The organism is Marinobacter sp. LM1 (assembly GCF_042763285.1).
Lineage (GTDB): Bacteria > Pseudomonadota > Gammaproteobacteria > Pseudomonadales > Oleiphilaceae > Marinobacter > Marinobacter nauticus.
The window spans coordinates 1,842,584-1,900,254 of sequence record NZ_CP114373.1 but is presented as its reverse complement, the minus strand read 5'-3'; the positions used below and the strand labels follow the sequence as shown (position 1 = coordinate 1,900,254).

At 57.3% G+C, this 57,671-nt stretch carries 52 protein-coding genes (2 of these 52 running past the window's edge); 22 read left to right on the top strand and 30 right to left on the bottom strand.

Features of this window, described 5'->3' with window-relative positions; genetic code table 11:
- The 9 genes from ccoN to OZ656_RS08830 form a co-directional block, all read left to right on the top strand.
- A protein-coding gene (gene ccoN, locus OZ656_RS08870; RefSeq protein WP_023009983.1) for a cytochrome-c oxidase, cbb3-type subunit I crosses the window boundary here: on the top strand, positions 1 to 1,018 show its 3' portion. Its footprint begins 413 nt before the window's first position; the window shows 1,018 of its 1,431 coding nt (coding positions 414–1,431); its start codon lies beyond the left edge, outside the window; it ends in the stop codon at positions 1,016 to 1,018.
- Between the two features lie 14 nt (positions 1,019 to 1,032).
- The gene (gene ccoO / locus OZ656_RS08865; protein WP_153741404.1) at positions 1,033 to 1,641 is read left to right on the top strand and encodes a cytochrome-c oxidase, cbb3-type subunit II; all 609 of its coding nucleotides are present in this window, start codon (positions 1,033 to 1,035) and stop codon (positions 1,639 to 1,641) included.
- A gap of 4 nt (positions 1,642 to 1,645) precedes the next feature.
- Positions 1,646 to 1,831: a CcoQ/FixQ family Cbb3-type cytochrome c oxidase assembly chaperone gene (locus OZ656_RS08860; protein WP_011785266.1), complete on the top strand. Its 186-nt coding sequence runs from the start codon at positions 1,646 to 1,648 to the stop codon at positions 1,829 to 1,831.
- Complete coding sequence (gene ccoP / locus OZ656_RS08855; protein WP_153741405.1) at positions 1,828 to 2,718, top strand: cytochrome-c oxidase, cbb3-type subunit III; 891 nt, start codon at positions 1,828 to 1,830, stop codon at positions 2,716 to 2,718. Before OZ656_RS08860 ends, ccoP begins: the two co-directional genes overlap by 4 nt.
- A 131-nt stretch (positions 2,719 to 2,849) precedes the next feature.
- Positions 2,850 to 4,283 (top strand): cytochrome c oxidase accessory protein CcoG, encoded by a 1,434-nt coding sequence (ccoG, locus tag OZ656_RS08850; protein WP_153741406.1) that lies wholly within the window; start codon positions 2,850 to 2,852, stop codon positions 4,281 to 4,283.
- A gap of 51 nt (positions 4,284 to 4,334) precedes the next feature.
- Positions 4,335 to 4,850 (top strand): FixH family protein, encoded by a 516-nt coding sequence (locus OZ656_RS08845; protein WP_153741407.1) that lies wholly within the window; start codon positions 4,335 to 4,337, stop codon positions 4,848 to 4,850.
- The gene (locus tag OZ656_RS08840; protein WP_153741408.1) at positions 4,847 to 7,294 is read left to right on the top strand and encodes a heavy metal translocating P-type ATPase; all 2,448 of its coding nucleotides are present in this window, start codon (positions 4,847 to 4,849) and stop codon (positions 7,292 to 7,294) included. The genes OZ656_RS08845 and OZ656_RS08840 overlap by 4 nt, the downstream gene beginning before the upstream one ends.
- Positions 7,295 to 7,330: 36 nt before the next feature.
- On the top strand, positions 7,331 to 7,567 hold the full coding sequence (gene ccoS, locus OZ656_RS08835) for a cbb3-type cytochrome oxidase assembly protein CcoS (RefSeq protein WP_153741409.1): 237 nt from the start codon (positions 7,331 to 7,333) through the stop codon (positions 7,565 to 7,567).
- Between the two features lie 11 nt (positions 7,568 to 7,578).
- Positions 7,579 to 8,268 (top strand): sulfite exporter TauE/SafE family protein, encoded by a 690-nt coding sequence (locus tag OZ656_RS08830; RefSeq protein WP_011785272.1) that lies wholly within the window; start codon positions 7,579 to 7,581, stop codon positions 8,266 to 8,268.
- 3 nt (positions 8,269 to 8,271) lie between these two features.
- On the opposite strand, the gene ttcA is transcribed toward OZ656_RS08830, so the two are convergent.
- A complete protein-coding gene (gene ttcA / locus OZ656_RS08825; RefSeq protein ID WP_011785273.1) occupies positions 8,272 to 9,180 on the bottom strand; it encodes a tRNA 2-thiocytidine(32) synthetase TtcA in 909 nt (302 codons plus the stop codon).
- 73 nt (positions 9,181 to 9,253) lie between these two features.
- Here ttcA and OZ656_RS08820 point away from each other — a divergent pair, with 73 nt between their 5' ends.
- From OZ656_RS08820 to OZ656_RS08810, 3 genes are read left to right on the top strand one after another with little or no spacing between them, the layout of a single operon-like run.
- A complete protein-coding gene (locus OZ656_RS08820; RefSeq protein WP_022991796.1) occupies positions 9,254 to 9,910 on the top strand; it encodes a TetR/AcrR family transcriptional regulator in 657 nt (218 codons plus the stop codon).
- Positions 9,911 to 9,929: 19 nt separating this feature from the next.
- Entirely contained in the window at positions 9,930 to 10,598 is a 669-nt protein-coding gene (locus OZ656_RS08815) for a DNA-J related domain-containing protein (RefSeq protein WP_228285498.1), read from the top strand.
- Positions 10,599 to 10,636: 38 nt separating this feature from the next.
- A complete protein-coding gene (locus OZ656_RS08810) occupies positions 10,637 to 11,671 on the top strand; it encodes a polysaccharide deacetylase family protein (RefSeq protein ID WP_278350914.1) in 1,035 nt (344 codons plus the stop codon).
- A 9-nt stretch (positions 11,672 to 11,680) separates the two neighbouring features.
- On the opposite strand, the gene OZ656_RS08805 is transcribed toward OZ656_RS08810, so the two are convergent.
- The 6 genes from OZ656_RS08805 to OZ656_RS08780 all read right to left on the bottom strand — a co-directional run bounded on the left by OZ656_RS08805 (position 11,681) and on the right by OZ656_RS08780 (position 18,309).
- Positions 11,681 to 12,754 carry a MalM family protein gene (locus OZ656_RS08805; RefSeq protein WP_224848809.1) on the bottom strand — a complete coding sequence of 358 codons (1,074 nt, stop codon included), beginning with the start codon at positions 12,752 to 12,754 and terminating at the stop codon, positions 11,681 to 11,683.
- Positions 12,755 to 12,774: 20 nt separating this feature from the next.
- The gene (locus tag OZ656_RS08800) at positions 12,775 to 14,400 is read right to left on the bottom strand and encodes an OmpP1/FadL family transporter (RefSeq protein WP_153741415.1); all 1,626 of its coding nucleotides are present in this window, start codon (positions 14,398 to 14,400) and stop codon (positions 12,775 to 12,777) included.
- Positions 14,401 to 14,439: 39 nt separating this feature from the next.
- Positions 14,440 to 15,450, bottom strand: a complete 1,011-nt coding sequence (locus tag OZ656_RS08795; protein ID WP_153741416.1) for a transporter — start codon at positions 15,448 to 15,450, stop codon at positions 14,440 to 14,442.
- 55 nt (positions 15,451 to 15,505) lie between these two features.
- Entirely contained in the window at positions 15,506 to 16,306 is an 801-nt protein-coding gene (locus OZ656_RS08790; protein ID WP_113879044.1) for a C39 family peptidase, read from the bottom strand.
- A 188-nt stretch (positions 16,307 to 16,494) separates the two neighbouring features.
- Entirely contained in the window at positions 16,495 to 17,958 is a 1,464-nt protein-coding gene (locus OZ656_RS08785; RefSeq protein WP_153741417.1) for a DASS family sodium-coupled anion symporter, read from the bottom strand.
- A 30-nt stretch (positions 17,959 to 17,988) separates the two neighbouring features.
- Positions 17,989 to 18,309, bottom strand: a complete 321-nt coding sequence (locus tag OZ656_RS08780; protein WP_153741418.1) for a TraR/DksA C4-type zinc finger protein — start codon at positions 18,307 to 18,309, stop codon at positions 17,989 to 17,991.
- Between the two features lie 145 nt (positions 18,310 to 18,454).
- Here OZ656_RS08780 and OZ656_RS08775 point away from each other — a divergent pair, with 145 nt between their 5' ends.
- From OZ656_RS08775 to OZ656_RS08765, 3 genes are all read left to right on the top strand, one after another.
- The gene (locus tag OZ656_RS08775) at positions 18,455 to 18,811 is read left to right on the top strand and encodes a phasin family protein (RefSeq protein WP_153741419.1); all 357 of its coding nucleotides are present in this window, start codon (positions 18,455 to 18,457) and stop codon (positions 18,809 to 18,811) included.
- 70 nt (positions 18,812 to 18,881) lie between these two features.
- Complete coding sequence (locus tag OZ656_RS08770; RefSeq protein WP_199452167.1) at positions 18,882 to 20,681, top strand: alpha/beta hydrolase; 1,800 nt, start codon at positions 18,882 to 18,884, stop codon at positions 20,679 to 20,681.
- Positions 20,682 to 20,761: 80 nt separating this feature from the next.
- The gene (locus tag OZ656_RS08765; RefSeq protein ID WP_153741421.1) at positions 20,762 to 22,486 is read left to right on the top strand and encodes a diguanylate cyclase domain-containing protein; all 1,725 of its coding nucleotides are present in this window, start codon (positions 20,762 to 20,764) and stop codon (positions 22,484 to 22,486) included.
- Between the two features lie 41 nt (positions 22,487 to 22,527).
- On the opposite strand, the gene OZ656_RS08760 is transcribed toward OZ656_RS08765, so the two are convergent.
- From OZ656_RS08760 to OZ656_RS08690, 15 genes are all read right to left on the bottom strand, one after another.
- Positions 22,528 to 23,502, bottom strand: a complete 975-nt coding sequence (locus OZ656_RS08760) for an AgmX/PglI C-terminal domain-containing protein (RefSeq protein ID WP_153741422.1) — start codon at positions 23,500 to 23,502, stop codon at positions 22,528 to 22,530.
- Positions 23,503 to 23,507: 5 nt separating this feature from the next.
- A complete protein-coding gene (locus OZ656_RS08755) occupies positions 23,508 to 24,008 on the bottom strand; it encodes a biopolymer transporter ExbD (RefSeq protein WP_153741423.1) in 501 nt (166 codons plus the stop codon).
- Positions 24,005 to 24,517, bottom strand: a complete 513-nt coding sequence (locus OZ656_RS08750) for a biopolymer transporter ExbD (RefSeq protein ID WP_153741424.1) — start codon at positions 24,515 to 24,517, stop codon at positions 24,005 to 24,007. The genes OZ656_RS08755 and OZ656_RS08750 overlap by 4 nt, the downstream gene beginning before the upstream one ends.
- Positions 24,518 to 24,542: 25 nt before the next feature.
- Positions 24,543 to 25,250, bottom strand: coding sequence for a MotA/TolQ/ExbB proton channel family protein (locus OZ656_RS08745; protein ID WP_141066858.1), 708 nt, complete (start codon positions 25,248 to 25,250; stop codon positions 24,543 to 24,545).
- Positions 25,251 to 25,383: 133 nt separating this feature from the next.
- Positions 25,384 to 25,695 carry a hypothetical protein gene (locus OZ656_RS08740; RefSeq protein WP_183578911.1) on the bottom strand — a complete coding sequence of 104 codons (312 nt, stop codon included), beginning with the start codon at positions 25,693 to 25,695 and terminating at the stop codon, positions 25,384 to 25,386.
- 15 nt (positions 25,696 to 25,710) lie between these two features.
- Positions 25,711 to 26,280, bottom strand: a complete 570-nt coding sequence (locus OZ656_RS08735; protein ID WP_153741425.1) for a tetratricopeptide repeat protein — start codon at positions 26,278 to 26,280, stop codon at positions 25,711 to 25,713.
- A complete protein-coding gene (locus tag OZ656_RS08730; protein WP_278350915.1) occupies positions 26,267 to 29,149 on the bottom strand; it encodes a tetratricopeptide repeat protein in 2,883 nt (960 codons plus the stop codon). The genes OZ656_RS08735 and OZ656_RS08730 overlap by 14 nt, the downstream gene beginning before the upstream one ends.
- On the bottom strand, positions 29,142 to 31,076 hold the full coding sequence (locus tag OZ656_RS08725; RefSeq protein ID WP_278350916.1) for a lipopolysaccharide assembly protein LapB: 1,935 nt from the start codon (positions 31,074 to 31,076) through the stop codon (positions 29,142 to 29,144). The genes OZ656_RS08730 and OZ656_RS08725 overlap by 8 nt, the downstream gene beginning before the upstream one ends.
- A 20-nt stretch (positions 31,077 to 31,096) precedes the next feature.
- Positions 31,097 to 31,648, bottom strand: a complete 552-nt coding sequence (locus OZ656_RS08720; protein ID WP_121206775.1) for an AraC family transcriptional regulator — start codon at positions 31,646 to 31,648, stop codon at positions 31,097 to 31,099.
- Positions 31,649 to 31,667: 19 nt separating this feature from the next.
- A complete protein-coding gene (locus OZ656_RS08715; RefSeq protein WP_278350943.1) occupies positions 31,668 to 32,786 on the bottom strand; it encodes a DUF3570 domain-containing protein in 1,119 nt (372 codons plus the stop codon).
- A gap of 28 nt (positions 32,787 to 32,814) precedes the next feature.
- Positions 32,815 to 33,051, bottom strand: a complete 237-nt coding sequence (locus OZ656_RS08710) for a DUF4266 domain-containing protein (protein ID WP_014421175.1) — start codon at positions 33,049 to 33,051, stop codon at positions 32,815 to 32,817.
- 19 nt (positions 33,052 to 33,070) lie between these two features.
- Complete coding sequence (locus OZ656_RS08705) at positions 33,071 to 33,574, bottom strand: TlpA disulfide reductase family protein (protein WP_031210487.1); 504 nt, start codon at positions 33,572 to 33,574, stop codon at positions 33,071 to 33,073.
- Positions 33,575 to 33,586: 12 nt separating this feature from the next.
- On the bottom strand, positions 33,587 to 34,231 hold the full coding sequence (locus tag OZ656_RS08700) for an outer membrane beta-barrel domain-containing protein (RefSeq protein WP_014421172.1): 645 nt from the start codon (positions 34,229 to 34,231) through the stop codon (positions 33,587 to 33,589).
- On the bottom strand, positions 34,201 to 34,953 hold the full coding sequence (locus OZ656_RS08695) for an SH3 domain-containing protein (RefSeq protein WP_153741427.1): 753 nt from the start codon (positions 34,951 to 34,953) through the stop codon (positions 34,201 to 34,203). Before OZ656_RS08695 ends, OZ656_RS08700 begins: the two co-directional genes overlap by 31 nt.
- Positions 34,954 to 34,975: 22 nt before the next feature.
- On the bottom strand, positions 34,976 to 37,654 hold the full coding sequence (locus OZ656_RS08690) for a PD40 domain-containing protein (RefSeq protein ID WP_153741428.1): 2,679 nt from the start codon (positions 37,652 to 37,654) through the stop codon (positions 34,976 to 34,978).
- A gap of 201 nt (positions 37,655 to 37,855) precedes the next feature.
- Here OZ656_RS08690 and OZ656_RS08685 point away from each other — a divergent pair, with 201 nt between their 5' ends.
- The 3 genes from OZ656_RS08685 to OZ656_RS08675 all read left to right on the top strand — a co-directional run bounded on the left by OZ656_RS08685 (position 37,856) and on the right by OZ656_RS08675 (position 43,120).
- Positions 37,856 to 39,049 (top strand): hypothetical protein, encoded by a 1,194-nt coding sequence (locus tag OZ656_RS08685; RefSeq protein ID WP_227548969.1) that lies wholly within the window; start codon positions 37,856 to 37,858, stop codon positions 39,047 to 39,049.
- A gap of 3 nt (positions 39,050 to 39,052) precedes the next feature.
- Positions 39,053 to 41,545 (top strand): LamG domain-containing protein, encoded by a 2,493-nt coding sequence (locus OZ656_RS08680; protein ID WP_141066854.1) that lies wholly within the window; start codon positions 39,053 to 39,055, stop codon positions 41,543 to 41,545.
- A gap of 120 nt (positions 41,546 to 41,665) precedes the next feature.
- A complete protein-coding gene (locus OZ656_RS08675; RefSeq protein WP_228198054.1) occupies positions 41,666 to 43,120 on the top strand; it encodes a general secretion pathway protein GspF in 1,455 nt (484 codons plus the stop codon).
- Between the two features lie 20 nt (positions 43,121 to 43,140).
- Here the strand turns inward: OZ656_RS08675 and OZ656_RS08670 are convergent, their stop codons facing one another.
- Positions 43,141 to 44,142 carry an FAD:protein FMN transferase gene (locus OZ656_RS08670; RefSeq protein WP_278350917.1) on the bottom strand — a complete coding sequence of 334 codons (1,002 nt, stop codon included), beginning with the start codon at positions 44,140 to 44,142 and terminating at the stop codon, positions 43,141 to 43,143.
- Between the two features lie 200 nt (positions 44,143 to 44,342).
- Between OZ656_RS08670 and OZ656_RS08665 the strand changes: the two genes are divergently transcribed.
- Both OZ656_RS08665 and glpD read left to right on the top strand, forming a co-directional pair.
- Complete coding sequence (locus OZ656_RS08665; protein WP_011785305.1) at positions 44,343 to 45,593, top strand: substrate-binding protein; 1,251 nt, start codon at positions 44,343 to 44,345, stop codon at positions 45,591 to 45,593.
- Positions 45,594 to 45,779: 186 nt separating this feature from the next.
- The gene (gene glpD, locus OZ656_RS08660; RefSeq protein WP_379945209.1) at positions 45,780 to 47,219 is read left to right on the top strand and encodes a glycerol-3-phosphate dehydrogenase; all 1,440 of its coding nucleotides are present in this window, start codon (positions 45,780 to 45,782) and stop codon (positions 47,217 to 47,219) included.
- On the opposite strand, the gene OZ656_RS08655 is transcribed toward glpD, so the two are convergent.
- The 3 genes from OZ656_RS08655 to edd are packed head-to-tail and all read right to left on the bottom strand — an operon-like array spanning position 47,203 to position 50,578.
- On the bottom strand, positions 47,203 to 47,799 hold the full coding sequence (locus tag OZ656_RS08655; RefSeq protein WP_022991786.1) for a uracil-DNA glycosylase family protein: 597 nt from the start codon (positions 47,797 to 47,799) through the stop codon (positions 47,203 to 47,205). The genes glpD and OZ656_RS08655 overlap by 17 nt on opposite strands.
- Positions 47,796 to 48,761 (bottom strand): glucokinase, encoded by a 966-nt coding sequence (glk, locus tag OZ656_RS08650; RefSeq protein ID WP_153741431.1) that lies wholly within the window; start codon positions 48,759 to 48,761, stop codon positions 47,796 to 47,798. The genes OZ656_RS08655 and glk overlap by 4 nt, the downstream gene beginning before the upstream one ends.
- A complete protein-coding gene (gene edd / locus OZ656_RS08645; RefSeq protein ID WP_031210482.1) occupies positions 48,758 to 50,578 on the bottom strand; it encodes a phosphogluconate dehydratase in 1,821 nt (606 codons plus the stop codon). The genes glk and edd overlap by 4 nt, the downstream gene beginning before the upstream one ends.
- 275 nt (positions 50,579 to 50,853) lie before the next feature.
- Between edd and pyk the strand changes: the two genes are divergently transcribed.
- The gene (gene pyk, locus OZ656_RS08640; protein WP_022991783.1) at positions 50,854 to 52,302 is read left to right on the top strand and encodes a pyruvate kinase; all 1,449 of its coding nucleotides are present in this window, start codon (positions 50,854 to 50,856) and stop codon (positions 52,300 to 52,302) included.
- 76 nt (positions 52,303 to 52,378) lie between these two features.
- Here the strand turns inward: pyk and OZ656_RS08635 are convergent, their stop codons facing one another.
- From OZ656_RS08635 to zwf, 3 genes are read right to left on the bottom strand one after another with little or no spacing between them, the layout of a single operon-like run.
- Positions 52,379 to 53,026 carry a bifunctional 4-hydroxy-2-oxoglutarate aldolase/2-dehydro-3-deoxy-phosphogluconate aldolase gene (locus OZ656_RS08635; protein ID WP_113879028.1) on the bottom strand — a complete coding sequence of 216 codons (648 nt, stop codon included), beginning with the start codon at positions 53,024 to 53,026 and terminating at the stop codon, positions 52,379 to 52,381.
- 50 nt (positions 53,027 to 53,076) lie between these two features.
- Positions 53,077 to 53,790: a 6-phosphogluconolactonase gene (gene pgl / locus OZ656_RS08630; protein ID WP_113879027.1), complete on the bottom strand. Its 714-nt coding sequence runs from the start codon at positions 53,788 to 53,790 to the stop codon at positions 53,077 to 53,079.
- Positions 53,783 to 55,258: a glucose-6-phosphate dehydrogenase gene (gene zwf, locus OZ656_RS08625; RefSeq protein ID WP_113879026.1), complete on the bottom strand. Its 1,476-nt coding sequence runs from the start codon at positions 55,256 to 55,258 to the stop codon at positions 53,783 to 53,785. The genes pgl and zwf overlap by 8 nt, the downstream gene beginning before the upstream one ends.
- A gap of 208 nt (positions 55,259 to 55,466) precedes the next feature.
- On the opposite strand from zwf, the gene OZ656_RS08620 reads away from it, so the two are divergent.
- Positions 55,467 to 56,339, top strand: coding sequence for a MurR/RpiR family transcriptional regulator (locus tag OZ656_RS08620; RefSeq protein ID WP_011785314.1), 873 nt, complete (start codon positions 55,467 to 55,469; stop codon positions 56,337 to 56,339).
- 54 nt (positions 56,340 to 56,393) lie between these two features.
- On the opposite strand, the gene OZ656_RS08615 is transcribed toward OZ656_RS08620, so the two are convergent.
- Positions 56,394 to 57,671, bottom strand: the 3' portion of a protein-coding gene (locus tag OZ656_RS08615; protein WP_379945168.1) for a SurA N-terminal domain-containing protein. It continues 576 nt past the right edge of the window; only the last 1,278 of its 1,854 coding nucleotides appear in the window; the start codon falls outside the window, past its right edge; the stop codon is at positions 56,394 to 56,396.

Genomic DNA, 57,671 nt, shown 5'->3' with positions numbered 1-57,671 from the left:
CTGGGTCAGCTACGCCCTGGTGTTCTTCGGAACCGTGATGAAGCGTAGCACTCCGCACATCTACGTTGCCAACTGGTTCTACGGCGCGTTCATCATTACCGTTGCTGTACTGCATATCGGTAACAACATGGCGCTGCCGGCCACCGCCTTCAAGTCGTACTCCGCCTATGCGGGTGTTACCGATGCGATGATGCAGTGGTGGTACGGTCACAACGCGGTGGGCTTCTTCCTGACTGCTGGCTTCCTGGGCATGATGTACTACTTCGTTCCCAAGCAGGCCAACCGTCCGGTTTACTCCTATCGCCTGTCTATCGTGCACTTCTGGGCACTGATCGCCACCTACGTATGGGCCGGTGGTCACCACCTGCATTACTCCGCTCTGCCTGACTGGGCACAGACCGCAGGCATGGTCATGTCCCTGATTCTGCTGGCGCCGTCCTGGGGCGGTATGATCAACGGCATGATGACCCTGTCCGGTGCCTGGCACAAACTGCGCACTGACCCTATCCTGCGTTTCCTGGTGGTTTCTCTGTCCTTCTACGGTATGTCTACCTTCGAAGGCCCGATGATGTCTATCAAGACCGTCAACGCTCTGTCCCACAACACTGACTGGACCATCGGCCACGTGCACTCCGGCGCCCTGGGCTGGGTTGCTATGATCAGTATCGGTGCGGTTTACCACCTGATCCCGAAACTGTGGGGCATCCAGGCCATGTACAGCACTGCCCTGATCAACACTCACTTCTGGCTGGCTACCGTAGGCACCGTGCTTTACATCGCCGCCATGTGGGTGAATGGCATCATGCAAGGTCTGATGTGGCGTGCAGTAAACGAAGACGGCACCCTGACCTACAGCTTCGTGGAAGCGCTTGAAGCTTCCTACCCGGGCTACTTTGTACGCTTCATCGGTGGCGCGATCTTCCTGACCGGCATGCTGATCATGGCCTACAACGTGTACATGACCGTACGCCAGAAAGACGCCGTTGCAGAAGATAATGCTGCGGTTCAGGCGGCGTAAGGGAGAGAGACCAGATGAGACACGAAATAGTCGAAAAGAACCTTGGTCTGATGATCGTGCTGATCGTACTGACCATCAGTGGCGGTTTCCTGGCGGAAGTGGTGCCCCTGTTCTTCCACAAAGAGGTTAACGAGCCGGTCGAAGGCCTGGAGCCTCTGTCAGCCCTGGAACTGGAAGGCCGGGACATTTACATCCGTGAAGGCTGCCACGTGTGCCATACCCAGCAGATCCGTCCGTTCCGGGCTGAGACTGAGCGTTATGGCCACTACTCCGTTGCGGGCGAGTTCGTTTATGACCGTCCGTTCCTGTGGGGTTCCAAGCGTACCGGGCCGGATCTGGCTCGTGTAGGCGGTCGTTACTCGGATGCCTGGCAGCGCCAGCATCTGTACGATCCGCGCAGCGTGGTACCCGAATCCAACATGCCTGCCTTCCCGTGGCTGTTCGAGAATCGTGTTGATCACGGTTCCATTGAGTCCCGGATGAAGACGCTGCAGACGCTTGGCGTGCCATACAGCGACGAGCAGATTGCCAACGCAGCGAGTGAGATCGAAGGCAAATTTGAAATCGAAGCGCTGGTCGCATACCTGCAGCAGCTGGGTACTGTGATTTCAGAGAAGCGGTGATCCCATGGATATTAATGAGTTACGCGGCATTCACACGCTGCTGGTAATGGCAGCGTTCTTCGGAATCGTCTGGTGGGCGTACAGCGCCCACCGCAAGAAGGCCAACGACGAGGCAGCACACCTCCCCTTCGATGACGACGAAGTCGAAAAGCGTACTCTCGAACAGGAAAAAACGGAGAAGAAACAATGAGTACCTTCTGGAGCATCTGGGTCAGTGTGATCGTGCTCGGTACCGTTTTCGGCTGCTGGTGGCTCCTCTGGGCCACCCGCAAGAGCCAGACAACCGATACTGAAACCGACCGGACAATGGGCCATTCCTTTGATGGCATTGAGGAATACGATAACCCTCTGCCGAAATGGTGGTTCTACCTGTTCGTAGCAACCTGCATCTTCGCCCTTGGCTACCTGGCTCTGTACCCGGGCCTGGGCAACTTCAAGGGTCTGCTGGGATGGACATCCACCAACCAGTGGGAAGCGGAAGTGGCAGCTGCCGAAGAGAAATATGGCGAAATCTATGCCCAGTTCGGCGACACTGCCATTCCTGAACTGGCGCAGAACGATGACGCCATGAAGATCGGCCAGCGCCTGTTTGCCAACAACTGTTCGGTCTGTCACGGCACCGCCGCTCGCGGCCAGGTGGGCTTCCCCAACCTGACCGACGAAGACTGGCTGTGGGGCGGTCAACCAGACCAGATCCTGCACAGTATTGCTCAGGGTCGTAACGGCAACATGCCTGCAAAGGGCGTTATGCCGAATATGACCAACGAGCAGGTCGACCAGGTGGTTAACTACGTGCTGAGCTTCAGTGGACGCGAAGAAGATGCCGAGGCGGCCAAAGCTGGCGCCCAGGTATTCGCACAGGCCTGCGTTGCCTGTCACGGCCCGGAAGGCAAAGGTATGGAAGCCATGGGTGCGCCCAACCTGACCGATAATGTCTGGCTCTATGGCTCCACTTATGAGTGGATCAAGGAGACCGTGATGAACGGTCGCCAGAACCAGATGCCTGCACAAGAAGGTCGTCTGACCGACGACCAGATTCAGATCCTGGCAGCCTACGTTTACAGCCTGTCTAACTGAATCCGACCCGGCCAGGCTCGCCCTGGCCCGGTCTTCTCAACCCTGTATCTGCGCCCGCGGGTACAGGCTTGAGAAGATCAGCTGACCCTCCGAGGCCCGCTCCCAGCTTTACCACTCACCGGGAGGTACCCATGAGCAACGAGATTCCGGTCAAACAGGTTGACCCGAACGGCGATTCCTCCAATAACAAAAAAAAGCCAGAAACCGTCGACCTGTACGCCAGTCGACAGAAAATCTACGTCAAGGAAGTCAAAGGCTTTTTTCAGCGAATCCGGAATGTCAGTCTAACCCTGCTAATGGGCATGTACTTTCTGTTCGTTTGGCTGACTCTGGACGGGCAACCCCTGATTCACTTCGACCTGCCTGCCCGGGAATTCCATCTTTACGGCATTACCTTCTTCCCCAAAGATTTCTTCCTGTTATCCGGCATGCTGATCATTTCAGCCTTTGGCCTGTTTTTCATCACCACACTGTTCGGCCGGGTATGGTGCGGCTATACCTGCCCCCAGACAGTCTGGACCTTTATCTTCATGTGGATCGAGGAAAAAGTTGAGGGCAGCCGCAACAAGCGGATGAAACTGGACAAAGCCCCCAACTCTGCGGAGAAGCTCACCAAAAAATCGATCAAGCACGCACTCTGGCTGTTCGTCGCGCTGGCGACTGGCGTCACCTTCGTTGGCTACTTCTACCCCATTCGTGAGCTGATCGTTGACCTGTTCACCTTGCAGGCCAACGGCTGGGCCTATTTCTGGGTGGCCTTCTTTACCGTCGCCACCTACCTGAACGCCGGCTGGATGCGGGAACAGGTATGCCTGTATATGTGCCCGTATGCCCGGTTCCAATCCGTGATGTTCGATCCCAACACCCGCGTTGTCTCCTACGATCCCAACCGGGGCGAGCCACGTGGCAGCCGCAAGAAAGGCGTCGAACCCGCCGAAGTCGGTCTGGGCGACTGTATTGATTGCGGCCAGTGTGTTCAGGTTTGCCCCACCGGGATCGATATCCGTGATGGCCTCCAGTACGAGTGTATCGGCTGCGCCCTGTGTATCGACGCCTGCGATGAAGTTATGGAGAAGATGAACTATCCCAAGGGGCTGATTCGCTACACCACTGAGAATGAACTGGAGGGTAAAACCTCCAAACTGCTGCGGCCGCGTACCTTTGGTTATGGCGCAGTGCTCATACTGATGATCAGCGCGGTGATCTTCACCATTGCCACCCGGGTTCCGGCCAAGATGGATGTGCTGCGGGACCGTGGTGCACTGTTCAGTTTCAACGGCGAAGGGCGGGTGGAAAACTCGTATACCGTGAAGATCCAGAACATGTCAGAAGTACCACAAACCTTCAGCCTGACTGTGGACGGTCTTGAAGGTATGCGCATTCTGACAGACACCACGGTGACGGTGAGCAGCGGCGAGAATCTCTCCTTGCCCACGGTTGTTGACGTGCCACCGGAAGTGCTGGTGGACACCAATAACGATATTCGTTTCTATGCGGAGTCCCAACCGGATTCCTTGATTAAACTTGAAACTGAAAGCCGGTTTGTTGGTCCAAGGCCCCGCTAACAAGAGGGCCCGACAACCGGCTCTGAAGCCATAAACCGAGACAAGACCGTAATGACTGATAACGCAACACCTGCCCCCTGGTATCGCCAGCCGTGGTTCTGGTTCCTGACCATTTTCCCTTTGGCGTCGATCATGTGGGGGATTACCGCCCTGACAGTATCGTCCAGCATGGACAATTCGCTGGTGACCGACGACTATTCCAAACAGGGGCGTGGCATCAATATGTCCATTGCCCGGGATGAAAAGGCGGCAGATCTCCAGATGAAAGGCTCACTGAGCCTGAATGGTCGTTCTGCAACACTGGATCTGAGCACCGTGAATGGTGCCGCCGACTACCCGTATCTGGTGTTCAACCTGTATCACCCGACATTGTCTGGTCAGGATAAAACCGTCCAGTTTACCCGGGTCGCTCCCGGTCAGTACCGGGGCCAGCTCCTTGAGGATGTCAGTGGTCGCTGGTACTACGACCTCCAGGGGCCAGATAACGACTGGCGGGTAAAGGGTGAGGTAAGGCTTCCTTCCTCTACCCCCATTCGCATTAACGCAGAAGGCGACGCCCAAGGGTGACCACCCTGAACTGCTTCCATTGCGGAGAACCAGCGGATGGCGAACCCCCGATTACCCTGGAACTGCAGGGACAGCAAAGGCATTTTTGTTGCCAGGGTTGCAAGGCTGTGTGTCAGACCATCCACCAGGAGGGTCTGACCGGTTTCTATGAGTTTCGCACCGAACCCGCTGTTACACCAAGAGAACTGACCCGGTCAGAACTCGATCGTATCCGGGAGCTGGATCACCCCCTGGTTCAACAAGCCTTTGTGGCACCGGTCAAGGCTGGCCAGGAGGCACAGCTGCTGATCGGCGGTATTACCTGCGCCGCCTGCATCTGGCTGCTTGAGAATCACATGAAACAGCAGCCAGGCGTGCAGAGCTTTACCGTAAACCACACCACACAGCGGGCTCGCCTGGTCTGGGCATCGGACAAGGCACGTCTCAGCGACCTTCTGATTGCCATCCACGAACTTGGCTACACCGCCCGCCCGTATCAGGCCGACGAAGCCGAACAGGCGCTCAAGGCAGAGCACCGCTCGATGCTCATTCGTCTGGCGGTGGCCGGGATCGGTTCCTTCCAGAGCATGATGCTGGCTTTTCCCCTGTACTTTGAACTTGTCAGTGATCTTTCCACGGATTTTGTGGATTTTTTCCGCTGGTTCAGTCTGCTGGTTGCCACGCCGGTGGTGTTCTACAGCGCTCGCCCATTCTTTACCAATGCCCGCCGGGACCTGCTCTCCCGTCATCTGACCATGGACGTACCGGTGGCCATCGCCATCGGGCTTGCCTACAGCGCAAGCGCCTGGGTAACGGTGGTCGGGGGCGACGAAGTGTATTTTGAATCCGTGTGCATGTTTACCTTTTTCCTGCTGCTGGGCCGATACATTGAAGTTCAGGCCCGCTATCGCGCCGGGCTGAGCGGCAATGCCCTTGCGGGCTTCCAGCCCTCTGTTGCCGCACGGGTCCTGAACGGTGAGGCAGAGATCATCGCCATTCACCAGGTACAACCGGGTGATGTGATCCGGGTTCGACCAGGGGAAACGCTACCTGTGGATGGCGAAATCGTCTCGGGGGAGTCTACCCTGAACGAAGCCGCCCTCACCGGTGAATACCTGCCAGAAACCCGTAAGCCGGGCGACACCGTTCATGCCGGCAGCGTAAATGGGGAAAATCCGCTCGACATCCGCGTCACCCATGCCGGGGCCCAGACCCGGCTGTCCGGCATCTTGCGAGTTCTGGATCGCGTACAGTCCGAAAAGCCGCCGGTGGCCCGAATGGCCGATCGCATTGCGGGCAAGTTCGTCGGCCGTGTGCTGATACTGGCACCAGTGGTCTGGGTAGGCTGGTGGCTGGCCGGGGCCGACAACGCCTTCGATATCACGCTTTCCGTACTGGTGGTTACCTGTCCCTGCGCCCTCTCGCTGGCTACGCCAACGGCGATCACATCTGCCACAGTGCGCCTGAGAAGGCTTGGTTTCCTGCCTACTCGCGGTCACACCCTGGAATCCATGAACACCATCGATACCGTGGTGTTTGATAAAACCGGGACTCTGACCCGGGGAGAGCTTAGTCTGACCGGGCAAGCGGTGTTCGGTAGCCTGGATCAGGACACCTGCATTCGGATTGCCGCGGGGCTTGAAAAACATTCAGAGCACCCGATTGCCAGGGTATTCCACGAGCAGCCTTCGGTCACCGTCAGTCAGGTGAGTAACCACCTGGGCGGTGGCTTGTCCGGACACTACCATGGACGGGCGGTCTACATCGGGCACAAAGCCTTTGTCTCCGAGCACACGTCGGCAATTGCGCCAGAAGGTGAAGACGCCCAAGGCATGGAAATCTGGCTCGCGACAGACAAGGAATGGCTGGCACGCTTCCGGCTGGATGACAAGATACGGGACGACGCGTCACAGGCCTTGCAGGCGTTACGGAAATCCGGAATCGAGACCTTGCTCCTTAGTGGGGATCGCTCCGGCCACGTACAACAGGTAGCCCATGCACTGGGCATTGACCGAGCCATTGGTGAAGCCTCACCGGAGCAGAAACTGGAAGTGCTGGAACAGCTTCGAGCGGACGGGCACCGGGTGATGATGGTGGGTGACGGACTGAATGACCTGCCCTCCATGGCCGGAGCCGGTATTTCAGTGGCTATGGGTACAGCGGCAGACCTGACTCAACTGAAAGCCGACGCGGTACTGCTGAATGGCCAGTTGAATTCCCTGGTCGCCGCGATTGAAACCAGCAAGCAAACCCGGAAAATCATCCGTCAGAATATGATCTGGGCGTTCGGCTACAATGTCTGCGCCCTGCCCCTGGCCGCAGCCGGCCTTGTGGCCCCCTGGCTTGCTGCCATCGGCATGTCCCTGAGCTCACTGATCGTTGTGCTGAACGCCTTACGACTCAGCCGGTCCAACAAGGGCACACCGCCCCCGGAGGCCACCCTTGGCGCACCAGAAGCAGCCTGATACTTTGGGCCATACACTTATGAACAGGAGGTTATCGTGCAGATTGTCATGATACTGGTTCCGCTTATGCTCATCCTGGTGGCGCTGGGCGTCCTTCTGTTTTCCTGGGCCGTCAAGAACGGGCAGTACGATGACATGGACGGCCCCGCTCATCGCATTCTCTACGACGATGACAAGGATATGATTCCCAGGGAAGCCCGCCGTAACAAGTCGAAACCTGACGGCCAGAAAGACGACGCGGAGCAAACCGATACCGATACCGACAAGGGCTGACAGGATAGCGGATGCAGCCTGAACTCTATCTGAGCTACCCCAGTGCCTTCCTGATAGGACTGCTCGGTAGTACCCATTGTCTGGGCATGTGTGGCGGCATCAGCGCCTCGCTGTCCATGGCATTGCCGGTAGGCCGGGGCTTCCGCTTTCGGCAGACCCTGCTCTTGCTGGCATTCAATTTTGGCAGGATTGCCAGCTACGCCCTGATCGCAACCCTGATTGCCCTGCTCAGCACCAGTGCCGCCAGCCAGTGGCATGGTGCCGGATTGGCTCTGATGACCCTGGCGGGATTGCTGCTGATCATGATGGGGTTATCCATGGGGCAATGGTGGCAGGGTATTCGCTACATTGAGCGGGTCGGGGCGCCGGCATGGCGCTTCCTGTCGCCGCTTACCCGCAAGTTCCTGCCGGTTCACAATGGCGGCCAGGCCCTTGCTCTCGGTGCCTTGTGGGGATGGCTGCCCTGCGGCCTTGTTTACAGCACACTGGGATGGGCGGCGCTTCAACCAACCGTCAGCAGCGCAGCTCTCACGATGATGTTCTTCGGACTGGGAACCCTGCCGTCGATGTTGGCGACGGGCTTCGCCGCCAACTGGATAAGAGGCCTGAAAAGCAACCAGAGCTTCCGCAAGCTCAGTGGCCTGCTGTTAATCCTGTTTGGCCTCTGGACGCTGCCTTTCCAGGCCCTGCTGAATCACTGACGATCAGAGATTCAGTACATCTAGCCGGCCAAAATCCTGCTGGGGCTCCGCGGTTTGAACGGCCTGACGCTTGCCGCCAAGACGCCGCCCTTCCCTGAAGTCATATAATTCCGGATCGGCCAGGTGCGACGGCTCGACATTGCAAAGGGCCCGGAACATGGTTTCCAGACGGCCAGGATGCTGTTTGTCCCAGGTCTGGAACATTTCCTTGATGACCTGTCGCTGAAGGTTTTCCTGGGAGCCGCATAAATTGCAGGGAATGATCGGAAATTCCCGAAGTGACGCGTAGCGGGCAATATCCTTCTCCCTGGCATAGGCCAGAGGACGAATAACCGTATTGCGGCCATCGTCGCTGTGGAGCACCGGTGGCATGGATTTGAGTTTGCCGCCGTAGAACATGTTGAGGAACAGGGTTTCCAGCAAATCATCCCGGTGATGGCCCAGGGCAATCTTGGTTACACCATGCTCCTCGGCGAAATTGTAGAGAATGCCCCGTCTCAGGCGTGAACACAGTCCGCAAGTGGTCTTCCCTTCAGGCACTTTTTCCTTAACAATACTGTAGGTGTCTTTCTCGATGATGTGATACTCGATACCCATCGACTCAAGATAGTCCGGCAGGACATGCTCGGGGAAACCCGGTTGTTTCTGGTCCAGGTTCACGGCAATCAGTTCGAAACGCACTGGCGCACTCTTCTGCAGATTGAGCAGAATATCGAGCATGGCGTAGGAGTCTTTGCCGCCGGACAGACAGCACATCACCTTGTCTCCGGCTTCAATCATCGAGAAATCAGCAATCGCCTGCCCAACTTCACGGCGCAGACGTTTCTGCAATTTGTTAAGCTCCAGTTTCTGGCGACGTTCGTAATCAGAAGCCGGTGTCTTCTCAGGGCTGGCAGTCATTGCTTCGGGCATTCGTTTTCACGCTCACAAGGTAAGTGAGCGGGCAATTATACGCGCCACAAACCATCAGGGACAGGATAGCAACATGGATATGTTGAAATTGACTTCACCACAAGCCACGGGCAAGCGCGCGCTCAACCGTATCCGAAATCGTCACGCCATTCTCAGGGCGGCCAGAGACTGTTTCCAGGAGCACGGTTACGACAACACCACCATTCGGGACATCGTCCGCAGAACCGGTCTCGCCGCCGGCACCTTCTACAACTACTTTTCCAGCAAACAGGATATCTTCGCGGCCCTGCTCAGCGATTTCCTGACCTCGCTCAACAACGACATGAGCCAGCAGCGACAGTCTGCATCCTCAACCCAGGAATTTGTCTACCGGGCCTATCTGGCGCTTTACAGCGCCACCGCGAAAGATCCGGTGGTGTATGAGCTCGCCCATCAAAATCAGCGCGCCCTCCGAAACCTGTTCGGCTCAGATATTCTGGGCCTGACCATGCTGTCCCTTGAGGAAGACGTTCGGAACGCCATGACCCGCGGGCTGCTGCCGGCAGTCGATGCGGACTATCTTTGCGCCGCGTTTTTTGGCGTGGCCTACGACACCAGCATGCTGGTGGCCAGGCGAGCACACCAGAAGCCGGAACTCGCCCAGGACGAAGCCAGAACCGCTGCTGAATTCTCCACCCAGCTGTTTCTGGGCGGTTTCCCGGCCCTGACCAGGCTTTCAAGCGAAGGCTGACTGGCATACCATGATGGCCATGACCATCTCCACAGATAACCAGAGATTCGATGACTCACCCGAAGCCAGTGGTGAAGAACACAGCTGGCTACAGCAACAGGTCCAACACCTGTCGGTTGCCGTGGAGCACGAGCTACGGGCCGCAGGACCGGCCGGGCTATCCGAGTTAGAGCTGATACGAGCCTTGCAGGGCGAGCGCTGGAGCCTGATCGGCACCGTCGACTTTCATGAGCCCGATCGCCTGTACCCGGTGCACTTCCTGCTGTTCCACGTGCTCTACCGTCTGCGTGATCAGATTGCTGTGGAGGGTGAGAGTCTGAATATCTCTCCGCTTCGGCTCAGCATCGGGCAAATCGTGAATCGCTCCGAATCAACAGCGCTGCCGGATTCTACCGATGCCCTCCGCGAGTTCTATCTGGACCTGTCCCAATACTTTCTCTCCGAAGCCGCCATCCGGGAAATGATGGACAACTTCTGGGCTGGCAACACCCTGTCCCGGCCCGAGCACTCGGAAGCCGCCGAGGCGGCCAGAACGCTGGGTTTCGATGAATTACCGGGGCAGTTCGCTACCGTCAAGAAGCGCTTCCGAAAACTCGTGATGCGTGCGCACCCAGACCGGGGCGGTGATACCGGAGAAATCCAACAACTGAATCAGGCCTTCTCGGTTCTGAAAGCCCATTACGCCTAAATCATCCTACGAAATCCCGTGTGTCAGGAAACAAGACCATGCTTCGAATAAACAAACTGATTGCGTATCCCCTGATCAGTACCCTGTTGCTGGCCGGAACACAGGCTCAGGCCGACCTGGTGGTTCTGCAGTATCACCACGTGGATGACAGTACACCTCCGGCGACCAGCACGTCCCGATCATTGTTTGAGGCGCAGATAAGCATGATCCGGGATCTTGACCTTGACGTGGTGCCGCTGGAAGCCGGCACCAGGGCGGCACTGGCCGGCGAACACCCCGACACCAATGAAGTGGCCATTACGTTCGATGATGCCTATGAATCCGTCCATACCTTTGCTGCGCCGTTACTGGACAGCCTCGGGCTGCCCTACACTGTCTTCGTCAATACCGACTCGGTAGGCGCCAGGGGCTACATGACCTGGGAGCAACTCCGCACAATGGCAAACAATGAGTTGGCGACTATCGCCAATCACAGCGCGGACCACGCTCACCTGGCACGCAGACGGAGCGAAGCCGAAGATGAATGGGAAAACCGGATTACCAGTAGCCTGGACGAGGCTCAGCAAGAACTGAAGAACCGCATTGGCGTGGAGGAGCCTCTGTTCGCCTATCCGTACGGCGAATTCGATCTAGCCCTGGAACAGAAGCTCAGCGAAAGGGGTTGGTTGGGATACGGACAACAATCCGGTGCTATTGGACAGTATTCAGGCAAAACCCGTCTGCCCCGCTTCCCCATGGCCAATGCCTACGGCCAATTGGGCAGCCTGAAAGACAAACTGATGAGCAAGGCTTTTCCGGTACCGGCCAAAGACCTGCCCGACGGGGTGTTCGAGCAGAATCCGCCGCGCTTGAGTTTCACGCCCACCGATGCCATCAGCCCCTCCCGGCTTACCTGTTTCGCGTCCGGACTCGGTCGAATCAATTTTGAAGTGGTGGGAGATAGCATAGAGGTCCAAGCACCCAAAGCCATCAATAGCCGTCGGTTCCGATACAACTGTACCCATCCAGCGGGTAACGGCAGCTTCTACTGGCTGTCCCAGCAGTGGTTGAATCTGGACGCACCGGAAGACTGATGGTCGCCATCACTCCTCAAATGTCGTGATGCCGATTTCTCCGGTTTCAACGTGTGGAATCGCTTTGGGCGTGTCGCCCGCTTCCGTCACCGTTTGCCCAGCCAGGTCTTCCGGGCGGGTGAATACCACCAGCCAGCGCTCGCCCTGGCCGGGAAACGCCGGCACCCAGCTTTCCAGATACCCGCGACGACGCCAGTTTTCCGGTTCGTAGTTCATAACCAGATCCGTCACTACCCGCACGGGCTGAAAGTCCTTGTCGAGAAATGCCAGGCTTGGTACCAGCACGCCATTGTGGGCGTAGGAACGCAGCCGCATCACAAACCCGGGGACAAAGGTACTGGACGGCAGGGCAATCAGCCGATAGGGCGAATCACCCGTGCTGAAACGGTGGCGGGGCGTGTCTTCCTCAAAATCAACACCAAACTCACGGCCTTCCTGCCACTGCAGGAAATCCCGGGCAGGCAGGGTCTGGCAACAGCTTTCGGCAAATACCCGGAAAAACGAATCCGTTTCCTCAATCCCCAGTATGGCAAAGGCGTCGGGATCATAGCCCTCAACCGGCGTATGGTCATCTACAGTGACCGGCAGGTATACGCTGGCATCGCTGAGCATGACCGGCGCCTGATCCGCCTGTTTCTGCTCTTCGGTTCGCATATCCGGGGTGTAATAGCTGACACGGACAATGCCGTCGGCATCACGCCATGTGAAATAGGGTTGCCGCTGGCCAGGCCGGATAAACCCTTTTTTCGCCAGCTCCTCACCATCCGGATAATTCTCGGTGGTGTATTCGAGGTTTTCTTCCAGCTTTGCGGCGGCGCCGCGGTCGCTGCCAGAGGCCGGCCGATAAGCCTCAGACCCGGAGGCTTCGCCTGAGATGGCGACCGGCTCGGCATCCGGCTCACTTGGGGTGACGTCTTCGCGCTGGGCGTCGGGAATCCGGGAATAACGCACCCTGCCCTGCTCATCCACCCAGGAAAAGTAGCCTTCCCGCTCGGCAACGCCGCTGCTTCCGGTCTGGCAACCTGCCAGCAACGCGAGCGCAAACACACCGACCGCCAGTCCGCTGTATCGACCAAGTCCCATCACAGCCCCCCCTGTCAGGATCAGAATTTGGTTCGGAAGCTCAAGCCTGCCATCACCACCCGCAGGGAAGTCTTGATGGTGAGGTCGGCATAGGGGTTATAGATGATGTTGGTGATGTTGTCGCAGTTCACGTTGCAACTGGTGTCGGCCGGAATGGTCTCAATCGATTGCAGATACGACAGGTTCATATCAATTTCCGTGTCCTTATCCCACTTGTACCCCATGCCAATACTGTACAGGTTCGCGCCCCCGAATGGCGCCATAATCGAGCGCTGGTCGTCCGGAATAACCGAGTCCCGGATTTCCACCCCGGCCCGCAGATCCAGACGAGATGATGCATGGAACTCCACACCAAAAGCCCAGTTCCACTGGCTCTTGAAACCCAACGGCAGGCGCAGGGTATCGGATGTGGCGTTGTCCGGCGACAGAATACGTGCCGCGTTCAGGAACTCCAGATTACGATCGAACTGGAAATTGAAGGCATCCCACTGGGCAAAATCTGTCCAGCCAACATCCGCATTCACGGTCAGCTTGGGATGAACATCCACGCTGATACCGGTCTGAAAATGCTGGGGGTAGACAAGATCCATACTGACGTTGCCCGCCTCCCGCGGAGCACCTGAGGGCAGACTCAGAATGGCCGACGAGATGGCACCCAGAATGGAGCCATTCACACTCTGCCAGAACCCGGACCAGTCATCGGTGTACTGAATCTCGAACTGCCCCTTGAGGTTCATGTCGGCTTCAGACGTATAGCTGGCACCCCAGCGGAACCAGTCTGTCGGCTCCCACATCACCCCCAGGGCGTAGGTGGGTGAAATGGTTTCCTGCAGATTCAGACTCATGGCCCCGATGTCGTCCCAGGGGCCGACATTACCACCACATAACGCAAGCCAGGGCTGCAGCGGTTCGTCGCCGCTTTCACAGTTGAACGCATCCTGCAGAACCTCTGCCACCCCCATCAGCAGGTTTGGCGCCCGCATGTACTGGTCCGCTGCGAAGGCGAAATGCGAGAGATGAATGCCCGCGCCCACAGACCATTCATCATTGATCTCATACCCGACGGTGGGAGACAGGTAGGTGGTCCGCTGGAGGGTGGCCGCCTGGGGCAGGTAGCGACCGGGGTCGTTTTTATCCCGGTAGAAGCCTGCGGCCATCGGCAGATAAAAAGCGTTGGCGAACGTCAGCTTCGAACCCGGCGGCTTGATACTGATACCCGCTGATGGCGCAAAGGCTGGGCCTGGGGGCATTCGAAGAATGCCATAACCTGGCACATAAATCGCCACGTTATTGGTATGACTACTGCTGTTCGCAATCGGATCGCGCTGGTTTCCGGTTAAAGGGTCCTTTTCGAGCCCGCTGATTCCGAATATCTCGTAGTCTTCATCTGCGTAGAAGTCGGCGTCAATATCCAGATAGATGCTGAGGAGGTTCACCTCAAGCTGGCGCCCGTCGAGTTTGGTCAGGCCCGCTGGATTATAGTGAATGGCCATCAGCCCCGGGGGATCTGCTGTAACGGCGTTACCCAGTGCCAGCGCCTTCGGATGTATCGTCAGGTTCTGCGTCAGCTGTGCCTGGGCCCCGCAGGAAACGCCTGCGACCATGGCGGCGGCCAGAAGATGTCGCTTGTGACTAGCTTGTCCCATGAAATCCTTCCCCTTCCCTTGAAACGTCCTCGACTTCAATCACTCTTTGAGGCCAGAGAAATTGATGGGCAGGGATACACCCAGGGAGAAGTCCGGCGCGTCCTCCGTCAAACCGATCCCGAGGCTGGTATTTACAATGGTCATATCACTGAGACGTGTGCCCAGGGACATACTGAGGAAGCCAGTCATCTGGTCCTGGGCCACGGCCTGGTCACCGTTGGAGAAGGTCAGCACCGTCTCGTCGCTGTAGCTGAGCTGGCCAGACACGCTGAGTGAGATGTCATAGGAGAGCGAATAGGCAAAACCCACGGAACCGGACAAACCGAAGCCCGGATCGACTTCTTCCAGCAACCGGGCGCCCCGAACCTGCTCCAGGCCGTCTACGGTCAGATTGTAGGTCGCGCTGACAGAACCGAAGACCACGACAGGGTCCAGTACCTTCGACATACTCAGACCACCGCCCACAGAGTAATAACCACTGCCAGTGGACAACTGCTCGTTGATGTCGATCTCGTAGGGACTGACGCCGGTTTTACTGCTCAGGGTGCCAAAGAAGGTGGTCGACATCTTGCCGGGCACATAGGCAAAAGGCTGCCAGCGTCCGGTGAAGGAGATGTCGCCGAAGTCGTATACGTTCAGTTCATCCTGAGTGTCATACTTCACGACCAGTGGAACACGGGTGCCGATGGTCAGGTTATCCAGTAACCCGTAATCGTAGGAAAACGCGTTGGTGAAGTTATGGGTAGCCGATGGAACAACGTCCAGGTTACGAACCGAACCATTAGTGATGGCCAGATCCAGTCGCTGATCCCCGGTATAGGAATAATCGAACGAATAGTTCAGGGAGTGGGTGCCCTTCTTCTGCAGTGAGTAATTCTTCTCGGCAGCCTGGAAAACCTCCTCAAGCTGTTTGGTAGAATCCTCATCCCCTTCCTGACGCGCCAGCGCTTCCCGCGCCTGATCCACGTTCCCTTCCTGAGCCATAGCCATGCCCGGAAGCAGACCAGCCGCGGAAACAAGGATAAAACCTCGCACAAACCAACGATTCATCCTGACTCCCTACTTTTATTTGTTTTATTCCTGCCCGACCAAACGACCGGGAAAATTAATGACGACGGTAATGGAGCTGTTTGCGGGTATTTTCCACGCTACCGTCCGGATTGTTCTTCTGGCGTTCCAACAAGTTCTGAATGCGTCGTTCCGTTGACTCGTGGAACTCTGGAATCTGCTGCATGGCCAGCAGAGTCATTGTCTGATCATCCACAAAGCGCAGGTCTTCCTCTTTCAACTCAAGGTTATCCAGGGGTTTATCACTGCCCGGGAAGACAATGAACAGCACGTTGTCGTCCCACTTTTCCTGAAACTGCGCCACAGTGAAGGAAATGTTGCCAACCGCCGGGTCTGCAAGGTAAACACGCCCGTCCCGGATGGTTCTCAGCACCACAAAGTGCTTGAAACCAGCGTGATCAATGGGAACGATCGCCGGATGGTCCAGCTCCATCAGGTCTTCAATTTCCGCCTTGAAACCGCCAGAGGGATAACCCAGGGCTGTGACCAGCCGCTTCATATCGAGCATGGAGAAAGCGCGGCGTTCAACGATTCGCTCGCTCTCACCGTAGTGCAGCAAACCTTCCATCACCTGTCGTTCGGTCAGAGACCGGCCAACATAAAAGTTGAGTACCGTGGTCAGGGCCGCGCTGCCGCAACTGTAGTCGTACGCCTGGCGAACGATATTGCGGAATTTCTGCTCTACCAGGGGTTCGACCCGGGTGTCCCATCGAAGCTCGACAGGGCTGGCATCCACCTTCTGCTCCAGAACAATCGTGCCACGATCGAATGGCTCGACCTCGGTGGCTTCCTGCACCATGGTGAACGTGAGAATGGATCCGGCCAACACCAGCAGCATTTTGGAAAGTCCCTGTTTTTATTAGACGTGCAACTTATCGGGTTACATGTTGTTACCGTACGATACCGAAATCGCAACTGGCTTAAAGATAACTGTGCCTCAAATCTGTCGCTGCAGAAGGGGCCTCCGGGAACCGGTATGAGAACTGGTTCAAGACCGGAGGCAAAGCCATGAAGTGGCGGGGAGCATCAGAGCGAGAACACCAACCCCAGCAACCCGTAAGTGATGAGAGTGACGACCACAATGCCCATCAGATTCAGGGCAAAACCCGCTTTGATCATGTCCGAAATCTGCATGTGACCGCTGGAGAAGACAATCGCGTTAGGCGGCGTGGCTACCGGCATCATGAAGGCGCAACTGGCTGCAATCGCGGCGGGAACCGTCAGTAGCAATGGTGACACCTCCTGCGCCATGGCAAGCGCTCCCAGTAATGGCAAAAAGGCGGCGGCAGTAGCGGTATTGCTGGTGACTTCGGTCAGGAAGATAATTACAGAAGCCACAATTACCATCATGACGATGGTCGGCAATACACCAGCCACGCCCAGACTGCCGGCGATCCATTCCGCAAGACCGGAGCTGCTGATTACCCCCGCCATGGCCAGGCCACCGCCGAAGAGCAACAGTACTCCCCAGGGCAATTTGTTGGCGGAATCCCAATCCAGCACAAACGTGCCTTGACGGGTATCTACCGGGATAAGGAACATGGCGATCGCTGCCGCGATTGCGATGCCGGTATCACTCAACCAGGGCATCAGACTGGCAGACAACAGCGGGCGAAAAATCCACGCCGTTGCCGTGATGACAAATACCACGGCCACCAAACGCTCTCCCCGGCTCATGACTCCGAGTTTGGCCAGTTCATCCCGAATCATCTGGCCGCTGTCCGATGCCTGACCAATCCCGAAATCCCTCCGGGTCAGCCACCACCAGGTCAGCACCAGCATTACCAGAGTGACCGGAACCCCCAGCACCATCCACTGGGCAAAGCCCACCGAGATGCCCTGGTTTTCACTCAGATAGGCCGCCAGCAAAGCATTGGGCGGGGTCCCGATCAGCGTCGCAATACCACCAATGCTTGCGGAGTAGGCGATGGCCAAAAGCAGCGCTGTTGCATATTTCCGAACACCCTCCGGGTTCGAGTTGTCCATCATCGCTACCACGGACAAGCCAATGGGCAGCATCATGATAGCGGTTGCGGTATTACTCACCCACATGCTCAAAAAAGCCGTCGCCAGCATGAAGCCGGCAATCTGTCGCTTGGGCTGATCACCCATGGCTTTGAGCGTCAGCAAGGCAATACGCCGATGAAGATTCCATCGCTGCATCGCCAGGCCCAGGGTAAACCCACCGAGAAACAGGAAGATGATCGGATTGGCATAGGGCGCCGTTGCCTGCCCGATAGTGCCAAGCCCAAGCGCGGGTACCAGCACGATCGGTAAAAGGGCTGTGGCCGGGATCGGTATCGCTTCGGTGGACCACCAGGTGGCCATCAGCAGCATAAGCCCCAGCGCCGCCCAGGCCTCCGCCCCCATGGAACCCGGCGCTGGCAGGACCAGCGTTGCCAGGAGGAACGCCACACCCAGAATCAGACCAGTTATCTGACTCTTCGGTAGCCCGGAACGGGCTCCGTCGTTGCGTTGCACTTCAGCCATTGTTCATCCTGTGCTTTTGCGTCCAAGTTGTCAGTCTGACGCGCAATCTACACAAACCGTGGTATACGGCAATACCTGAAGCCGCCTGGGATCGATGTCGTTACCACACTGCTCGCATTCGTTGCCGACGCCCTGGTCTATCCGCTCCAGGGCGTGATCAATCTGCTGGAGTTCCGATCGCGTTTCCGCTTCCAGGGAATCCACTACCTCATCGTTCTGGGTCTGGCTCGCCTGCTCTTCGAAATCCTTTTCCAATGCCCCCGCCTCCCTGCGCTGATGCGCCTGGTAGCGGGCCAGCCTGGCTTCAAGGTCTGCTTTCAGGGTTTCCAGCTCGGATTTTCGGTTTGCCATCGGATGTCTCCCGGATCTATCTGTTATCAGATTAACTATAGACTAGGAGATAGGGTGAAAGCCGGTTTGACGCCTGTCAAAATCATGTCATCGAAGCTGAGCTAAACTACCCGTTCCGACAATCACTACAAAGGAGTTGTAACGAATGAATCAGGATATGATCAACAAGGCCAACCGCCTCAACGAAACCCTTTTCACCCAGTTCAGCAAGGCCGCCGAGATGCAGATGGATGCGTTTCGTCGTTATGCCGATGTTGCCATGGACCAGGCCAGAAAGGTCTCTGAGGTTCGTGATCTGGATGGGCTGAAGCAACTGACCACCAACCAGGCTGAGACCCTCAAATCCCTGAGTGACCAGTTCACCCAGGACTGGAAAGCCTGGCAGGATTACTTCAGCGAAACCCGTGATCAGGTGCAGAAGGTCTTCGAACAGGAATCGAGCGAACCAGCCAAAGAGAAAGCACCAGCCGCCAAGGCCAGCGGTTCCAAATCGGCAGCCTGACAAGCAACACCAAAACCGGTCGGAATGGCACTCATTCCGGCCGTTTTTTATTCAGAGGCAGGAGAGCCCCATGTTCGGTCTGGATTTCGTGAGCAAAACCGCCACCCATCTGGTGAAAACCTTTGAGGACAACGTCCGCCAGGGCCAGCAACAGCTGGAAAAGTGGCTCGGTGACACCGGCATGATGGAGGACACCAAACTCTCCACACTGAGCGAAATCTCGGACGCCTATCGAACCATGGCCGAGGATCTGCTGCTGCACCCGCTCCGGTTCGCCAGTGCAGAAATCGATCTTGCCCGCAAACACCTGGGGCTGGCTCGCTACACACTGACCAGACTCACCGGCCAACCTACAGAACCAGTCGCCGAACCGGACCCGGACGACCGGCGCTTCCTGGCGGAGGACTGGCACCGGCATCTGTCCTTTGATGTGCTCCAACAGGCCTATCTGATCAACTCCCGTGCTTTCCTGAGTTGGGTTGAAGGTATGGAGGGGCTCCCCGGCCCAGGTCGCGACCAGATGCTGTTCTACGCCCGTCAGTTGACGAGCGCGCTTTCACCTTCCAACTACCCGCTGACCAACCCGGAAGTCCTGCGGATAACCTGGGAACGAAAGGGCATGAATCTGGTGGATGGGGCCCGCAACCTGGTAGACGATATCCGGCAGAACCCGAATCTGTTCAACGTCGCCATGACCGACCGTTCAGCCTTTGAGGTGGGCGGCAACCTGGCAACAACGCCTGGCAAAGTGGTGTATCAGAATGAACTGATGCAATTGATCCAGTACTCGCCAACAACAGACACCGTGGCCCAGCGCCCGCTTCTGATCGTTCCTCCCTGGATCAACAAGTACTACATTCTCGACCTCACCGAACGCAATTCCTTCATTCGCTGGCTGGTAGACCAGGGCCAGACGGTGTTTGTGATTTCCTGGCGGAATCCCGGGCCAGCCCAGAAAAACAGGGGCTGGGACGACTACATGGAGTTAGGCCCGCTGGCTGCCATTGATGCTGTCACTGAAGCGACCGGCGAGCAACAGATGAATGCCATCGGCTACTGCATTGGCGGCACCCTGCTCGGAACCACGATGGCCTGGTTGGAAAAAAAACAACGTAACCCGATCGTCAGCACCACCTATCTGACCACCCTGCTGGATTTTTCAGACCCCGGCGGCATCGGCGTCTTCATTAACGATCACTCAATCCGCGGTATCGAACGAACCATGGAGCGCAAAGGCTACCTGGATGGCCGGGCCATGGCCTTTACCTTCAATCTGCTGCGGGAAAACGATCTGTTCTGGTCCTACTGGACCAACAACTACCTCAAAGGCCTGAAACCCAAAGCCTTCGACCTGCTGTACTGGAATACCGACGGCACCAACCTCCCCGCCAGAATGCACAGCTACTACCTTCGGGAAATGTACCTGCATAACCGACTGGTGCAGCCGGATGCCCTCACGATTGCGGGTGAAAGCATTGATCTTTCCGCCATCAGGGTACCTTCCTTCTTCCTTTCCGCCCGCCAGGACCATATCGCTAAATGGAAAACGACTTATCGGGGCGCCGGGGTTTACGGCGGCGATGTGCGATTCGTTCTGTCCGGTTCCGGCCATATTGCCGGGGTCATTAATCCCCCTTACAAGGAAAAATACGGGTACTGGACCAATAACCAATTGCCAGGCTCGCCGGATGACTGGTTTGATAGCGCAGAACATCACCCTGGATCCTGGTGGCCACACTGGCGTGAATGGCTGGCGACATTCGAGGGAGAGCAAGTTCAGCCCCGTCAGCCCGGGGAAGGCCCGCTTGAGGCGATTGAGGACGCGCCTGGAAGCTACGTAAAAGTTAAGGCATCGGAAGCCGGGGGTTGATAGACTTCAATATAAATGAGCGAAGGTTCACTTTTACCGAATTCTTCGCAACAGACAGACCAAGAATAACAGGAGTGCCCATGGGGCAGCCGCTTCCGATATCACGCATTATGCACACGGGCGTCCTGCTTCAGTGTGAGCTGGACACAACCATTGCCGATGCGGCTGCCCGGATGTCCGAAACCTCGGTCAGTTCCATTTTGATTACCGATGGCGGAACGGTTGTTGGTATCTGGACAGAACATGACGCCCTGGCGATCGACTTTACAGACCCTGAAACATTCCGGCAGCCGGTAAGTACGGTGATGAGCTCACCTGTGCTGTCCCTGCCCGAGACTCTGGATGCCGGTGAAGCCGCGGTTCGTTTGCGTGATACCGGAAAACGCCATTTTCTGGTGACTAACAGTAGCGGCAAACCGGTCGGGATCCTTTCCCAGACCGACCTGGCCCTCAACCAGGGCCTGGAACCCTACTTGCGACTGCGGGAAGTGCGGGCGGCCGTACCGCGCCCGCCACTGGTGGTTCGGGGCGACCAGTCTCTGGCGGAAGTGGCCAGTTACATGCATCGCCATCATGCCGATGCGGTGGTGGTCGATTGCGACGAAGAAGGTTTGGGGATTCTGACCGAGCGGGATATGGTCCGGTTTATTGCACGCCACACCAGCAACACCCTGGTCAATGAATTGGCGACCCGGCCTCTGCTCACCGTAAACGAAGAAGACCCGCTGATTCACGCCCGCGATCTGCTGATAGATCATCGCATCCGCCATCTTGCCGTGGTCAATCAGCTTGGAGAGGTTACCGGCCTGATCGGTTATCACGACATGCTGACCGGCGCTGAGCAAATGTATCTGGACGATCTTCGCGAAGCCCTCGAACAAAGGGATCAGGCCCTGGCCAAATCGAGGCGAACCCTGCAACTGGCGGAGCGGGTCATTGAATCGTCTTTTGAAGGCATAATGGTGACCGACAAAGACGTCTGCATTGAATTCGTCAACCCGGCATTCACCCAACTGACCGGTTATACCGCCGAAGAGGTCATCGGTCGGTCACCGGATCTGCTCTCATCCGGGCGCCACGACAGCGAGTTCTACCGGCGCATGTGGAATTCCCTGGAAACCCACGGCTACTGGCGCGGAGAAATCTGGAATCGCCGAAAAACCGGTGAGCTTTATCTGGAACTTCTGACCATCACCGCAATCACCGACGATGACGGCAATACCACACATTACGCGGGCCTGTTCACGGATATCACGCAAAATCGCAGGAACGAGGAACAGATCCGACAGCTAGCCTACTACGATGCCCTCACCGGTGTGCCGAACCGACGATTGCTGGAAGACCGGCTGGAGCACGCCATTCGCCATGCCCATCGCAAGGAAATGCTGCTTGCAGTGATGTTTATGGATCTGGACCGTTTCAAGGAAGTGAACGACACGCTGGGCCATGCGGTGGGGGATGACCTGTTGCTTCAGTTCACTACCAGGGTAAAAGACTGCCTGCGGGAAGACGACACACTCGCCCGACTTGGAGGCGACGAGTTTATTGTGCTGCTACCGGAGATGGAACGGCTATCCGACGTGTTTGCCGTGGCCGACAGGCTGATTGAAGCAAACAAACGGCCCTATCAGATCAACGGCAACCAGATAAACGTGGGTTCAAGCATTGGCATCAGCCTGTATCCGGAAGACGGTACCACCGTTCAGGAACTGATCAACGGCGCCGACATCGCCATGTATCGTGCCAAGCGGGAGGGGCGAAACCGCTACAAGCTGTTTGCGCCCCACACTGTCGAAAGCGCCTGATCAGGAGCGATCCTTCACCACCCCTGATCCGGAGCCAACCGTCAGCTCGACAACAGCTCGATCGGATAACGAATGGTGGTCTTGTCGACTCCTGGTCGTGCTCCAAAGTCTACCAGCCGCAACCGGTTGCAGATCTTGTTCTCAAGTGCCGGTTCGTTGAGTGTTGACTCCACAACCGAGCAACTGGACACCGCACCATTCGGCTCGATAACCAGTTCGGGCGTGATACTGCCCTGCAGCGAGGGTTTTCGGCGCAGCTCGCGATTGTAGATGCTGTAAATGGCGGACTTGTTGGCATCCATGGTGCGGCGCAACTCCTCCCGGCTACGCGATTTCGAGGCAGTTTCCTGCTGCTCCCTGCGCACCGTCTCTTTTACCGCAGCCACACGTTCCGCCTCGGCCACCTCCGCGCGCTCCCGTTCTGCCAGGGCAAGCTCACGGGTTTCCCGGCTCAAAGCGATTTCATTCACACCACTACTGCGGGTGTTTTCGGTAGCACGGGAAGCCAGGGTATCACCGGTCTTCCTGGCGATCGGCTCGGCCGTATTGGTAACCGGACTATCCAGTTTGACCGATTCCGCCAGCGAACTGATCTTCGACAGCTCGTTGCCCATGGCAAGAATCCCGGTGTTTTTCGCCTTTTCCCGAGCCTTGGCCACTTCTTCCGGTTTGGGCTCTGGTTCCGGTTTTTCAGCCACTTCCGGTTCTGGAACAACCGGCGCTGGAGCGGGTTCGGGTTTTGGCTCAGGCTTCGCCTGCTCCACCGGCTTTTCCTCAGGCTTTGGCGGCTCAGGCTCTGGCAATACCGGCTTGGGTGGCTCCTTTTTCTCAACAATCAGCTTCGCCAACTGGGGCGGCAAGGCTTCCTGTTCCTGCCGATCCTGTTCCGGCAACTCAACCCAACTCACATAGCCCGCGAAAACCAGAAACAGGGGCACCACGACAACCGCCGCCGCCAACAGTCTCTTGCGCTCTCCCCTCTCCTGATTCCAGGGCAATCCGTAGCGATAATCCATTAGCTTCAGGCCCCCTGTTCCGTGCGCTGATTAACCGCCAGGGAAATGCTGGCATAACCGGCGTCCACACAGGTGGACATGATTTTCTTGAGCAGCTCGTAAGGAAGTTCCCGGTCCGCAAGAATGGTAATGGGGCGACCTGCCTCCGGTGCTGGCCCCGACGAACGACTGGCCTGGTAGTCGAGCTCCTGCTTCAGCGATGGCTCAACCTGCCCCTCGAAGGTCTGGAACGCGTCGCGTTTCACCACCAGCCGGCCGTTCACCAGGATATCCCGGTCGGTCACGGTTAGTGCCAGTACATCACCCGGGGGTTGTTGGGCAGTCGAATCGGGCAATTTGATGGTGTTGTTCTGGTTGAGTACCTGTACGTCAGACGAAGAGTTCACCATCAGGAAGAACACGAGGATGGTAAAAATATCCATCAGCGACACCAGGTTCATTTTTCCCTGGCTTTTGTTGCGCCGGTAATGCCGTTTCAGACGACGGGCTTTCGCGGATTCTTTCATGAACTTACCTCCGCGGTGCCCGAGGTCTGGGCAGGTGCATCTCCGAGGGAGATTTCGGGGAACAGTTCTGCCTCGACAACACTGCCAGCCACTACGGCTTCATAGGAGCGCACCGTATCCATCACGGAAACCAGAGACTGATAAGAGGTCTGCCGGGACGGCATGATGATCACATCCTTTTTGTCCGGCACCCGACTCTTGATCTCTTTCATGACATCCTTGAGCAGAGGAAAATCATACTCGCCCTCACGCCGGGGTATGTCCTTGATGACGCCGCCCTGGTTATCTGCAACAACCAGCCGATCTTCATAGATCACAACCTGGATCTGCAGTTCTTCAGCCTGCTCTGCCGACAGGCTCTCGCCGGTCGGAAAGTTGAGTTCCAGAACGCTGGTGTGGGCAAACACCATATTCAGCAGCAGTACCGGCACCAGCACAATCATGAGATTCATGAAGGGCGTGATGTCGAGATCTGCCTCACTTTGTAGGCGACGATGCTTCCGTCTCATGGCCTGACATCCTTCTGGCTGGTTATCAGGCCGGGCTACCGGCCGGTGTCGCTACCTGTGCCGTCGCAGCGGCAGTCTGACCCTGTGGTTGTGCACCGGACTTGTTGCCGGAGCCATCGCTAAGGAGGTTCAGAACCTTGATGCCGGCCATCTCGAAGCTATCAACAATCTCGTTGGTCTTGGTTTGCAGCAGCGAATGGATCAGCAGCATCGGAATGGCTGACATCAGGCCAAACGCTGTCGTGTTCATGGCGACCGAGATACTCTGGGACAACAGGCTCGCTTTCTGGGCCGGATCCGCTGCGGCTACTGCGGTAAAGGCAGCAATCAGACCGATAATGGTACCAAGCAGGCCCAGCAGCGTGGCGATGTTGGCCAGTGTTGCCAGGTACTGTGTGCGCTTTTCCAGCCGAGGCATAACATCCAGCAACCCCTCTTCCATGGCGTATTCGATCTCTTCGCGACCCTGGCGGCGGGCGAGGCGCTGAAGGCCGAAGCCGATCATGGTGGACATGGCACTACCGGACTCCTGAGTGTAATTCAGGGCGCCCTTCAGATCGCGCTTTGCAATCATCTGATGCAGGCGGTTGAAATCCCGACGGTTGGTCAGTTTCTGGGCGGAAAGGTAGACGTAACGTTCAATGGCAACAATGAGTCCGATGATCAGCACAACGGCGATCGGAAACATAAAAAAGCCACCTTCCTGGAAGAAGCGAACGGCGGTATCGATCATTTTCTGGGCACTCCATGGTCCGTTTTCAGATCAGTCTATTCGCGAGCTCGCCCGGACAGGGTAAGTTCGCGCAAGTCTGTGTGAGGGTTTGTTTATTTTTGCGCAAGAACACAGAGCAGATGTGAGGAATGTCTCACTCTGGCGATTCATCTGCCGGTTGTGTCTGTTTCAGGAATTCGTTGTGGTATTGCACCAGCCTCTGGAATTCATATCGTTCCAGCGGCGCAATCCCCTGATTAACCATGAGCCGCTCGTCTGGCGCCCGAAGTTGTTCAACTTCCGGTGGTTGCCAGGGCACCAGATACATGACCGTGGGCACTTCCTGGTCGCCACGAATGCGGGTACCTTCGATGGTTACCACACCCGGGGTGTCCTGGGCGTAAAGCATGGGCGCCGCAGCTATCAGAGCGGAAGCGGCCAGAATGATCGGCGAAAGACGTTTCATATCAACCTGTCCAAATCAGATTCTGTTTTTCGCATCAAATATCCAGTCTTCCAGTCTCGGGTGCGGTTCTCTGGCAGCCGATTGATAACGCTCATAGAGTTCGATCGCATCGGCAGGGTTACCCAGATAGATATCCAGCAGGAAGGCCAGATTAAGAATCGCAGGCGCGTAATCCGGATCCGCCGCCAACGCAGCTCGGTAATACCGTTCCGCCTCATCGAATTCTCCGGCATTTCGGGCAATCACGCCCAGATGATTCAAAGCCTGGACCTGTTCGGAATTAACCGCCAGCGCGCGCTCAAACCATTCTTTCGCGCTATCGGCGTCCCCTTCCCGGAAAGCAATGATGCCAAGGTTGGCCATGGGGCCGGCTTTGTCCGGATAGTTCCGGGCCAATTGTTCAAAAACGGTCCGGGCTTCGGCAAAGTTGCCCTGCTCCATGGCCTTGACCGCTTCGCTGAATGACGCCTCGAGGACAGCCTGCTCGACCTGAGGATCAGATTCTGGCGGCGTCGGGGCCGTGACACATCCAGACAACGCGACTGACAACAAAAGACAGAGACCACAGGTCTTAATCAAGTTCATAGACAACCCCCGAGGTCACTTCTTCCTTCCGGTAGCGCCCTGGCAGCAGGACTTTCAGGGCCTCGTAGCTGCGCTTGACCCACTCATCGAAAATGCCCTCCCGGGCCCGCCGGATGTTCTGCTCGTGGATATCGATGGCGTTGTCTTCGAATGGATAGGCCTGCTCTTCCAACAAAAGCTCGTACTGGGCCAGCTCAAGCTCACTCAACCCGGAGGGCCGCTCCGAATCCATCAGATCGGCACCGAGGCGTCCATAGATATGGGCAATCTGGTATCCGGCCTCGGTTGCGAACGTCGAAAGGCCGTAACTGGCGGTTTTCTTGTAAGCATTAACTGCCCCTTCAAGCGCATCGGTCTTTGCAGCCATGCTCTCATTCAGTGGCAACGTCAGGCGAATGCTGTCATACCGGGCAAGCGCTTCGCGGGCGAGAATGGCCGAGGCTGACGCGGCAAGGTAGCGCATGCGGTCGTCCGCCGCGTCCGGATTCCGGTCCACCGTTTCCATTTGCTTGCGCAACCAGTAATCTCTTTTTACGGTGTCATCAGCTTGCTGATAGAGCTCAGCCAGCCGATTGGCCGCTTCCATGTAGACATCGGCCGGCTCGGGATGGCTGTTGGCGTAATTCCGCCAGGTATCGATGGCCTTGTCACGGTTTCCGGCCTGATCGTACAGCTCTGCTGCAATCAACAGGTTTTCTCTTCGCTCTTCCGGCGTTGTCGCCAGGGCCACCATTTGCTGAAGTTCGTCGGCTGCTCGCTCCCACTGCGCCGTTTCACGATAGGCCAACGCCAGTTTTGCCGGGACCGTATCAATCAATTCGTGGTCCGGGAAAGCCCTTCGGAAACTGGTCAGCACACCAATGGCCGGTTCCCAGAGATTGGCGGTTATCAGAAGTGAGGCGGCATCGTATTCAGCGTTTGCCCTTAGTGCGGATTCCGGAACCACAGCACCGACTCGCAGGAACTCGCCGACGGCAGCTTCCACATTACCGGCATCGGCCAACTGCTCGGCCTGCCGATAGACCGCGGCGGCCAGATTTTCACGCACCCCGCTTCTTCGCTCATCTTCCTCAGCCATGGTCGCCAGGGCATCACGGTAAGCCTGCTCCGCCTCGGAGTATCGGGCCAGTTCAGAGAGGCTGTGGCCAGACAACAGCAAGGCTTCTGTCGTTAACTCAGCGGAAGGCGTGGGCTGCCAGGTCACAAGCCGGGCCGCCATATTGACGGTCTCTTCCCAGTTGTTCCGGTCAAACTCGTGCTGCAGCGCAATGTAATACACCGCCGGGGCCCTGGGGTCTTCGGGAAATGCATTTGCAAACCGCAGCCGATTCAACTGCTGCAGTTCCTGATAAGCCGCCTGTTCTGATATGGGTAGACTGTTCCAGGTTATTGAATACTCACGGAATGCCAGAACCGACGCATAGCCGGCTTCGGCTGCCCGCCCGGATACGGTGTCCTGCGGGTAGTCATAGGCCACACGCTCGAAAGCGGCGATGGCTTCCGCCCAGTCTTCCAGCTCCAGATAGGTTTCACCCAGAAGGAACAGACGCTCCGGTGTGCGGGGATGATCCGGGAAGGTAGCGGCAAATTCTGCGTAATAACTGGCGGCTTTGCGGTAATGATCATCGGCCTGCTGCTGATCGGAGGCCTCCCCTGCCAACAGGTACTGGCGGTCTGCCAGCTCAGGCAGGAGCTGCTCCAGCTGTTGCCCGATAAAACCGATCGCTTCCGGGCCCGCTGACTGCCAGTAGTCGCTGTAAATTCCGTAACGGCTAACAAAGTCGGCCTTTCGTTCAGGCACAGTACGGGTGAAACCGGCCAGTTCCAGGGTATCGATAATCCGCATGTGGTAGCGAGGCGCCCAGGGACTCGCCGGGTGGTCTTCTATGAAGGCTTCAAAGACGTCGATGGCGTCACCGTATTGTTCTCTCTCGACCAAAAGCCCACTGTAGCGGTCATAAACGAGAATTTCGTATGGACGCCCGCCCGTCTGGCGAAACAGCGCCTGCAGGGTTTCCGCGCCATCAAGGTAAGACAGGGACAGCCCTACGACCCGGAACAGATCCTCGATCAGGGTCTGGCCCCGCCGATCCACATCTTCCACCGGCTGCCCCTCCGGCATCACCAGATCAAGCACTTCTACATAGCTGAACAGGGCTTCCTGGTATTGCGCCTGCTTGAACAGACTCCAGCCCTTCATGTAATGCGCGTTCACCAGAAATGAGGCATCGGCCATACGCTCCTGGCTGGCCAGAGTAACCTCGTCGAAGGCCTGCTCGGCTTCCCGGTATCGGCCATCGATAAACAGCAAATCGCCTCGGCGAAACTGAGCTTCTATCCAGTAGTCAGAATCGGGGTACCGCCGGACCAGAGTATCCAGAGTATCGAGTTGCTGGGGCGTCGCTCCCCGAAGCTCCCAGGCCCTGGCAAGCTGATAATAGATCTTGTCATTGCCCTCGCGCTCCGGGTATTCGGACAGAAGACGCTGGTAGGCCTCGATAGCACCGGCGAGCTCATCGACAGCGGTATCGGCCATTTTCCTCTCCGCCCGCTGGAATTCCAGATCGGCCAGCCGGTGGCGGATGGTAACCTGCTTGCGGGGATCGTCCACCAGCGGCAAAAGCGCCTTGTAGCTTTCCATCACTGTTTCGATGGAGACATCATCCGTGGGGCCGCTGCCAGCCTCTATACCCTGAACCTGACGGGTTTCAGTCGCCGGAAGCGCGGCCAGAGTACCCTCACGGACCCTTGGCATTTCCTCGTCGCCGGCGGGCATCATCGACTGTAACATCTGACAGCCACTGGCCATGAGCAGCGCACCTGCTACGACAAGGCCTTTCACCATCTTTCCAGGAGTCCCGTTACTCATCACCGGCTCCCGGGTTTTGCGATCTACGGAACAGTTGGTCCGCCAACCTGGCCTGGGCATGGCGGGAAGCCACCAGATACCCATTGAGCTCCTCCTGCTGGGCGACAAGCATGCTGTCTACCTGGCTCAGGAGGATTCGCCGGGCGTTGCTCAATGCAACCGCCACCTCTTGGCCAAGGGTGGCGAGTTCGCGCTCGCTGGCAGAAATGCGGCGAGCCAGTTCGGCATGGCGGCCATCGTCGGACATCAGGGTTTCAACCCTCTGCCGCTGGGCCTGGAGGTGCTGCATTTCACGATCCAGCTCCCGCAACTGCTTTTGCGCCGCCCAGCGATTCACGCCATAGTCATCCGCAATCCACCAGTCGAAGTAGGCACGCATTCTCCGGTAAGTCTCACGCTGGCTGGCCGTGGTGGCATCATCAGGCAAGCCCGCCAGCGTTTCTTCAACCTCATTGAGCTTGTCTCTCAGTGCTTTCTGTTCTGCGGTCATGAAGAATTGAACGTCTTCTTCAGCCAACGCAGTGGCGATCGTTTCCCTGAATTCCTCATGCAACGTCTGCCACTGGTCCGCCTGCTGGTTTTCGAGCGCCTGACGGGTTTCCGCAATCCGCACCTGACGCTGTTGTTCGCGGGTTTCCAGCATGATCCGGAAGGATTCAAACCGGGACTGCCGCTCGGCGATAAAGGATTGCATTTGGTAGAGCTCGTTCAATTCTGCAAGCGCCTGCTGGAAAGTCTCCGAAGCCAGCACTTCGGCTATGCCGAAATCGGCAGGCTGGACCCGCAAACGGCCGTAGGAATCCGTGAGAATGCCGTCGCTGTCGCGAGTGAAGTCAAGCTGCGCCATCAGACTCTCTTCAGTGAGCCGATTCCGGATAATGTCCAGCTCCTCAATACGGGCCTGGTAAAGGTCGGCCGCTTGCCTGAAGGCCGGCAATGCTCGCTGTGGTTTGTTCATCTGCTCAAGAACATAGGCCCGGGCGAACGGAACCTGCTGGCGCCATGGCAAAAACAGATCCCTGCTCGACAGCGTATCGAGCGCATCAAGTGCCCGATCCGGCCTGCCCTGCCCGGCCGCCGCTACGGCATAGTCGAAAAGGGCCTGGTCAGCGAATACGCCATTCAGCGGCATGTCGCCAAGGATCTCAAGCGCCGCGTCGAACCGATCATCCCTGAGGTAAAGCCGGGCAAGTGACAGTCGGGCCCTGTCCAACAGGCCTTCGCGTTCGGCCTCAGGTTCGGCGGAATCGGCAGACTGTTGAATGATGGCGATGAGTGTCTGCAGTTCAGCCTCGGCTGTCGCGACGTCTCCCGCGTCCAGAGCGGCGACGGCTGAATTGTATTGCAGGTAAAGGGACCAGATGTCCGTGTCTTCCAGTTGTTCCTTTAGCGACGTCAGCTTCGATTCGTCTTCGATCCTCGAAGACATCATGGCCACTCGTGCTCGCAGATAAACCCACTCCCGATAGAGGTCATGGTTGGCCTCAGCGAGTGCCTCGGCATCCACGCGCTCGAGATTCTCACCGGCCAGCTCACGATTACCTTCCAGGAAAAACACCTTGCCCAGATAGAACCAGGCCTGATTGCGAACATCCGGCGAAAGTGTGCTACCCGTGCCGTCACTACCGAGCAGTTCCGTGAACAATTTGCTGGCCTCACGGGTCATGCCCCAGGACAACATCAGCCCACCCTCTACCAAAGCCGGGTGATCACCATGTCCTTCGATACCGCCTTGCTCACGGGCAACCGCCAGCTGGGTCAGAGCCTCAAAGACATTGCCCTGATGATACTCATACAGAGCCCAACCGTACCGAAGGTCCTTCGCCCGCTCCGGTCGGGGCTCATCGGCCTGGGCCGGAGCAACCATCGTCAGCCATAACAAAGCGCCGGTAAACAATACCGAACGCGTTCGAAATGGTTTGATCACTGTCAATCCCACGGCGCGGCTTACTCCCACTCCACGATGGAAACTGAGGGCTGATAATCGGAAGAGCGATCCTCAACACGGATCTCCAGTGCAGCTGTGCCGGTGCCCTTCTCGAATTCCAGCGACGCTGCCTGTTTGTAAGGCCGCTGATCCGGCCCGATGCCCTCGACGAACGCCGTCACCTGATGGGCTCCGGTCTTCAGGTTGCCCACGTAAAGCCTCTGCATACCGCCGCGTTCAAGTGCTTTCGCCTGACGCTCGGTATAGAGGTGAGAGGCAACGATCTCGTCGTCAACCTTCAGCTTGACCGCATCCAGCTTCAGAAACTTGCCTGCATCCACGCTGAGAAACACTGCAACCTGGGTGTTGGCCGGGAACAGCAGATCCTCCTCAAGGATAAACAGGTCCCGGTTAAGCCGGATAACCTTCTTCTTGAGGGCCTCGACCTGCTCGGCGACCGCGGTCTCGTCCTTCTCCTCCCCGGGATTGGACTGGGCGAAGGCAGGGGCTGTCAGGGCGAGGGTCAATGCCGCTAACAGCGCCGGAAATCGGGAGTTCAAGCAAGTGGCCATGGTCGTTCTTCCTGCATGCTCAGTATTCAAGAATCAATGACGCCCGGGTGACATAGGCATCGAAGGAATAAAGGGGTTCTTCGCCGGGGAGATAGTTTCCGGCCGCGGTGACATCCCGGAAGTTGTCATAATCAAAATTCAGCCAGTCCACCAACAGACTGAACTGCAGACGATCAATGCCCGGAAGCGACGTCTGTTTCCATTCGTACACCGCGCCTACTGCCAGGGTTGTCCCTGAAAGCGAGCTGAGCTCCTTGTCCCGGGCAAGATGGGTCTGGGAGTTCTTGAACGGAAAAAGATCGCTGTAAAAATCCGCCTCGTTCTGGGTGTAATAGCGGACGGAACCTTCAAGGGTCCAGCGCTGGTTCAACCCGTGCACGTAACCCAGTTCCATGGTATGGGCGTTAATACCCCAGGTATCTGAAAAATAGCGGTATTCACCGCGTATTGAGGCGCGATACGGCAGATAGTAAAGCGCTCGCACAGCCACGGAGGTACTGGTTCGGGTTTCCGGATACTGTTCCGGTTGAGTCAGGAACTCCGCTGGATTATCGGGATTAATGTAGCGGTTCACACGATACGGGTTTTGCAGATAACCCTCGTCTGTGACCACTTCGAGGTCCAGGCCTACCAGACTGTTACGGGTAACGACCTGGCTGAGGCCCAGCTGGTAGTTACGACGATCGGCTTCCTCGCTGAAGGAATCATTACCAACCCGACCCACTTCGTCCCAGCCACTGGCATAGCCCATGGTGACCGTGGACATGCCTCCGAAGAATTCCTGGCTCACCGAAAAATAGAGGGTATTGGCTTCGTAATCATTTTCCGTACTGTTGGTATAACCCAGACTCAGAATGGCCTTGTCGTACAGGTAATCCACACCCACGGTGTATTCTGTGCGCTCCTCCTCGTAGGCACTGGCTGTCGCCAATACATCCACCGAGGCAGCAGACACAGAATCCACGTAATACTGACCGGAAAAGGAGACCTGGGGTCCAATGCCTTTGCGGACCAGCACCGATGGGCCATCAATCACCATGCCGCCACCATCGTAACGATGATAGAGCACGTCTACTTTGTCCACGGGTAAGGTCGCCGCTGTGGCGGACTGAACCGTGAGTAACGCCATCAGGGCCATCAGACTGAGTGCAGCAACCCGAAATCTGTCAGTTACAGCCACAGCCACCCCCTGAACCGCCTTCAGCGCCGCGAGCGGATTCTCTGGCCTGATAGACGTGATGCATGTAGGCGTCAGCCGTGCCATGCCTGCTCAGACTCATGACCGGATCCGCCAGATTGTCACGCTCGTAGGGTTTCACCCAGGGTTTTACCGAGCTGCAGCCGGTCGCCATCAGCAGCAGTGCAACCAGAGACAGGGACGACAGGATCGACAAAATTCGCATAGCGGGCACCGTCCAGAAGTTACTCGCGCACCAGTTCGCGAATCTGTTGCTCGTATTCATCCTCGTAACCTGGCTGGTAGCCGTAGTGCAGATATCGGGCATTGCCGTTCCGGTCAATCATCACCGTCGTTGGCATGGCCTGAACCTCATACAGTTCACTGACCGAGCTTTCCGGATCGTAAAGAATCGGATAGTTGACCGGCACCTTGTCGAGGAAACGGAGGGCTTCGTCCCGATTCTCATCCACGTTCACTGCCAGAATGATGAAACCGAGATCCTTGTACTGGCTGTATAGCTCGTCCATCAGGGGCATTTCCTGGCGGCAGGGCCCACACCAGGAAGCCCAGAAGTTGAGCATAACGACCTCGCCCCGATGATCCTCCAGCCGCAGGTTCTCCCCGGAGCGGCTTTCCAGGGTAAAGTCTGGCGCCGGTACGTTAATGGCCTCAGCCGCGGCCAAGGGGCTCGCGCAGGCCAGTACACCCGCCAATGCCAGTCTTGCTATGGATGCTCTCACAGCCATTCCTCCTTAATTTCAGAAAAACACAGACAACCCGGTACTGACCTCGGTATTGACGGAGGTCTTCTCTTCCCCAAGCACATCAATGTCGTAAAAGTGTTGCCGTACCCCAAAATGCACCGACACGCTGTCGGTCAATAAAACCTGATAGCCGGCACCCGCATTCAGGGTGAAACGGGTATCGCCGGCAAACTCCGTGGCCCCTGCCCCGGCAATCAGATAGAAATTGGTGTTGAAGGCGTAATTCTCTGTGAGGAACGCCTCACCCGGCAGCACGTTGTACCCCAGGTTGATGTTATAGTAGCTATAGTCCCGTTCACTGTCGGTCAGCACCTCCACATCTCCGGCCAGCTTCTCGAAACTGGTCTCGCCGCCTTCCGCAAAGCCCACACCTGCTTCGAAAAAGAACGATTCGCTCAGGTGGTATGTCAGCTTGCCGCCGTACAACAGGGACGATTCAAAATCCTCTATGTTCAGCACACCCACAAATGCCCCGATCTCGAAGTTTTCGGTATCGATCAGGGCTTCGGTAACCGGCACCGGCGTCACATCGGGCTCGATCAGCGGGCGGTCTTCCTGCGCCTGTCCTGCCGCAGCGGTGCAAAGGCCTGCCGCAAGGCACAGTGGTTTCAGAAAAAGATGCTTAGTCCGATTTTCCATTCTGTCGCTTCTTCGTTGGTGGACCGGGTCGTGAAGACTTTGTAGTCCTTCACCTCGGCACGGATGAAATATCGATCAGTGATGTAGGCCCTGATTCCAAGGCCGGCATGGCCGATGCTGTTATCACGTTCCTCCGGCTGGGCGAGAGACGCTTTCGGCTCAATCCAGATGTGGCCAATCCCCAGGGTGAAAAAAGGCGATATCCGCCAGTGCGGAAATGGCTGATGCACCAAATTGCCATTAACCATCCGAATCTCGGAGGCACTGCCAAGAATCTGAGACCCCCACAGCTCTGCAGACAGATTCCGGGTCAGCCAAAGACCTCCATAGCCAGCCATCACGGCAGCACCGTCAAACTCGCCCATCATCAAACCGGCTTCTGCCCGTCGCTTCCCGAACGAATCCAGGTCAGGAACCTGGAGGCTCACGGTCTCTCCCGTGACATCCACGGTTTGAGCCAGGTCCGCCACCGACACCCAGCCTTCCCTGCCTCGAGAGTCCATCACCTTGATCCAGCTGGTCTTGCGTTGAAGGATGGTCAGCCACTCCCCTTTCTCACTTGTATGGAACACCGGGTATCCGGATGCCGGGCCCGTCCTCCAGGACAGATAGGCTTCGGTTACCTGCACCCGGGCCACATCCTGGCCCTCCGAGCCCCATAACCCACCGGCCCAACTCTGGGCAGGGAGCAAGAGTAAAATCATGAGAATGGCGATGGGCATGGCGCGAGCTTGAGTCCTTGGATCAGTCTTCCGGGGCATCGAAGGGGTTGTTGTAATACTGGCCACCAATATCCAGCCATTCTGAAATCAGCCTCAGTTCGGAAGGCTTCAGAAAACCTTCATGGCTGCCACCGGCTGCGAACACACCAAAGAATCGACTGAACCGAGCGCCATTGACAGACATGGATGGCCGAACCGGCACGGTGACCATGATCGGTTGCTCGTTCCCATCAGCATCAAGAATCGGATTGCCCTCTTCATCCCTTAGCACCTCCCCGGAATCCACCAGCACATCCACGAGGGCGCCGTTCATCAACTCCTGCTCGTTGTCCGGATAGAGGAGTTCGCGATAAGAATTGAAGTGCAGCGGCTCTGCAGGTGACGGGCCATCGCCCAGATCCAGCTGCCCGGCGGGCACCTGAGCAGCGCCTGCTGCATCAGCGGTAGTGTGGCAGCCGGTGCAGGTGGAATCAGAAATGACGTCCATGGTGACAGGGTCCACTTCCTGCCGGAGCTTACCCCAGAGTGGATGGATATGCTGTTCGTAGTTAATCACAATACGGCAGTTGGGCGACCACTCCCCAGCACAGACACCGGAAATGGGCGGAGCCGTGTCCAGGTCACCGTAAGCGTACGCGAAACTCGCGCCCAATGGCGCCACATTCGGGTCGGTCCATTCATCTTCGTACTCAAGATCCGGTGACGGTCGGCGAATGCCGTTGATGCGACCATAGACCTCGGCCATGGTTTCGCCCATGTCGGCAAACAGTGCAGGATTGGTGTTCAGAAAAGGCCGGCCAGTGGTTGGCGCCCCAGCCCAGGCGGGCGCGGGGCCGGCATCGGTGCGGCCATGAGGAGCGGAGCTATCCGGATCATGGCAACCTGAACACTCCCGGGTCTCGCCAGGGCGCACGGACAGCCAGTTCTCATGCCTTGGCCCGAGTCTTCGCCCCTGCCCGTCCAGCACGCTGATCGCAAAGGAAACATTGGCAGGGACCGCCACTTTCACCGAGCCATCCGGCTCAACCGGCACATAACCGAGGATCTCACGCATTAGCTGGCCACGGCTTCGCCCATAAGCGCTGTTGTCAAAATCCCGTACGTCGTCATCGGGTATCGCCACGGGCTTCTCTAGCCGCAGGAATCTTGCTGGCCGCTGCTCCGGGGGCGTTTGCACCGGATTGGCCATGGCGGGGATGCCGGCTGGCGTGGTGTCCGTGCCGTCCAGATCGTAAACACTGCGAATGTGCAGAATTCCGTAGCCGTCATCCGCCAATGCGCCAGCATCGCCGGGGAACTGGGCCTCTGGAATAAAACGTTCCAGAGGGCGACTTCGCATCAGCAAGGCCTCGTCAAACTGGACGCCTTCTACCGCAGTCACAATCGGACGGCGGGTGCTTTCAGCCGCATCCAGAAGCCAGAGCCCATACACCGGGGGGGCCGGACGATATTGGTCAGAAGCCAGTCGGTCTTCCGTACAATTTACAATGCGATCGGTCGCAACTTCCCGCAATCGGCAAGGAGTCCAACTGACAAGGTAACGGCCGGTGCCATCCAGTAGCGGCGACGCAAACCCGTAGCGCCCGTCAAGAGACAACTCTCCATTCAGGCGAATGCCCGGAATCAATGAGCGTTGTCCCACAGCCTCAGTGCCATCGACGCGAAGATTGGCCTCAACAAAGCGTTCAACATCAATTTCTGCCAGCACCGACGCATAGTCGTCGCTTTCAAAGGGGCGCAACTGGACCAGCAGGTTGCCTGAATCCAGTGCCTGAGGCCGCAGGAACTGGATGTCGCCGGCTTCCGGAATGGACTCATGGGAATGCCGGCCGTAAAGGTAGCTCAACCCGGTACCGTCAGGATTGATGCGATAAAGGTTCACACCATTGTTTCGAGTCTGACCGGCATTATCCCAACGACTGAAAATGATGGTGCCATCGCCCATAACCACGGGGTCCAGGTCATGGCTCTGGTTAAAGGTGATCTGCTCGATATTGCGGCCATCCTCATCCATGACATGAAGCAGAAACGCCGGACTGTCCAGTTCCTCGTCCAGGCCGGAATACTGAGGCTTGCCCTCATCCAGCAGAATCGCCTTGGATACGCGCTGGCGTGTGGATGAGAAAACAATCCGGCCGTCAGGCAGATAAGCCGGCGACACGTCCTGACCCGCGCGGGCGGTCACATCCGAATCAATAATACGGCGAAGCGATGCCGCGGTTCGATCGTATTCCCAGATATTCCAGGTGGGCTGTTCGTCATCGTCGGCACCCTCTATCTCTGGGGCACGCAGGGCAAAGAGTAACCGGTTTCCATCCTGGGACACGTGAAGATCTTTGACGTCGTAGACCCCCTGTCCAGGGGTACCACCAGATAAGGCAGCAGAGGATATATCCTTTGCCGAAGATCGTGCTGCGGCGCTGGACTTCAGCAAAAGGCGGGCGCCTGGCCTGAATTCTGCGGGGTTCGCAAGGTCATCCTCAACCAGCGATCCGGTGTTTTCATTGAATACAAGTTGCCGTTCTATGTAGGCAACCGGCTCCTCGACCACAACCGGATCAGCCTTCTGGCTGTCACCGCCAGACAGGCATCCTGTCAGCGACAGCGCACCGATACAGGCCAGCAACCGACCACGGTGATAGCGAGCAGAGAGAACCGATGACGTGACTTCCAATGTAACAAACCCTGTGGTGGATGACATTCCATGACATAAATTAAGTCGGTTCGAACCTGTCACTCCAAAGCTTTTACGTAACGCAATGTAATAACGTGGCCTGGGACTCAATTTTTAAGATATAGCAAGTCGTAAACTTTTAACAATTGTCAAAAAGCATTAATGTGCGGATGCTAACCATCATTGAGGGATACGGACATGACCGCCCGGAACAGGATGACAAGCCTGATGACCATGGCTTGCAGTATCATCGTTCTTTCAGGAATGGTGTCCAGCCTGGCTGAGGCAGGCGCCAGGGAACAGGCCAAACAGATACACGACCGTATTGCGGGCGTTCCGCCGTCCGAGAGCGTCCTGCAGTCGATGGCCGACCTGATACCTTCCAATCCCGAAGGCGCTGCGTTCATCGCCATGGAAGATCCGGCCTTTTACGATGTCACGCTTAAGAACTTTGCTGCGCCCTGGACCAACGAGGCCATGTCCAAGTTCGTGCCTCTCAACGATTACATTGCCACCGTTGTCGGCATGGTTCGGGACGACCAGGATTTTCGGAAGATCCTTTTTGAAGACGTGCTCTACATTGGCGATCCGTCTCTCGGTTTACCGCCCTACTCTGTGAGCAACAACAACCATTACTCAGAACTGGAATCCCGGGGCATCAGCCTGCGCGATAACCTGATTCGGGTCAGCCAGTCCAGCTACAACGGACTGCCATCTTCGGCCACGGCCGGCGTGATCACCTCCCGTGCCTCTGCCCGAGCATTCTTCAGCGCGGGCACCAACCGCGCCATGTTCCGGTTTACCCTGATCAACCACATGTGCAACGACCTGGAGCAGGTCGCTGACGTTACCCTGCCCACCGACCGTATTCGGCAGGATGTCTCTCGCAGCCCCGGCGGAGACAGCCGGGTTTTTCTCAATAACTGCGTAGGCTGCCACACCGGCATGGATCCGATGACACAGGCCTTTGCCTATTACGACTACCGGTATGACCAGAACAACGACCCCGACGGTGAATTGGGGCGGTTGGTCTACAACGCCGTCGGCACGACAGATCCGGTAACCGGCACCCGGGTTCAGAGCAAATATCACATCAATTCGGCGACGTTTGAGCAGGGTTATGTCACACCTGACGACCGCTGGGACAATTACTGGCGCCAGGGTGCCAATCGACGCCTTGGTTGGGATCCGACCTTGCCCGGCTCCGGCAACGGCGCCAAAAGCCTGGGTCGGGAATTCGCCCACTCCCAGGCCTTCGCCCAGTGTCAGGTGAAGAAAGTCTTCGAGAATGTATGCCTGCGCCCACCCTCGGACAGTGACGACCGGGCCAAGGTCAACAGTATGGTTGTCAGCTTCGCGAACCAGGGCTACAACCTGAAGCAGGTGTTCGCTGAATCCGCTGTTTACTGCATGGGGGAGTAACAGATGATGACACTGCGAACACACACACCGGCGCAAGCCCTGAAATCGGTACTCGTTGTTGTGGGAGCCACCCTGCTGCTGGCGGCCTGTGGCGGAGAGTCTACAGAATCTCTTCCCAACACCTCCGGCAACTCAGGCGGCATTGTCTACAGTGGTCCGGCTCCGGCAACCGAGGATGTGTCCAATTTCAAACGCAGCGTTTGGGACAATCTGGTTACCCAGGATAAATGCGGGTCCTGCCACGGGGCCGATGGTCAGTCGCCCACCTTTGTTAATGAGCAGGACGTCAACAGCGCCTATTCCCAGGCAAAGAAGATTGTAAATCTCTCGGATCCGTCTGACTCCCTGATGGTAACCAAAGTGGCAGATGGCCATAACTGCTGGTTATCCAGCAACTCTGCCTGCGCCGACATCCTGACAACCTACATCACAAACTGGGCAGGCGGTGGAGGTTCGGCCAAAACCGTCGAGTTACGTGCACCGGCCCTGAAAGATCCGGGGGCCACCATTTCTCTGCCGGCCGAGCCCGGCCTGTTCGCCACCACAGTGTATCCGGTGCTCGAACAGTACTGCAGCGAGTGCCATAGCGATGGTGGTCAGACACCCTATATTGCCAGTGCCGATGTAAACACCGCCTACGACCAGGCCCGAAGCCGCATTGATGCCACGGTGCCCGCGGACTCTCGCCTGGTACAGCGGCTGCGCTTTGACTTCCATAATTGCTGGGATAACGACTGCGTAGCCTCGGCCAACCTGATGGAAATGAAGATTCTGGAAATGGTCAAGGATCTGAGCGCAACGCCTGTCGACCCTGCTCTGGTGGTCAGCAAGGCGGTTGAGCTCAGTGCCGACGGCCTGCTGGCCAACTCCGGCGGTCGCTATGAAGACAATGTCATTGCCCTGTACGAATTCAAAGCGGGTGAAGGGCAAACTGCATTTGACACCAGCGGTATTGAGCCACCGCTCAATCTCACGCTCAGCGGCAACGTTGACTGGGTTGGCGGCTGGGGCATCGACCTTGGCCCCGCAGGAGAAAACAGCGAAGGATTTATGGTGCCTGCCGGCAAGGCCCAGGGCAGCACCTCGGCAAGCCGAAAACTCCATACCCAACTGACCACCTCCGGTGAATACAGCATCGAAGCCTGGGTAGCTCCCGGGAATATCACCCAGGAAGACGCCCGCATCGTCACCTATTCCGGCTCCGCGACCACACGCAATGTAACCCTGAGCCAGTCGCTCCAGCGTTACGAAGTACTGCATCGCTCCACCACCAGCGACGAGAACAGCGCCTTTGCGACTCAGGATGCCGATATGCTGTTGCAAGCAACCTTGCAGCATGTGGTGGTTAATTACAGCCCGACGACCGGTCGACAGATCTTTGTCAATGGCGAGTTTTCGGGCGACCTTGATCCCGACGAGGGCGGACTGCTGACCGAGTGGGACGACAGCTTTGCCCTGGTGCTGGGTAATGAAACCGACGGTAATTCCCCGTGGCAGGGGGCCATCCGTATGGTGGCCATTCACAACCGTGCATTGACACCCCAGCAGATTCAGGCCAACTTTGAAGTGGGTGTGGGCCAGAAGTTCTATCTGCTGTTCGGGGTCTCCCACCTGATTGACCTGCCACAGAGCTTTATCGTCTTTGAAGTCAGCCAGTTCGACAGCTACGCCTACCGATTCACCAGTCCGTTTTTCATCAGCCTGGATGACAGCGTCGAGCCCTCGAATATCCCGCTCAGGGGAATGCGTTTGGGCATCAACGGTAAAGAAGCCACTGTCGGGCAAGCCTGGGCCAACCTCGATGTCCTGCTCGATGCAGACCTCTACCAGCCAGGCATCGGCCAGCCACTGTCCCCTATGGGCACCATTATTGCGCTTGAAGGCGGCCCCGGAATTGACGAGTTCTTCCTGACCTTTGATCAGATTGGCAGCAACCAGTTTGCCCGGACCGAGCCCGCGCCCCTGCCGCAGCCCGAGCCGGCAGACCTTCCGGCGTCACCGGAAATCGGTCTGAAAACCTTTGATGAAATCAATGCCTCCATGGCCCGAATGACCGGCGTTGCCACCACGCATCCGGATGTAAGTGCCACCTACAATACCGTGAAGCAACAACTGCCCACGGTGGAGAATATTCAGGGTTTCCTGTCGTCGCACCAGATGGCTGTTACGCAATTGGCTATCCAGTATTGCGATGCGTTGATAGAGAACAACGAGCTCCGATCAACTATGTTCCCTGGCTTTAACTTTTCTGCTCCGGCCGAAAGCGCTTTTGATCATGGCGGCAACAGTTTGATTACAAGCTCCCTGATGACCCATTTCGTGGGAGATAATCTGGCTTCCCAACCGACCGACAATGAGATCCAGACAGAGCTGTATGCACTCATCAATAAGTTGAAAGCCTGTGGTGGTAATGCTTGTGAAGATGACCGCACCAAGACGATTGTCAAGGCAAGTTGTGCCGCTGTTCTTGGCAGCGCCACCACATTGGTTCAGTAAAGGAAGCCGATCATGTTTATACGCAAATCCCGGAAAAAACCTTTGGCAAACGGCAGCCCCCTCCTCCACCAGGATCATGGCAAGCCGCGGACCAGACGCGAGTTTATTTCCCAAGGACTGATGGCAGGTTCGGCCACCCTGTTTGGCGCCTCGGTCTTCAGCCTGTTCGCCAATCCACGTCAGGCAGCCGCAGCGCTGTCATCCGATCTCGAGAATCTGAAAGAAAGCTGCGGTATCGCCGTGTCCGGTGCCGGAAAGATACCCTTCATCTGCTTTGATCTGGCCGGCGGCGCCAACATCGCGGGCTCCAACGTACTCATGGGCAAAGCGGGTGGTCAGATGGACTTTCTAACCACTGCGGGATACAACAAACTCGGGCTTCCGGGTGACATGCTGCCTTCTGACCCAGCCTTCGTAAACGAGGAGCTTGGCCTGGCGTTTCATTCCGATAGTGGTTTTCTGAGAGGTATTATGCAAAGCACCAGTGCCAGCACACGCGCAGGCGTGGATGGCGCTATCATCGCCGCTCGCTCAGAAAACGATACTGGCAACAATCCACACAACCCGATGTATGGAATCTACAAAGCCGGCGCCAACGGAGAGTTACTTACGTTAATAGGCTCCCAGAGCTCGGAATCCGGGGGCAACTCCATGGCGCCGATGAACCTGATAGACCCCGAAGTGAGGCCCACCAAGGTAGACCGCCCATCTGATGCCTCGGGCCTGGTAGACGTAGGCGATTTGATCGGAATTCTTGATCCCTCCGATGCTGTGGCCGTCATGGAGTCTATCTACCAGATCAGCGACGCCAAAATGAAAAAAGTGAACGCTGGGATCACCACAGATGAGGTGGTCAAAAAGCTGGTGAAGTGCGGGTATCTCAAGAGTGCAGACCTCGCAGACCGTTATGGCAAAGAGGCAAACCCTCTTGATCCAATGGCCGATCCCGACATCGTTGGCCCGGCCGGTATTTTCTCAAGCTCGGAATTCAACGGGAATCGGGAATTCCAGAAAACAGCCTCTGTGATGAAACTGGTGCTTAACGGCTACGCTGGTGCAGGTACTATCACCATGGGTGGATACGACTACCACACTGGTGAGCGAGGCACGGGAGAGCGGCGGGACGAACAGGCAGGCCGCTGCATGGGGGCATGTCTCGAATACGCTGCACGAATTGGAACGCCGCTGATGCTGTATGTATTCAGCGACGGCTCGGTTTCCAGTAATGGTCGAATTGATGACTCCCTGGAAGGCAGAGGCAAAGGTGAATGGACTGGTGACAACCAACAAACGGCTGCCTCGTTCTTCCTCATCTACGATCCAAAGGGCCGCCCTACCCCGATTAGAAGGCAAATCGGCTCCATGCGTCCAGATGCATCCGTTGACACAGGTTCCAGCCCGGCCGCCAACAACGTCAACCAGTTGGTTCAAACGGTGCTTTTGAACTACATGGCACTGCATGGCGAACAGGGTGATTTTGGCGCTCGCTTTACCGGCCACGGCCTGGGCAACAGCACCATGCAGGACAGTCTGATTGCGTTCTCCAATGTGGTCAACGGCACCATCAACGGCTGACAGCAGGGACGTTGCCTCTACTACGGCTCTGGGGGAACCAGCCCTTCTGACACATGCATCATGCGTTTGTCGTCGATCACAACCACTTCGATCGCCGGCAAGCGCTCCACCATCTTGAGGCCTTTCTCCGGGCCCAGAACAAAAACCGCGGTGGACAAGCCATCGGTGGTCAATGCATCGTCACCAATAATCGTAACGCTCTGTACTCCCTTCACCGAACGGCCAGTGCTCGGTGACAGTATGTGGTGTACGCGCTCACCGGCGTCATCAACAAAAAAGCGCTCGTAGTCGCCGGATGTGGATACCGCTACATCCGCCAACGGCAACACCACCGCGTTGTCATTGCCAGACCGGGGATCCCGGATACCCACATACCACGGGCGCCCCCGCTTGTCCCCCAGCAGACGCATATCACCGCCAGCACTCAACCGGGCGTGGCGTATGCCGTGGGCTTCCAGCACTTCAATACCCAGATCGACAGCGTAACCTTTAGCAATGCCGCCCAGGTCCACCAGCATTCCCGGCTGGCGAAACGCCACCGTTTGCCCGGATACATCCAATACGACATCGCGGAAGTTTACCCGCGTGAGCCCGGTCGCTACCTGTTCATCCGTTGGCTGCTTGCCGGCCCGAAAGTCATAGAGGTAACCCACCGAGCCAAAGGTGACATCGAATGCCCCCTCACTCAGCTCGGACACCTCACGGGCTTTCTGAAGCACCTTAAACAGACCATCACTGACGTTAACCGGGCCTTTTCCAGCCTCCCGGTTCAGCGCTGATAATTCAGAATCTGCCCGGTACCGGCTCATTTGGATATCAACACGGTGAAATACATCGAATACCTCACGGGCCACCACATCGGCGGTCACGCTTTCATCAGCCCAGAACTCAAGCTCAACGGGCGTTGTCATTGCCGTGTCGGAGTATCGGTGCCACTCGGCACTGGCCGGAAGCGCCACCAGCAAAGCGAGCAATGCCATGAGCACCACCGACAGGCTTTCAGTCGAGCGCGAATAGGTCATTCTTCTCAATGTTTCCCTGCCTTATAGCAACGGTTGTGTGATCGACCGCTCGTCCTACAAATTGTTACCGGAACTTCAACTTTAGTCCCATTGTTGGCCGGACAGTATCGGCTGACACTTGAGTTGCCCAATAAACAATCAAAATAACTGTTTGCAACGCAGCCATACCCGCTGTGCTGCCGTTACGGAGGCCAACGTAAATGAGACCAAGGAACGCGCTGATCTTTGCGACTGTCCTGCTATTATCCAGCACGACCGTCCTCGCCGATACCCTCAAGATAGGTTTGAATTACCCCCAGACCGGAAGATACAAGGACCAGGGCCTTCAACAACGGCTTGGCGCCTATCTGGCGGTAGATGAAATCAACCAGGCAGGCGGTGTTATGGGCCAGCCCCTCGAACTGGTGATTCGCAATACCCGTGGAGAACCAGACCAGGGCGCCAGGAATACCGCCGAACTGATTGACCGCGAGGGCGCGCAGATGGTTTTCGGTGGCGTCTCCAGCGCCGTCGCTATTGCTTCCGGCAAAGCCGCCAGGGATCGTAACCGAATCTACTTCGGCACCCTGACCTACTCCAATGCCACCACCGGCGCCGAGGGGCATCGATATATGTTCCGGGAGCCCTACAACGCCTGGATGACGGCCAAGGCACTGAGCCAGTATCTCAATCGTAACCACGCCGACCAGAAGTTTTTCTACATCACCTCAGACTACACCTGGGGATGGTCCGTGGAAGAATCGGTACGAAAGTTTTCCAACACCGAAAACACCGACGTGCACCAGGGTGTAAAAACCCCCTTCCCCCGGGCGCTGATCAATGATTTCCGCGCAGCGCTGGAACAGGCCCAGGAGAGCGATGCCAAAGTATTGATGATGGTATTGTTCGGCGATGACATGGTCCGGGCTCTGAACCTGGCCTATGAAATGGGTTTGACGGAAAAAATGCAGATCGTTGTGCCCAACCTGACACTGGGGATGGTCAGACAGGTTGGCCCGACCATCATGGAAGGTGTTGTTGGTGCCGCCCCCTGGGTCTGGAACCTGCCCTACGAGAACAACTACCAGCGCGGTAAAGACTTTGTTGAGGCCTTCTCAGACCGCTATGAAATGCGCCCTTCATCATCCGCGGCCTCGGCCTACAGCATTGTTTACCAGTACAAGGATGCTGTCGAACGGGCCGGCAGCACCAACACAGACGCCGTTATCCGGGCCCTTGAGGGGCATCGCTACAGCTTCCTGAAAGATGAACAGTACTGGCGCGAGTTCGACCACCAGAATGTCCAGACCGTCTACGTGGTCCGGATCAAACCTCGTGAAACCGTGGTGGCAGACCAGTTCAGCTCTGATTACTTCGAGATCATCGACTTCCTGCCCGGTGATGAAGCCGCACAAACCCGCGAAGAGTGGGAGCAACGCCGCAAAGAGGCAGGTAAGCCCACCCGCCTGTGACAGGGTCGCTTTACCGGACCAGGCAGTTTCCTGATAATCGTTCCATGACAGGCGTTATGTGCGATTATCAGGAGCACTCAGGCAGTGGCAAATAACAAAGGACTGGTTTCAGGCAACTCTCACACTCCCCCCACGCAATGCGATGTTCTGGTGGTCGGGGGCGGCGTAAACGGCACCGGAATTGCCATGGACGCCGCAGGCCGGGGGCTTCGGGTTGTTCTGTGTGAGATGAACGATCTTGCCTCTGCCACTTCGTCCAGCAGCAGCAAACTTATCCACGGCGGTCTGCGCTATCTTGAGCATTACGAATTCCGGCTGGTCAGGGAAGCACTCGGTGAACGGGAGGCCCTGCTACGAAACGCCCCCCACATCATGTGGCCGATGCGTTTTCGCCTGCCCCATCAGCCCCACCTGCGACCAGCGTGGATGATCCGTACCGGCCTTTTCCTCTACGATCATCTGGCCAAGCGCGAACTGCTGCCCGGCTCCCGGTCTATTACCTTTGGCCCGGACTCGCCCCTGAAACCAGACATCAGCCGTGGATTCGAGTATTCGGATGGCTGGGTTGACGATGCCCGGCTGGTGGTACTGTCTGCTCGCAAGGCCGCTGAAAAAGGCGCAACCGTATTGACCCGCACCCGCTGTAGCCGCGCCGAGCGCCGTAACGGGCAATGGCACGCCACCCTGGACGATCACCACCGGGACAAGCAGTACAACATCCGCGCCAAGGTGGTCGTTAACGCCACCGGCCCCTGGGTCAGCAGCCTGTTCGGTGAAAGCCTGTCTATGCCAGCTCCCAAGCAGATCCGCATGGTCAAGGGCAGCCACATCGTCGTACCCAGGCTCAACCAGGATACCGAAGCCTATATTCTTCAGAATCAGGACGAGCGCATTGTTTTCGTGATCCCCTACGAGGACCGCTTCTCCCTGATCGGCACCACCGATGTCGATTACGTGGGCGATCCGTCGCAGGCGCGGATTTCCCCAGAGGAAACCGACTATCTGCTGTCGATCGTCAACCAGTATTTCCGCCGGCAACTGTCCGCCAACGATGTAGTCTGGAGTTACTCCGGTGTTCGGCCGCTGATGGACGACGAGGGTGGCACCGCACAGTCTGCCTCTCGCGACTACTCATTCGAGGTTGATGATGAGGACTCGCTGCCCCCTTTGATCTCGGTATTCGGGGGCAAGATCACCACCTACCGGAAGCTCGCCGAAGCTGTGACCGATCAGGTCAGTCGCTATTTTCCCGGTGCCGGCCGGTCCTGGACCCGAACGGCCGTGCTGCCCGGCGGCGACTTCAACACTCAGGAGCAGCTGGCCACCGAACTCGCGGCCGATTTCCCCTGGCTGGACGATGCTGTAATCCATCGGTTTGTGCGAAGCTATGGCACCAGCAGCTACCAGATTCTGGAAGGCTGTCAGAACATGGCCGATCTCGGCCACTGGTTTACCGATACCCTGTCTCGTCGCGAGGTGGATTATCTGATGACCCACGAATGGGCGATCACACCAGAGGACCTGCTCTGGCGGCGAACCAAACAGGGCCTGTACATTAACCCGGAACAATACAGCGAGCTATCTGAGTATATGAACCGGAGTGGCCAGGTCAGTTCAGAATGCTAGCAACTCTGGCCTGAATGGCCGGCACCACTTCCGCTTCAAACCAGGGATTCTTTCGCAACCAGAGGTTATTGCGGGGGCTGGGATGGGGCATCGGAATGACATCAGGCCAGAATTGTTGCCACTGCCGCACATTCTCGGTAACCGCGCGCCTTGCGCCGGGAATATGCCAGGCATGAGCATATTGACCGATCAGCAAGGTCAGGCGAATCTCCGGCAAGCGGTCGAGCAACGCCCGGCGCCAGGCCGGAGCGCACTCGGGGCGTGGAGGAAGATCTCCGGATTTACCGGTGCCCGGATAACAGAATCCCATGGGCAGGATGGCGAGTTTCTGTTCATCGTAAAAGGTGTCGCGGGTAATGCCCATCCATTGGCGCAGCCGGTCGCCACTGGGATCGTTAAACGGCAGACCGGTTTCGTGTACCCGTCGACCCGGCGCCTGCCCGACCACAAGAATGCGGGAGGATTCACTAAGCTGAATGACCGGCCTCGGCTCGTGGGGCAGATCGCCTGCACAAATCTGACAGGCCCGAACACGCCGAACCAGCTCATCAAAGGACAGGTTTATCAAAGAATCGGTCATACCTCAGAATTTCCTAACGCTTCGGCAGCTCCCAGTAAACCGGTATAGGGCTCCGTCACCACGTAAACCGGTGTAAATTCCATTAGCGGACGCATCCGCCCCTTGGCTACAAAGGCTTCACGGAACGGGCTCCCAAGAAAAAAGTCGAGAAACCCTGGCAGCATACCGCCACACAGGTACACGCCGCCCAGACTCCCCAGCGTCAGCGCCGAATTGCCTGCGGTTCGCCCAAGCATTTCGCAGAAATGCCGAAGGACTTCCCCGGCCAAGGCATCGGAGGCGTCCACAGCGGCGGCTGTGATCTTCTCCGGAGCATCGAGCGGGGCCGCCACGCCACGGATTTCGGCATGCGCCTGATACAGGTTCAGCAAACCCTGGCCGCACAGAATCCGCTCGACCGACACCCGCCCAAACCTGGCCCGAAGAAGGCGCAACACCTCCATTTCCGTGTCATCGGTGGGGGCAAAATCCACATGGCCCCCTTCAGTCACCAAAGGCACCCAGCCATTTCGAATCGGAACCAGACCGGAAACGCCCAGGCCCGTTCCCGGACCCATCACCAGTTTCGGCCGGCCAGGGTCTCCCGGGCCGCCACAAACGTGCACCAGATTGGCGTCCGGTACATGGGGCACGCCCAGCGCCATGGCGGTAAAATCATTGATGACCTTGAAGGCCGACCAGCCAAAGACCTGTCGCACCGCCTCAATGTCAAAGCGCCAGTGATTGTTGGTCATTGTCACCCGGGTACCGCGCAAGGGGGAGGCCACGGCCAGACAGGCCTGCCTGACCGACGCCACACCTACACGTTCCAGATAGGTGACCACCGCCTGATCCAGATTCTCGTAGTCACGGCAGGGCAAAACTTCAATAGCTTCTGGTTCTATACTGCCCTGCCCCACCAGAGCAAAGCGTGCATTGGTTCCCCCAATGTCCCCCACCAGAGAATAGTGTTCTGCTGTCATGCCTCGTGGTTCCAGAAAAAACTGGCACCTTGTTCAGGGTTGCTTGCCGAACGACGGAACCAACCAAACAGCTCCCGCCCGTAGCCCGTATGATAGCCGGACAAATCCGTCGTTGCAGGCCTGCGGGCGGCCAGCACGTCATCCTCTACCCTGATGCTGAGGGTTCCGTTGCGGGCGTCCAGGACAACGGTATCCCCGTCTTCAACTCGGGCCAAAGGTCCGCCATCTAACGCTTCGGGGTATACGTGGATGGCGGCAGGCACTTTCCCGGAAGCGCCAGACATCCGGCCATCCGTCACCAGGCCCACTTTGTAGCCCCTGTCCTGCAACACCCCCAGATAAGGGGTGAGTTTGTGTAGCTCCGGCATACCATTGGCACGGGGACCTTGAAATCGCACAACCACAACGCAATCCCGATTCAGCTCTCCGGCCTCGAAGGCCGCCTTGAGCTCGTTCTGATCGTTGAATACCACGGCCGGGGCCTCAATGGTATGGTGCTCAGGCGCGACTGCCGAGACCTTGATCACGCCCCTGCCCAGATTGCCCTCCAGCACCCTGAGCCCACCATCCGGCGCAAAAGGCTGGGCCACACCACGGAGTACCTCCGGCATGGCACTTTGCTCAGCTGCAGGCTTCCAGGCGGGCTTACCATCGTCGAGTTCCGGCATGCGGGCGTACTGCTCCAGGCCTGGGCCCATCACTGTGTGCACGTCGTTATGCAGGTATCCGCCAGCAAGCAGTTCGCGGATCAGGAACGGCGTACCACCCGCCTCGTGGAAGGCATTCACATCCTCCTGGCCATTGGGATAGATACGGGTCAACGAGGGCACAACCGCAGAAAGCTCGGCATAGTCATTCCAGTCAATGATGATGCCGGCAGCGCGGGCGATGGCTATCCAGTGAATGGTGTGGTTGGTTGAGCCGCCCGTTACCAGCAGGGCGACCAGAGCATTGACGATGCTCTTTTCGTCTACCATATCGCCCAGCCCCAGATCTCCACCGTTAGGTTTCGATAACCGGATAACCTGTTCCGTCGCTGCCCTGGTCAGCGCATCACGCAGCGGTGTGCCTGGATTCACAAAGGCGGCACCCGGCAAGTGCAGCCCCATCACCTCAACCAACAGCTGGTTGCTGTTGGCGGTGCCATAAAAGGTACAGGTACCGGGACTGTGGTATGACTTGCTCTCGGCTTCCAGCAACTCCTCTTTGCCAATCCTGCCTTCAGCATAGAGCTGACGGATGCGCTGCTTCTCTTTGTTGGGCAATCCGGACGGCATGGGGCCGGCGGGTACCAGTATGGTCGGCAGATAGCCAAAACTCAGCGATCCGATGAGCAGCCCCGGAACAATCTTGTCGCAGATCCCCAACAACAGCGTGGCATCAAACATGTTGTGGCTGAGAGCAACCGCCGTGCTCATGGCGATCGTGTCCCGGGAGAACAGGCTGAGCTCCATGCCAGGCTGCCCCTGGGTCACGCCATCACACATGGCGGGTGTGCCCCCGGCAACCTGGGCCACCGACCCCATACCATGGGCCGCCTCGCGGATGATATCGGGGAACTGTTGGTAGGGTTGATGAGCCGAAAGCATATCGTTGTAGGCCGTTACGATTGCCACGTTGGCCTTGTTCATCAACTTGAGCGTGTTCTTATCCGCCTGATTACAGGCGGCAAAGCCGTGGGCAAGGTTGCCACAGGACAGCGTGCCCCGTTGGGGGGAGTTCTTTTTCAGCGCCGCCATACGACAGAGGTACTCTTGCCGCGTGGCTTGACTTCGGGCCACAATTCTCTGAGTAACCTTCACTATGGTTGGATGCATCCTGCAGCCTCCTCTACGGATTCACTCGAACATAGAACAAAGAATAGTAAAAAACGCTTCAAAACATAGACACAGCAAAAAATTATCGCCATTATTTTGGTAACTTTACTACATATCACGAAAGCAGGCATCGGGAGCCCTCGAACATCTAGCGAGGTGAAACCGTGTCACAGAAGGGTCATCAGTAGTTCATATACTGGCACCCGTTTTCATTGACCGCCGGCACTGTCGACTCTTCGACCATACCGGCGAACCCGGAATAAGGACACCCACATATGCTCAGGCGCACGAAAATTGTCGCCACGCTCGGCCCCGCCACAGACACACCGGAGTCACTTGCCGCCATCATCAAGGCTGGCGTTGACGTGACTCGCCTGAATTTTTCCCATGGCAGCGCCGAAGAGCACATGGCCCGGGCCCGCCAGGTTCGTGAAGCCGCTGCAGCACAGAGCCGCTTTGTTGCCCTTCTCGCCGACCTTCAGGGTCCCAAGCTGCGCATCGCGCGGTTCACCGATAACAAGGTATTCCTGGAAGCCGGGCAAACCTTCGTTCTCGACGCCAGCATGGACAAGGACGCCGGCACAGCCGAGCGGGTGGGCATCGACTACGAGCAACTGATTGAAGACGTTGCCCCCGGCGACATTCTGGTGCTCGACGACGGCCGCATCGAAATGGAAGTGATGTCGGTAGACGAGCACAGCATTACCTCCAAGGTACTGATTGGCGGTCCATTATCCAACAACAAGGGCCTGAACAAGCGAGGCGGAGGACTGTCTGCCGAAGCTCTGACCGAGAAAGACAAGCAGGACATTGTTACCGCCGCAAAACTTGACGCGGATTATGTCGCCGTCTCATTCGTGCGCACCGCCGAAGATATGCACATCGCGCGCAGACTGCTGAGCGAGGCCGGCTCTGAGGCGGGCCTGGTCGCCAAAATTGAGCGGGCGGAGCTGGCACACGACGACCAGGCCCTGGATGAGGTCATCCTCGCCTCAGACGCCGTCATGGTCGCCCGGGGCGACCTGGCGGTTGAGATTGGCGATGCCGAACTGGTAGCAGTTCAGAAGCACATCATTGCCCGCGCCCGGGTTCTGAACCGGGCGGTCATCACCGCAACCCAGATGATGGAATCGATGATCACCAACCCGATGCCCACCCGGGCCGAGGTGTCCGACGTCGCGAATGCCGTAATGGACTACACCGACGCGGTCATGCTGTCGGCCGAAACCGCAGTAGGTGACTATCCGAAAGAAGCGGTAGAGGCCATGGTCCGCATCTGCCTGGGGGCCGAACGGCATCCCTCCATGCACCAGTCCAAACACCGGATTCACGAGAGCATGGAGCGGGTCGACGAAGCCATCGCTTTGTCTGCCATGTACGCCGCCAACCACCTGCAGGGTGTGCGTGCCATCATCTGCATGACTGAGACAGGCGCTACCCCCAGACTGATGTCACGCATCAAGTCCAGCCTGCCGATCTTTGCCCTGTCGCGCCATCACTCCACCCAGCACCGGGTGGTTCTTTTCCGCGGCGTGCAGACCATACCCTTCGATTCGGCCCGGATTGCCAATGAGCAGACCAATGCTGAGGCCGTGGAACAACTGCGCAGACGCGGCGTAGTCGGCGAAGGTGATCTGGTGGTGATTACCAAGGGGGATTACGTCAACGCTCAGGGCGGCACCAACACTATGAAAATCGTGCGCGTTGGCAGCGATATCCGCTAGCCGCCGGGCAGCGCCTGGCACAGCCTTCGGCCGGACACACAAAACCCACCACGACGGTGGGTTTTATGTGTCCGGTTTAAAGGTCGCCCAGACTTCCCCTGGCAATTTCCGACACTGCCGGCCAGTCTTTACCGGCAATGGCCTCCGCCGGCGTGAGCCAGGACCCACCAACAGCACAGACATTCGGTAACGCCAGATAATCTCTGGCTGTCTGGCGGCTAATGCCACCAGTCGGACAAAAGACGACATCGGGAAATGGCCCGCTGAAGGCCTTAAGCGCAGGGATACCCCCTGCCACTTCCGCCGGGAAAAACTTGAACTCCCGATAGCCCAACGCATACCCCATCATCAGCTCGGACACCGTCGAAACCCCTGGCAACAGCGGTGCCTCGGAGGTAACACCGAACTCCAGAATGGCCTCAGTAATCCCGGGGGTAATCACAAACTGCGCACCAGCAGACTCCACCTGTCGATACTGGGCGATACTGGTAACCGTTCCTGCACCAACCCAGGCTTCGGGAATGGCTTTCCTGACCTTTTCAATGGCACGCACTCCATGCTCGGTGCGCAAGGTAATTTCAAGTACCCGGATACCTCCATCTACCAGCGCACGGCACAGCGGGATGGCATCGTCCGGGTCTTTGATCGCAATCACAGGCACCAGAGGCGAGGCTGCCAGAACGGCCTGCACCCGCTCGCGATGATAGTCCGACAATTGATTCATGGTGATCTCCTAAAGCAGTTAGCGGCGGTGACCAGACAAGCAACGCGGCGTCACGGGCTCCAGAACACTTCCAGGCCGGGTTTCAGGAAGGCCCGCACCGGCATGGCAAATACATCATCCAGAGCCGAACACGCCCTTCTGAGCGTCTCCAGCTTGTCCTCCCCTTTCAGGTGCAGCGCGGTAAAGCGCGCTTGCGCCAGTACCGCCCGGGTCAGCGTCACCCTGGGCTGAGGCTGGGATTCGGGTGTCATCGCCGCTACCAGACCAGTATTGAACTCATCCATGGCTTCAGGCAGCTCAGGCGCATCCGGAAACAGCGAAGCGGTATGACCGTCATTGCCCATTCCCAGAATCACCACATCCACCGGCAGAACCAGCACAGAAAGCGCCTGCCGAACTGCCTCCAATCCTTGATCCGGAATTTCCCCCGGCTGCTTCAGTGCCAGGTAACGGGCTTTCGCAGCCCTGCCCACTAACAGATTGTTTCTGACCAGGGTTGTGTTACTGGCAGGGTCGCCCTCCGGCACCCAGCGCTCGTCCGCCAGCACAACATCCACTCTGGACCAGTCCAGATCCGCGTCGGACAACGCCTTGAAGAAGGGTAAAGGCGTAGAGCCTCCGGACACCACCAGGCTGACCCTGGACGCCTGCTCAAGACGACTGGCGAGCACATCGGCGACGGTCGAGGCCAAGGCCCGGGCCACGCGCCCGGCATTATCATCGGCGTGAAACCCTACCCCCTCTGGCAAGCGGATGTCAGGCATCCTCATACCAGCTCCTCCCATCCCGTGTGATCATGGCAATGGAGGCAACCGGGCCCCAGGTGCCGGCGGCATATCGCTTGGGCGGTTCGCCACTGTCTCGCCAGTTAGCGATGATCTCGTCGACCCAGCGCCAGGCGTATTCCACCTCATCCCTGCGAACAAAAAGGTATTGATTACCTTTCATCACCTCCCACAGCAAACGCTCATAGGCATCCGGAATGCGTTCCGCTTCAAAGGTTTCGGAGAAGGTCAGCTCCAACGGCCCCTGCCGCAATCGCATCCCCTTATCCAGCCCCTGATCCTTGGTCAGGATTTTCAGGGCCATTCCCTCATCCGGCTGCAACCGTATAATCAGTTTGTTGTTGGCCAAATGCTTCTGGTCCGGGTCAAAAATGTAGTGAGGCGCGGGCTTGAAATGGATGATGATCTGGGAAAGCTTCTCCGGTAGTCGCTTGCCCGTGCGGATGTAAAAGGGCACGCCAGACCAGCGCCAGTTGTCGATCTCAGCCTTCAGGGCCACGAAGGTTTCGGTGGCACTGCCCTTGTTGGCATCTTCCTCCTCCAGATAACCCGGAACCGGCTTGCCATTGCTGGTGCCTGCAGTGTACTGACCACGCACGACGTACCGATCCATCATGTCCGGGGTAATCCGCTTCAGCGCCTTGAGTACCTTTACCTTCTCGTCCCGGATACTGTCCGCTGACAGGTCGGCAGGCGGATCCATCGCAATCAGGCACAGCAACTGCAGCAGGTGATTCTGAATCATGTCGCGAATCTGACCGGCCTGGTCAAAATAGCCCCAGCGCCCTTCTATACCGACGCTCTCCGCGACGGTAATTTCAACGTGAGAGATATGATTCTGGTCCCACTGGGAGGCAAACAGGTTGTTGGCGAATCGCAGGGCAATCAGATTCTGCACGGTCTCCTTACCCAGATAGTGATCAATCCGGAACAACTGGTTTTCGTGGTAGACCTCTCCAAGCTCATCGTTGATCACCCGGGACGACTCAAGGTCGTGGCCAATAGGTTTTTCCACCACCACCCGGGTTTTCTCATTACAACAACTGGTCGCCTTCATATTGCGGGCAATCACGCCATACATCGAAGGCGGCGTGGCCATGTAGACGATGAGTTCGTTGTTGGGTTCATCCCGCCACTCACGCAGGGCCCCGTAGCCCTCAGGATCGGTGAAATCCAGCAACAGGTAATCCACCCGCTGCAGAAATGCATTCGCCACGCCAGCATCAAACTCACTGTCTTTCACATGATAGCGAAGCTTTTCAAACAGTTGCTCCCGGACGTCCGCTGTTGTTGCCTTCGTGCGCGCAATCGCCAGAATGCGACTGCCCTGCGCGAGCAAGCCCGCGCGCTCCAGCTGATACAGCGCAGGGAAGAGTTTACGCTGAGCCAGGTCACCCAAGGCGCCAAAAAGCATCAGGTCACACGGGGCATTCGCGTTCTTTACCATGAGTCGCGCCCTCCATGATTTGCCGCTCCACTTCATTCACATTAACAGGAAGTAGTAGTTTTAGAAAAAAAAACAGTCAAACTGCTGACTCCCAGCCCTCAGAAAACCACGTTATGACACGTTGACTACCGCAAACACACCAATAAAACGGTATACTCCCGAGTTCTTAGATGATTCGGCCCCCAAGAGATCAACGGAGCATCCATTCATGACAACCAGTCACGCGCACCGGGAAGAGAATCTGCTGGAAGATATTCAGGAACGCCTGGATAATCTGAACAAGTCCGAGCGCAAAGTGGCAGAAGCGATTCTTAAGGACCCCAGCGCTGCAACGCGGTACAGCATTGCAGCCCTGGCCCGGGCGGCCAATGTCAGCGAACCTACTGTAAACCGATTCTGTCGGAGTTTTTCAGCGACGGGCTTCCCGGACTTCAAGATCCGATTAGCACAGAGCATTGCGACAGGAACACCCTATGTCGGCCAGAATATAGAGCCCGACGACACCGTGGCTGAATTCGCTGACAAAATCATGCTCAGCACCATTGCCAACCTGGATAAGTCTCGCCAGTCACTCGATCACAAAGCGCTAGCTTCGGCCATCGACTATCTTATCCAGGCAAAACAGATCCACTTTTTTGGCATGGGCGGCTCCGCGTCGGTCGCACTCGATGCCCAGCACAAGTTTTTTCGATTCAACATTCCCGTAACCTCATACGACGACGCTCTCATGCAGAGAATGGTGGCGGCAGGGGCGCAGGTCGGAGATGTGATCGTAATGATCTCATACACCGGCCGAACCAAGGAAAGCGTTGATATCGCCAGAGTGGCGCGAGAGAACGGCGCAACGGTTATTGGTATAACAAACCCGGAATCCCCTCTTGCGGAATTCTGTACGGTGGTGGTTGGCGTCACAACCCCGGAAGACACAGAAGTGTACATGCCCATGTCTTCCAGAATTATTCATTTGACGGTCATCGACATCCTCGCAACCGGTGTAACGCTGAAACGTGGATCGGATTTTCTGGGCCATCTCAAGAAAATCAAGGAAAGCCTGAAAGCTACCCGATATCCGAAAGAATGAACCGCTCACAAAAAAGCCCCCGAAAGGGGGCTTTTTTTCGAGGTCTACAGCAAATCAGTTCCGCTCAACCTCAGCTGTATTGCGAAGGTACTGCTGGTAGGCGGTATATTCACGCTGCCCCTCCAGCTGCGCCAGGAAACGCATCAGCTGTTGGTATTCCGCACCTTCCTGATCAACCTCACCTTCGTTGACACCGGTCAGCACAATGACAGCAGCCTGATCGGCCGTAACGGCGCGGCCAACGGTTGGCGAGTCACCATCCGGGCGGGCCATAGAAAACACTTCCTGCACCACGCGCGGGCTCAGGCCAGACACACTCCGGCCCTGATTTTCAAACTGCTGCCATTCACCGGCACCAAGTTCGTCAGCACTGGTACCGGATTCAAGCTGAGCCACGAGCTCATCAACACGGGCTGCCAGCGCATCCCGGGTTTCGGTTCTCTCCAGAATCCGACGAATCTCCGGCTCCACATCGGCCAACTCCAATTGGCGCGGTTCGTGATACTCGCGCACCCGGGCAACGACCGAAACGTTATCACCCACGTCGATCAGCTCGGTATTGTAGCCACCCTCAAGTACATCTTCAGAGAACAGTTGACGTACCAGACCCGCATGATCAAAGGGTGCTGCACCTCCGTCCCTGCTGACACCTTCGACCACCCGAATTTCCAGACCCAGCTCTTCGGCCGGGCCGGCAAGATCGTCGGCAGCGTAGGCCGCATCAGCCAGTTGCGAGCGAACTTCCGCAAAACGCTCACTGGCCTTGGTTCTGGCCAATTCGAGTCGCAGATCTTCACGCAACTCGTCAAAGGCAGGCACATCGGAGCGGCGCACCTCTTCCAGCTTGATCAGATGAAGACCAAAGCTGGTCTCAACCGGGCCAGAAACTTCGCCTTCTTCCAGCCCGAACAGAGCGTCTTCAAAGGCTTCATCATAGACACCACGGCCAGCAAAACCGAGATCACCACCTTCCTGCGCAGAGACGGTATCGACTGAGTATTCCTCGGCCAGGACGGCAAACGACTCACCGTCTTCAAGACGCTGCTGGATGGTTGCGAGAGTCTCCTGCCCTTCATCACCGGCCTCTACAAGAATGTGAGCGGCACGGCGCTCTTCCCGTGCGTATTCTTCAGCACGCTCCTCGTAATAGGCCCGCACTTCATCTTCGGAAACTTCAATGGACTCCGCCAACGCTCCCTGGGACAGGGTAATGTAGGCAGCATCCACCTGCTCTGGCTGACGAAACTGGTCACGGTTCTCGTCGTAGTACGCCTGCACGTCCGCCTCGGTCACATCCACCTTGTCCTGAACACTACTGCCATCAAGGGTCAG

Bases quoted from the DNA above. Each gene is read 5' to 3' on its own strand.
- zwf (WP_113879026.1), bottom strand. From the start codon at position 55,258: ATGGTAAAGAACGCGAATGCCCCGTGTGACCTGATGCTTTTTGGCGCC.
- OZ656_RS08780 (WP_153741418.1), bottom strand. From the start codon at position 18,309: ATGGCAAACCGAAAATCCGAGCTGGAAACCCTGAAAGCAGACCTTGAA.
- OZ656_RS08765 (WP_153741421.1), top strand. From the start codon at position 20,762: ATGGGGCAGCCGCTTCCGATATCACGCATTATGCACACGGGCGTCCTG.
- OZ656_RS08700 (WP_014421172.1), bottom strand. From the start codon at position 34,231: ATGGAAAATCGGACTAAGCATCTTTTTCTGAAACCACTGTGCCTTGCG.
- OZ656_RS08680 (WP_141066854.1), top strand. From the start codon at position 39,053: ATGATGACACTGCGAACACACACACCGGCGCAAGCCCTGAAATCGGTA.
- OZ656_RS08620 (WP_011785314.1), top strand. From the start codon at position 55,467: ATGACAACCAGTCACGCGCACCGGGAAGAGAATCTGCTGGAAGATATT.
- ttcA (WP_011785273.1), bottom strand. From the start codon at position 9,180: ATGCCCGAAGCAATGACTGCCAGCCCTGAGAAGACACCGGCTTCTGAT.
- OZ656_RS08755 (WP_153741423.1), bottom strand. From the start codon at position 24,008: ATGAAAGAATCCGCGAAAGCCCGTCGTCTGAAACGGCATTACCGGCGC.
- OZ656_RS08675 (WP_228198054.1), top strand. From the start codon at position 41,666: ATGGCAGGTTCGGCCACCCTGTTTGGCGCCTCGGTCTTCAGCCTGTTC.
- OZ656_RS08795 (WP_153741416.1), bottom strand. From the start codon at position 15,450: ATGAATCGTTGGTTTGTGCGAGGTTTTATCCTTGTTTCCGCGGCTGGT.
- OZ656_RS08670 (WP_278350917.1), bottom strand. From the start codon at position 44,142: ATGACCTATTCGCGCTCGACTGAAAGCCTGTCGGTGGTGCTCATGGCA.
- OZ656_RS08740 (WP_183578911.1), bottom strand. From the start codon at position 25,695: ATGAAACGTCTTTCGCCGATCATTCTGGCCGCTTCCGCTCTGATAGCT.
- OZ656_RS08665 (WP_011785305.1), top strand. From the start codon at position 44,343: ATGAGACCAAGGAACGCGCTGATCTTTGCGACTGTCCTGCTATTATCC.
- ccoO (WP_153741404.1), top strand. From the start codon at position 1,033: ATGAGACACGAAATAGTCGAAAAGAACCTTGGTCTGATGATCGTGCTG.
- OZ656_RS08690 (WP_153741428.1), bottom strand. From the start codon at position 37,654: ATGTCATCCACCACAGGGTTTGTTACATTGGAAGTCACGTCATCGGTT.
- OZ656_RS08860 (WP_011785266.1), top strand. From the start codon at position 1,646: ATGGATATTAATGAGTTACGCGGCATTCACACGCTGCTGGTAATGGCA.
- OZ656_RS08820 (WP_022991796.1), top strand. From the start codon at position 9,254: ATGGATATGTTGAAATTGACTTCACCACAAGCCACGGGCAAGCGCGCG.
- OZ656_RS08775 (WP_153741419.1), top strand. From the start codon at position 18,455: ATGAATCAGGATATGATCAACAAGGCCAACCGCCTCAACGAAACCCTT.
- OZ656_RS08635 (WP_113879028.1), bottom strand. From the start codon at position 53,026: ATGAATCAATTGTCGGACTATCATCGCGAGCGGGTGCAGGCCGTTCTG.
- OZ656_RS08805 (WP_224848809.1), bottom strand. From the start codon at position 12,754: ATGGGACTTGGTCGATACAGCGGACTGGCGGTCGGTGTGTTTGCGCTC.
- OZ656_RS08720 (WP_121206775.1), bottom strand. From the start codon at position 31,648: ATGGCCACTTGCTTGAACTCCCGATTTCCGGCGCTGTTAGCGGCATTG.
- OZ656_RS08745 (WP_141066858.1), bottom strand. From the start codon at position 25,250: ATGATCGATACCGCCGTTCGCTTCTTCCAGGAAGGTGGCTTTTTTATG.
- OZ656_RS08735 (WP_153741425.1), bottom strand. From the start codon at position 26,280: ATGAACTTGATTAAGACCTGTGGTCTCTGTCTTTTGTTGTCAGTCGCG.
- OZ656_RS08810 (WP_278350914.1), top strand. From the start codon at position 10,637: ATGCTTCGAATAAACAAACTGATTGCGTATCCCCTGATCAGTACCCTG.
- OZ656_RS08760 (WP_153741422.1), bottom strand. From the start codon at position 23,502: ATGGATTATCGCTACGGATTGCCCTGGAATCAGGAGAGGGGAGAGCGC.
- OZ656_RS08710 (WP_014421175.1), bottom strand. From the start codon at position 33,051: ATGCGAATTTTGTCGATCCTGTCGTCCCTGTCTCTGGTTGCACTGCTG.
- pyk (WP_022991783.1), top strand. From the start codon at position 50,854: ATGCTCAGGCGCACGAAAATTGTCGCCACGCTCGGCCCCGCCACAGAC.
- OZ656_RS08830 (WP_011785272.1), top strand. From the start codon at position 7,579: ATGCAGCCTGAACTCTATCTGAGCTACCCCAGTGCCTTCCTGATAGGA.
- OZ656_RS08785 (WP_153741417.1), bottom strand. From the start codon at position 17,958: ATGGCTGAAGTGCAACGCAACGACGGAGCCCGTTCCGGGCTACCGAAG.
- OZ656_RS08790 (WP_113879044.1), bottom strand. From the start codon at position 16,306: ATGCTGCTGGTGTTGGCCGGATCCATTCTCACGTTCACCATGGTGCAG.
- OZ656_RS08715 (WP_278350943.1), bottom strand. From the start codon at position 32,786: ATGGCCCTGATGGCGTTACTCACGGTTCAGTCCGCCACAGCGGCGACC.
- OZ656_RS08845 (WP_153741407.1), top strand. From the start codon at position 4,335: ATGACTGATAACGCAACACCTGCCCCCTGGTATCGCCAGCCGTGGTTC.
- OZ656_RS08730 (WP_278350915.1), bottom strand. From the start codon at position 29,149: ATGAGTAACGGGACTCCTGGAAAGATGGTGAAAGGCCTTGTCGTAGCA.
- OZ656_RS08655 (WP_022991786.1), bottom strand. From the start codon at position 47,799: ATGACCGATTCTTTGATAAACCTGTCCTTTGATGAGCTGGTTCGGCGT.
- OZ656_RS08815 (WP_228285498.1), top strand. From the start codon at position 9,930: ATGACCATCTCCACAGATAACCAGAGATTCGATGACTCACCCGAAGCC.
- glpD (WP_379945209.1), top strand. From the start codon at position 45,780: ATGGACGCCGCAGGCCGGGGGCTTCGGGTTGTTCTGTGTGAGATGAAC.
- ccoG (WP_153741406.1), top strand. From the start codon at position 2,850: ATGAGCAACGAGATTCCGGTCAAACAGGTTGACCCGAACGGCGATTCC.
- OZ656_RS08750 (WP_153741424.1), bottom strand. From the start codon at position 24,517: ATGAGACGGAAGCATCGTCGCCTACAAAGTGAGGCAGATCTCGACATC.
- glk (WP_153741431.1), bottom strand. From the start codon at position 48,761: ATGACAGCAGAACACTATTCTCTGGTGGGGGACATTGGGGGAACCAAT.
- OZ656_RS08800 (WP_153741415.1), bottom strand. From the start codon at position 14,400: ATGGGACAAGCTAGTCACAAGCGACATCTTCTGGCCGCCGCCATGGTC.
- OZ656_RS08695 (WP_153741427.1), bottom strand. From the start codon at position 34,953: ATGCCCATCGCCATTCTCATGATTTTACTCTTGCTCCCTGCCCAGAGT.
- OZ656_RS08705 (WP_031210487.1), bottom strand. From the start codon at position 33,574: ATGGCTGTGAGAGCATCCATAGCAAGACTGGCATTGGCGGGTGTACTG.
- pgl (WP_113879027.1), bottom strand. From the start codon at position 53,790: ATGCCTGACATCCGCTTGCCAGAGGGGGTAGGGTTTCACGCCGATGAT.
- OZ656_RS08770 (WP_199452167.1), top strand. From the start codon at position 18,882: ATGTTCGGTCTGGATTTCGTGAGCAAAACCGCCACCCATCTGGTGAAA.
- OZ656_RS08685 (WP_227548969.1), top strand. From the start codon at position 37,856: ATGACCATGGCTTGCAGTATCATCGTTCTTTCAGGAATGGTGTCCAGC.
- ccoP (WP_153741405.1), top strand. From the start codon at position 1,828: ATGAGTACCTTCTGGAGCATCTGGGTCAGTGTGATCGTGCTCGGTACC.
- edd (WP_031210482.1), bottom strand. From the start codon at position 50,578: ATGCATCCAACCATAGTGAAGGTTACTCAGAGAATTGTGGCCCGAAGT.